Annotated in this window: 35 protein-coding genes and 2 pseudogenes; 21 read left to right on the forward strand and 16 right to left on the reverse strand. The window is 57.5% G+C overall.

Annotated features, from left to right (window positions below; genetic code table 11):
- The coding region (locus JHD64_RS15280; RefSeq protein WP_199053915.1) for a LysR family transcriptional regulator substrate-binding protein at nucleotides 1-497 on the forward strand (497 nt) is incomplete at its 5' end.
- A gap of 361 nt (nucleotides 498-858) precedes the next feature.
- Complete coding sequence (locus JHD64_RS15285) at nucleotides 859-1,026, forward strand: hypothetical protein (protein ID WP_199053917.1); 168 nt, start codon at nucleotides 859-861, stop codon at nucleotides 1,024-1,026.
- A 47-nt stretch (nucleotides 1,027-1,073) separates the two neighbouring features.
- Here the strand turns inward: JHD64_RS15285 and JHD64_RS15290 are convergent, their stop codons facing one another.
- Entirely contained in the window at nucleotides 1,074-2,693 is a 1,620-nt protein-coding gene (locus JHD64_RS15290) for a methyl-accepting chemotaxis protein (protein ID WP_199053919.1), read from the reverse strand.
- Between the two features lie 472 nt (nucleotides 2,694-3,165).
- Nucleotides 3,166-4,431: a cytochrome-c peroxidase gene (locus JHD64_RS15295; RefSeq protein ID WP_199053921.1), complete on the reverse strand. Its 1,266-nt coding sequence runs from the start codon at nucleotides 4,429-4,431 to the stop codon at nucleotides 3,166-3,168.
- On the opposite strand from JHD64_RS15295, the gene JHD64_RS15300 reads away from it, so the two are divergent.
- Nucleotides 4,423-4,863, forward strand: a complete 441-nt coding sequence (locus tag JHD64_RS15300) for a hypothetical protein (RefSeq protein ID WP_199053922.1) — start codon at nucleotides 4,423-4,425, stop codon at nucleotides 4,861-4,863. The genes JHD64_RS15295 and JHD64_RS15300 overlap by 9 nt on opposite strands.
- A gap of 227 nt (nucleotides 4,864-5,090) precedes the next feature.
- On the opposite strand, the gene JHD64_RS15305 is transcribed toward JHD64_RS15300, so the two are convergent.
- Nucleotides 5,091-5,489 carry a hypothetical protein gene (locus JHD64_RS15305; protein WP_199053924.1) on the reverse strand — a complete coding sequence of 133 codons (399 nt, stop codon included), beginning with the start codon at nucleotides 5,487-5,489 and terminating at the stop codon, nucleotides 5,091-5,093.
- Nucleotides 5,490-5,946: 457 nt separating this feature from the next.
- Here JHD64_RS15305 and JHD64_RS15310 point away from each other — a divergent pair, with 457 nt between their 5' ends.
- The 5 genes from JHD64_RS15310 to JHD64_RS15330 all read left to right on the forward strand — a co-directional run bounded on the left by JHD64_RS15310 (nucleotide 5,947) and on the right by JHD64_RS15330 (nucleotide 9,767).
- Nucleotides 5,947-6,186, forward strand: a complete 240-nt coding sequence (locus JHD64_RS15310) for a helix-turn-helix domain-containing protein (RefSeq protein WP_199053927.1) — start codon at nucleotides 5,947-5,949, stop codon at nucleotides 6,184-6,186.
- A gap of 262 nt (nucleotides 6,187-6,448) precedes the next feature.
- On the forward strand, nucleotides 6,449-7,450 hold the full coding sequence (locus JHD64_RS15315) for a virulence RhuM family protein (protein WP_199053929.1): 1,002 nt from the start codon (nucleotides 6,449-6,451) through the stop codon (nucleotides 7,448-7,450).
- A 195-nt stretch (nucleotides 7,451-7,645) separates the two neighbouring features.
- On the forward strand, nucleotides 7,646-7,894 hold the full coding sequence (locus tag JHD64_RS15320; RefSeq protein ID WP_199053931.1) for a hypothetical protein: 249 nt from the start codon (nucleotides 7,646-7,648) through the stop codon (nucleotides 7,892-7,894).
- 156 nt (nucleotides 7,895-8,050) lie between these two features.
- Complete coding sequence (locus JHD64_RS15325; RefSeq protein WP_199053937.1) at nucleotides 8,051-8,980, forward strand: restriction endonuclease; 930 nt, start codon at nucleotides 8,051-8,053, stop codon at nucleotides 8,978-8,980.
- Nucleotides 8,981-9,167: 187 nt separating this feature from the next.
- Complete coding sequence (locus tag JHD64_RS15330; RefSeq protein ID WP_199053939.1) at nucleotides 9,168-9,767, forward strand: DUF6680 family protein; 600 nt, start codon at nucleotides 9,168-9,170, stop codon at nucleotides 9,765-9,767.
- A gap of 68 nt (nucleotides 9,768-9,835) precedes the next feature.
- Here the strand turns inward: JHD64_RS15330 and JHD64_RS15335 are convergent, their stop codons facing one another.
- The 11 genes and pseudogenes from JHD64_RS15335 to dnaA form a co-directional block, all read right to left on the reverse strand.
- On the reverse strand, nucleotides 9,836-10,153 hold the full coding sequence (locus JHD64_RS15335) for a type II toxin-antitoxin system RelE/ParE family toxin (protein WP_199053942.1): 318 nt from the start codon (nucleotides 10,151-10,153) through the stop codon (nucleotides 9,836-9,838).
- Nucleotides 10,150-10,419 (reverse strand): type II toxin-antitoxin system ParD family antitoxin, encoded by a 270-nt coding sequence (locus JHD64_RS15340; RefSeq protein WP_110313081.1) that lies wholly within the window; start codon nucleotides 10,417-10,419, stop codon nucleotides 10,150-10,152. Before JHD64_RS15340 ends, JHD64_RS15335 begins: the two co-directional genes overlap by 4 nt.
- 424 nt (nucleotides 10,420-10,843) lie before the next feature.
- Complete coding sequence (locus JHD64_RS15345; RefSeq protein WP_199053944.1) at nucleotides 10,844-11,938, reverse strand: hypothetical protein; 1,095 nt, start codon at nucleotides 11,936-11,938, stop codon at nucleotides 10,844-10,846.
- A gap of 324 nt (nucleotides 11,939-12,262) precedes the next feature.
- Nucleotides 12,263-12,625 carry a hypothetical protein gene (locus tag JHD64_RS15350; RefSeq protein WP_199053946.1) on the reverse strand — a complete coding sequence of 121 codons (363 nt, stop codon included), beginning with the start codon at nucleotides 12,623-12,625 and terminating at the stop codon, nucleotides 12,263-12,265.
- 176 nt (nucleotides 12,626-12,801) lie between these two features.
- Nucleotides 12,802-14,655 carry a DUF262 domain-containing protein gene (locus tag JHD64_RS15355; protein WP_199053948.1) on the reverse strand — a complete coding sequence of 618 codons (1,854 nt, stop codon included), beginning with the start codon at nucleotides 14,653-14,655 and terminating at the stop codon, nucleotides 12,802-12,804.
- A 98-nt stretch (nucleotides 14,656-14,753) separates the two neighbouring features.
- On the reverse strand, nucleotides 14,754-18,131 hold the full coding sequence (locus JHD64_RS22495; protein WP_370540964.1) for a DUF3320 domain-containing protein: 3,378 nt from the start codon (nucleotides 18,129-18,131) through the stop codon (nucleotides 14,754-14,756).
- Nucleotides 18,112-18,183 (reverse strand): annotated as a pseudogene (locus tag JHD64_RS22500) (hypothetical protein); the annotation flags it as partial. The pseudogene JHD64_RS22500 and the gene JHD64_RS22495, both read right to left, overlap by 20 nt.
- 914 nt (nucleotides 18,184-19,097) lie before the next feature.
- Nucleotides 19,098-21,326: pseudogene (locus JHD64_RS22505) on the reverse strand (DUF4011 domain-containing protein); the annotation flags it as partial.
- Between the two features lie 353 nt (nucleotides 21,327-21,679).
- Complete coding sequence (gyrB, locus tag JHD64_RS15365) at nucleotides 21,680-24,070, reverse strand: DNA topoisomerase (ATP-hydrolyzing) subunit B (protein WP_059285846.1); 2,391 nt, start codon at nucleotides 24,068-24,070, stop codon at nucleotides 21,680-21,682.
- 144 nt (nucleotides 24,071-24,214) lie between these two features.
- The gene (gene dnaN / locus JHD64_RS15370) at nucleotides 24,215-25,321 is read right to left on the reverse strand and encodes a DNA polymerase III subunit beta (protein WP_059285847.1); all 1,107 of its coding nucleotides are present in this window, start codon (nucleotides 25,319-25,321) and stop codon (nucleotides 24,215-24,217) included.
- 52 nt (nucleotides 25,322-25,373) lie between these two features.
- Nucleotides 25,374-26,771 (reverse strand): chromosomal replication initiator protein DnaA, encoded by a 1,398-nt coding sequence (gene dnaA / locus JHD64_RS15375; protein WP_110313080.1) that lies wholly within the window; start codon nucleotides 26,769-26,771, stop codon nucleotides 25,374-25,376.
- Between the two features lie 353 nt (nucleotides 26,772-27,124).
- On the opposite strand from dnaA, the gene rpmH reads away from it, so the two are divergent.
- From rpmH to JHD64_RS15440, 13 genes are all read left to right on the forward strand, one after another.
- Nucleotides 27,125-27,259, forward strand: coding sequence for a 50S ribosomal protein L34 (gene rpmH / locus JHD64_RS15380; RefSeq protein ID WP_011137953.1), 135 nt, complete (start codon nucleotides 27,125-27,127; stop codon nucleotides 27,257-27,259).
- 8 nt (nucleotides 27,260-27,267) lie between these two features.
- On the forward strand, nucleotides 27,268-27,630 hold the full coding sequence (gene rnpA, locus JHD64_RS15385) for a ribonuclease P protein component (RefSeq protein ID WP_082693426.1): 363 nt from the start codon (nucleotides 27,268-27,270) through the stop codon (nucleotides 27,628-27,630).
- The gene (yidD, locus tag JHD64_RS15390; protein WP_045848138.1) at nucleotides 27,606-27,815 is read left to right on the forward strand and encodes a membrane protein insertion efficiency factor YidD; all 210 of its coding nucleotides are present in this window, start codon (nucleotides 27,606-27,608) and stop codon (nucleotides 27,813-27,815) included. The genes rnpA and yidD overlap by 25 nt, the downstream gene beginning before the upstream one ends.
- A 19-nt stretch (nucleotides 27,816-27,834) precedes the next feature.
- Nucleotides 27,835-29,484 carry a membrane protein insertase YidC gene (gene yidC / locus JHD64_RS15395; RefSeq protein ID WP_199053952.1) on the forward strand — a complete coding sequence of 550 codons (1,650 nt, stop codon included), beginning with the start codon at nucleotides 27,835-27,837 and terminating at the stop codon, nucleotides 29,482-29,484.
- 150 nt (nucleotides 29,485-29,634) lie between these two features.
- Nucleotides 29,635-30,987 (forward strand): tRNA uridine-5-carboxymethylaminomethyl(34) synthesis GTPase MnmE, encoded by a 1,353-nt coding sequence (gene mnmE, locus JHD64_RS15400; RefSeq protein WP_199053954.1) that lies wholly within the window; start codon nucleotides 29,635-29,637, stop codon nucleotides 30,985-30,987.
- A 266-nt stretch (nucleotides 30,988-31,253) separates the two neighbouring features.
- Entirely contained in the window at nucleotides 31,254-32,855 is a 1,602-nt protein-coding gene (locus JHD64_RS15405) for a methyl-accepting chemotaxis protein (RefSeq protein WP_199053963.1), read from the forward strand.
- Between the two features lie 119 nt (nucleotides 32,856-32,974).
- Complete coding sequence (locus tag JHD64_RS15410; RefSeq protein ID WP_199053965.1) at nucleotides 32,975-34,090, forward strand: sterol desaturase family protein; 1,116 nt, start codon at nucleotides 32,975-32,977, stop codon at nucleotides 34,088-34,090.
- A gap of 189 nt (nucleotides 34,091-34,279) precedes the next feature.
- On the forward strand, nucleotides 34,280-35,065 hold the full coding sequence (locus JHD64_RS15415; RefSeq protein WP_199053967.1) for an ABC transporter substrate-binding protein: 786 nt from the start codon (nucleotides 34,280-34,282) through the stop codon (nucleotides 35,063-35,065).
- 585 nt (nucleotides 35,066-35,650) lie between these two features.
- The gene (locus JHD64_RS15420; RefSeq protein ID WP_199053975.1) at nucleotides 35,651-36,772 is read left to right on the forward strand and encodes a Re/Si-specific NAD(P)(+) transhydrogenase subunit alpha; all 1,122 of its coding nucleotides are present in this window, start codon (nucleotides 35,651-35,653) and stop codon (nucleotides 36,770-36,772) included.
- Nucleotides 36,773-36,783: 11 nt separating this feature from the next.
- Nucleotides 36,784-37,080 (forward strand): proton-translocating transhydrogenase family protein, encoded by a 297-nt coding sequence (locus JHD64_RS15425; RefSeq protein ID WP_045848133.1) that lies wholly within the window; start codon nucleotides 36,784-36,786, stop codon nucleotides 37,078-37,080.
- A gap of 9 nt (nucleotides 37,081-37,089) precedes the next feature.
- Nucleotides 37,090-38,463 (forward strand): NAD(P)(+) transhydrogenase (Re/Si-specific) subunit beta, encoded by a 1,374-nt coding sequence (locus tag JHD64_RS15430; protein ID WP_199053977.1) that lies wholly within the window; start codon nucleotides 37,090-37,092, stop codon nucleotides 38,461-38,463.
- 180 nt (nucleotides 38,464-38,643) lie between these two features.
- Nucleotides 38,644-39,324 (forward strand): META and DUF4377 domain-containing protein, encoded by a 681-nt coding sequence (locus tag JHD64_RS15435; RefSeq protein WP_199053979.1) that lies wholly within the window; start codon nucleotides 38,644-38,646, stop codon nucleotides 39,322-39,324.
- Nucleotides 39,325-39,353: 29 nt separating this feature from the next.
- Nucleotides 39,354-39,791, forward strand: a complete 438-nt coding sequence (locus tag JHD64_RS15440; RefSeq protein WP_199053981.1) for an META domain-containing protein — start codon at nucleotides 39,354-39,356, stop codon at nucleotides 39,789-39,791.
- A gap of 66 nt (nucleotides 39,792-39,857) precedes the next feature.
- Here the strand turns inward: JHD64_RS15440 and JHD64_RS15445 are convergent, their stop codons facing one another.
- Both JHD64_RS15445 and JHD64_RS15450 read right to left on the reverse strand, forming a co-directional pair.
- Complete coding sequence (locus tag JHD64_RS15445) at nucleotides 39,858-41,066, reverse strand: heme biosynthesis protein HemY (RefSeq protein ID WP_199053983.1); 1,209 nt, start codon at nucleotides 41,064-41,066, stop codon at nucleotides 39,858-39,860.
- A 3-nt stretch (nucleotides 41,067-41,069) separates the two neighbouring features.
- On the reverse strand, nucleotides 41,070-41,566 hold a 497-nt coding region (locus tag JHD64_RS15450; RefSeq protein WP_199053990.1), incomplete at its 5' end, for a uroporphyrinogen-III C-methyltransferase.

Consider the following 41,566-nt stretch of genomic DNA (forward strand, 5'->3'; position numbering starts at 1 on the left):
GCCTGGGGCTGGGCCTGTGCCGCCTGCCGCATGCCAGGCTGGAGCGGCGCTGTCTCATCACCCAGCGCTATGCTTTTTACTGCGGCCGCAGCCATCCCCTGTTCGGCCGGCGCGATCTGACGCTGGAATCATTGCAGGGGCAGGATTTCGTCAGCTTCATCAGCGACCAGATCGGCGGCAACCTGTCGCCGCTGACCATCTTCCGCGACCAGCAGGGCTATACCGGCAAGGTCATTGCCGCCTCCTCCAGCCTGGAAGAAGTGCGGCGGCTGGTGCGCGCCGGCTATGGCATCGGCAGCCTGCCGGAACACGTGGCGGCGCGCGATGTGGCGCAAGGCGAGCTGTGGCGGCTGCCGCCAGCAGCCGGCATTGCCGATCTGGATCTTTATCTGCTGTGGAATCGCGAACAGAAGCTGAGTACGGCGGAAAGCGTGTTTCTGGAAGGCTTGCAGCACTGCCTGCCGCCGCCGGACGCCGCCAGCAGCCAGACCCGCTAACAAAACCCCGCGCCTGCTTGCCCTACTCTTGGTACTGTCTGCGTCGGCGCGCCTTGGCCCGGGTTCCCTACGCGGTCGGGTGAGCAGCGCTTAGTGGCCGACGCGGGCAGGAGCACGGGCACGACCACCTGCTGCCATGCCGCCGGCCAGCGCCAAGCGGCAGGCGGCGGCAAAGATTGCCAGGCAGCGGCAAGATTGGCGTCAGCAAAGGTAAGGAAAGGTAAGGGCGCGATAAGAAAGGAAAAATCAGCCGGCAAAGCCGCTGGTACGGATATTGCAGTAAGCGGGCATCCCTGCCGGGCTTGCTGGCTTGTGCCGGGACCATCCAGATATCACCACCAGACCGCCAGGAGTCAACCAGATGGCCATGCCCATTTCACCTGCCAGCAGCTATGGCAGCTATATGCCCAAAACCAATGGCAACAATCGTCCGGTACCTACGCCGGTACCGTCCACCACCACCCCGGAGGCAGAGCAACCGAGCAGTCCGGGTGGCAATGTCGGCTCGCTGATCAATACCAGGGCCTGAGTCAGCCCCCGGCCGCGCCCTGGGCACGGCCCGGGACGGCGGCACCATCACACCTGGTAGCGCGCCAGAATATCCGCCTGCATCCGCGCCATCTCGTCCAGCTGGGCGGCATTCTGTGCCGTATGCTGGGCTGCCGCGCTGGCCTGTTCCGACGCCTGCGCCGTTCTTTCCACCATGGCGGCAATATTGTTGCTGGCCTCGCCCTGCTGCTGGATGGCGGCGGCCACCGCATCGCTGCCCTGAACCGCACTGTCGGCCAGCTCGCCAATCCGGCGCATGGCCACCGCGGCCTGATCGGCGCGGGTCACGCCCACTTTCACCAGCTCTTCCGCCTTTTGCATCTGGGCGGTGGCCTGCTCGGCATTGCCCAGCATGGCCTCGATGGTGGAAGAAATCTCCTGGGTAGACTTGGTGGTGCGCTCGGCCAGCTTGCGCACCTCGTCCGCCACCACGGCAAAGCCGCGGCCCTGCTCGCCGGCACGGGCGGCCTCGATGGCGGCATTCAGCGCCAGCAGATTGGTCTGGTCGGCAATATCGCGGATCACATTGATCACGGTCGCCACCTCGCCGCTATGCGCCTCCATTTCGTGAATGCTGCCGGCCGACACCGTCACCACCTGGGAAATCTGGTGAATGTCGTGGATGGTCTGTTCGATGATGCCGCTGCTGTCCAGCACCAGCGTCTGGGCCGATTTGGCACCGGCGCTTTGCTGGGCCGACTGGTCGGCCACATGGTTGATGCTCACCGTCATCTGCTCGATGGTGGCGGCGATATTGGCCGATGCCTCGCTCTGCGCGCCAGAGGCCATCGACACCTCGTTGGCGGTTTGCGCCAGCTCCTGCGACGAACGCTTAACCTGGTGCGCGCCATCGGCCAGCTGGCCAAACGCCTGCTGCAGGCCATCCAGCAACTGGTTGAAGGCATGGGCGGTACGGCCGATTTCATCCTGGCTGCTGCTGTCCGCGCGCAGGCGGAAATCCCGCTGGCTGCTGACCGTCTCCATGGTGCGCTGGATCGAAGCCAGGCCATGGCGGATGTTGCGATACAGCATCAGCGCCAGCGCGCCGGTCACCAGCAGCGCCACCGCCATCAGGCCCAGCGCCACGGCAAATACCGTCTGGTAAGTGCGGTCATTCTCTGCCGCCAGCTGCTCGGCCAGCTGGTAATTGAACTTGGCATGCTGCTCCACCGCCGCCATCAGCTGGGTGGCGGTCCTGGCAAAATCGCTGTTGATCAGCTCCACTGCCTGCGCGGTCTGGTTCGTGCGCGACAAGGCCAGAATCTTGTCCCGGCCTGCGCGGTACTGCGCCATGACCGCCTTGTCGGCCTCCAGCAGCTGGCGATCCTCGGCGCTGGCCGCCTCGTTGATCTGATAGGCATTCATCAGCGCATCAAAGCGCTGGTCGGCATCTGCCAGGTTTTTTTCCGCCTCGGCTTTCTGCTCGGCGCTGCTGGCCAGCACATGGCGCAGGGTATTGGCACGGATATCCGCCACCGCCCGCAGCGTGTTCTGCATGACTTTCAGATCGGGCAAGGTATTGCCCTGCACATACTGAAAGCGCTGCTGCCCGGCATGCAGAGCATGGATAGCATAGCCACCAACCAGCAGCATGCCGGCCAGAGCAATCGACAAGGTGAGCAATAATTTTTTGGAAATGGTCATCATGTATCCCGAAATCAACAAGTAGCGATAATCGGCCGGATTAAACCCATACGCATAGTATGGGCTAAACCGTTTCAGCTAAGAGCATAGGGTAATGATCAGCCGTTTTGAAAGCAAAATTTACAAATTTTGCATAAATGTAACTGACATGTTTTGCTGAAACTGCTACAGAAAAGAAGCCGGCCATGGCCACCCGTCATGCCATGGCTTGCCCCGGCGGCGCCACGCCGGCTGCGGCCCCTGCCTGCGGTGGCCGGCGACGCGTTTGCCATGATCCGGCCGCTGCCCGGCCAGGCATTTGCGCTACATCAGGCATTGCTGATTTTTCAGGGAACAACCATGTTGTGTCGCGATAAAACCACTATTTGCTTGAAAAACAAGCGGCCTGCCATGCTGGCAGACCGCTTGGTGGTCGTAGACGCAGAACCATCAGCCGCAGGGCACGGCTGACCCCACCCCGCAACAGTCCCGGTGCTTAGTTAAAGGGCGTCGGCCGCGGCGTGTCATTGCTGGACGCCGGCAGGACAGGCAGCACGATCCGCGGCTGCTTGCCGGTCAGGGTATGCAGAAAGGCGACAATATCGCCGATCTCCTGCTGATTGAAAGCCCGGCCCAGCTGCAGCTTGCCCATGGTGGCAACCGCTGCCTCCAGCGTCGGGGCGCCGGCATCATGGAAATAGGGCGCACGCAATGCCACATTGCGCAAGGACGGCACCTTGAACGCCATGCGGTCGGCATCCTTGCCGGTGACACCGGCCCGGCCCTGCGCCGGATTGCTGGTCTGGTACGGCGACACCAGGCCCATTTTCTGGAAGGAATTCCCCCCCACCGCCGGGCCGTTATGGCAGGCCACACAGCCAGCCGTCTTGAAGGTCTGGTAGCCGCGCAGCTCCTGCGCGTTCAGCGCCTGCTTGTTACCCTTCAGCCACAGGTCAAAGCGTGAATCCGGCGTCACCAGCGTTTCTTCAAAAGCGGCAATCGCCATAGTCACCTGCTGCATGGACACATTACGGTTGCCGAACACCTTGTCGAATTCATTGACATAAGCCGGAATCGACCGCAGCACATCCAGCGCCAGCACATGGTTGGACGCCATCTCCCGCGGATTGGCAATCGGGCCGCTGGCCTGCTCCTGCAGCGACTTGGCACGGCCATCCCAGAACTGCGCCACATTCAGGCTGGAATTAAGCACCGAAGGCGAACGGATCGGCCCTTGTTGCCAATGATCGCCAATCGAAGAACTGAGATTGTCACTGCCGCCGGTGGACAGGTTATGGCAGGAATTGCAGGAAATAAAACCCGACTTGGACAGCCGCGGTTCAAAAAACAGTTTCTTGCCCAATTCCACCATGGCCGGGTTCCTGATTACCGCCTTGGCAATCGGCTGAATCGGCTCGCTTTGAATACTGGGGGCTGCACTGGCCGCTAATGCCAGCCATAGCGGAAACATCATGCCGAGATATTTAAGGGATTGCATTGCCATCTCCATTTGCGGTTGAAAATCCTGTTTACGCACTGCGCGTCGCGGGTTGTGGTGTGTTGGCAATGATCCGTTACGGCTTTTTATTATCAATATCGCTATTAAATCATGGTGTTCAGCATGCATATGGCAGCCGGAATTATGCCGTGCATCATGCAAGTTTAAATAATCCCGCATCACCGGAATAAGGCATCGCCGCGGTTGGGAGACAAGATGAGGCAGATCAAGACGGGCTGATTTGTCGCAGATCAAATGGCGCAAATCAAAATGCTGGCAGACGAATTGATATTTTCAATTCATTTGATAGTCAAATATTATCGGCATGGAAGATTTGGCCACGATAATAGCGCCAGATCATTGCAGGACAATGCCGCAAGGGCACAGGTGGCAAACAGGATAACAGCAGGGACCGTGCCGGTATTTAAGCCGACAGGATGCCGCGCCGCGCAGATAAAACCAGCGCAGGCCGCCGGCCAGCGGCAGGCAGGAAAAACAGCAGACGGCAATTATTTAAAGAAAAACATAAAACCCAGCGTCAACAGGATAAGCAGACAGAGCATGCTGATGCCACACATCTGCTCGATCAGCGCATCCAGACCAAGCGTCATCCAGTGCGTGGCACGGCGGCGGAAGCCCTTTAGCGACTGTGGCGGCCTGGCCATGTCTTTTTGTCTGAAGGAACACATTTCTTGAATACTCTTAACAATAATTGCCACAGGACAATAATTGTTAAATAAAGCCAAATCAAGATATTAGTAAGTAAATAATATGTTAAGGAATGAAAATAATTATCTGGCATGATTGGCCGGCCAGTTTGCAGCGCGCAGGCCGGCATGGCGGCAGAAAACAGCAGCGCCGCTGTGCCCACCCTGCACCGGCAGGCCAGGCGGCGCCACGCCACCGCAGCGTGTGGCCAGCGGCTAAGCCCGCTGCAGGGCCTCCAGCGTGCGTGTCAGCAGATGGTGCACATGCTGCAGGATCAGATACAGGTCGCCAGGCTCCAGCGTGGCTGCATGCTCGGCATGCAGCAACTGCAGCAAACCTTCCAGCGTGCGGCGGCTTTCCAGCAGGCGCACATCCACCTCGCCCAGCTGCACCTCCAGCCGGTGACAAACCACCAGCACATCCTGCCAGGCCAGTTCCACGGCTGGTGCCGGCTGGCTGCCCAGCACCGCCTGCATGGCGGCCAGGCTGGCATGCAGCGGCCCCAGCGGCAGGCAAGCGTGCTGCAAGAACTGGGCAAACTGCGGATCAGACTGACGGGGAGAAGGAAAAGACGACCGCCCGGACGGCGGGGTAGCGCGAGGCGTGCTGCTCATGGCAAAACCCTCCGGTGAAGAGTGTCCATCCTGCCATCCAGACGCCAATCGGGGGTGGCAGGCGCATGGCAGGATTGGCGTTCCGGGTTCACCTCCGGCGCCTCCGAAGAGGCTCCCACCACGGCCCGCCATAAAAAGGCAAAGCAATGGTGTGAGAACTGGAGCTTGCGAAAGCAACAGTTCCCGATGAACAGTCGGGACGCCAATCCCGGTGCCGCTATTGAACGACACCGGGCGATTATCAGCTGTGACAGGGGGCAGAGGCAAGGCAGATGGCGGCAGGTGCAAGCCGTGCCTGTGCGCGGCTTGGCCGCGTTCATATGCACTGCTAGCACCGACGAAGCGCATCGTCCGCCAGCTGATCGAGCCACATTCATTACCTGGTAAAAGAAAGACGCTAAGAATTGTGACGTAAAAGCGGCTGACTTAAAAGCAGCATGACGCGAGACTGGCCCGCATGACAGCCATACCCGCTCCCGACTCTTCTGCCCGCCAAGTGCGCGCGCAGCTGGCTGCAAACCTCATCCGTTTGCGCCGGGAAAAGGGTATGTCCCAAGAAGCACTGGCACTGGAAGCCGGCCTGCATCGCACCTTCGTCGCCCATGTCGAGCGGCAAGCCCGCAATATCTCCCTTGATAATCTTGTACGCCTGGCCGACGCGCTTGGCGTCCCCGTGCACAGCCTACTGATGCCCTGACTGCATGCACCATGAGGTGTGACAGTATGAGAAAAGCCCACCACGTTCAGGCGTGCTGGGCTGTGATTGCTTACCGCCGGTAGGCTTTGATAATCAGTGTCTTGGCCAAATCAGATTCGGCCTGATTGCAGAACCTTCGGGTGATCAACCCAGCCTCCACTGCCGCGCAATCAAGTGCTTAAGCGGTATCATCACGGCATCTCCAATCAACAAAGTCAGACCAATGATCATCATTGTGACAGTCTCAGGAAGGGCTTGAAGCATGAGCGATCTCATTCTCTATACCACCGAAGATGGCCGCAGCCAGATCAAACTACGGGCGAAAGACCACACGGTCTGGCTGACGCAGCGTGAAATGGCCCAGCTGTTTGATGTGAGCACGGACAATATTGGGTTGCACCTCAAGAACATCTTTGCAGACGGTGAGCTGGAGGCGTCTTCAGTTACCGAGGAATCCTCGGTAACTGCTGCCGATGGCAAGAACTACCTGACCAAGCTCTACCAGCTCGATGCCATCCTCGCCGTCGGCTACCGCGTGCGCTCGCCGCGTGGCGTGCAGTTTCGCCGCTGGGCTTCCACCGTGCTGAAAGAGTATCTGGTCAAGGGCTTTGTCATGGACGACGAGCGGCTGAAGAACCCGGACGGCCGCCCGGATTACTTCGACGAGATGCTGGGCCGCATCCGCGATATTCGGGCCTCGGAAAAGCGCTTTTATCAGAAGGTGCGCGACCTGTTTGCCCTCTGCAGCGACTACGACAAGACCGACAAAGCCACCCAGCTTTTCTTTGCCACGGTGCAAAACCAGTTGATCTACGCCGTAACGCAAAAGACCGCAGCCGAACTGATTACCGCCCGCGCCAACCCGGCAGACCCCTATTTTGGCTTGCTTGCCTGGCAGGGTAATAAGGTACACAAGGCAGATATCCTCGTGGCCAAAAACTACCTGACCGAGGACGAAATCGACACCCTGAACCGGCTGGTGGTGATCTTCCTGGAAACCGCCGAACTACGGGCCAAGAGCAAGCAGGAAACCCGTATGGCCTTCTGGAAACAGAACGTGGACCAGATCATCACTCTCAACGGTTTCCCGCTGCTGACCCACGCCGGCAGCATCAGCCACGCGCAGATGGAAATGAATATGGGCGAGCTGTACGTGCAGTTTGATCAAGACCGCAAACGACAGGAAGCCATTGCCGCAGACTTGCAGGATGAGGCCGAATTGCAGGCGCTGGAGAACACCCTGAAACGGCGAGCAAGGTCTTAAGAGACGCGTTCTTTGCCAAGTGGCGACTATCATGTGGCCGTGACTTATCCGGATGATGAGCAATGCGAGCTGATTTCCGATCCCTATGTTTTCCAGCATGAAGTGCAGGCCATCGTATCTATTGCAGATGCCCACTGCTGAACGTTGTCAGTCGATGCACCGACAATCACGACACCCCGCCACGAGAAACCAGCCATGTACGACGAAAAAGACCTGATCTACTCCCCGCTGCAACAGAAATACAGCGCCGAAGGCAAAACGGTGGAGGTGTTCATCTATCGCCTGCCGGATAGCGGCTGGACGCTGGAAATCGTCGATCAGTACGACAACTCCACGGTTTACGATGGCGAGTTCGCCACCGATCAGGAAGCCTTTGATCTGTTTCTGGAAGAAGTGGAGTCAGAAGGTATTGAGGCGATGATAGGGCCGGCTCCCGGCTTATAAGGTCAGATCGGTAGGGCGGAAGCCCCCCGATTCATGGGGACGTTCCGCCAATACACACCCACGCCATTGCGTATTAGCTGCATTTCAGGCTTGTTTTTATGCCAAACGCGTGCTTTCCTGTTGGGGTCAATTTATTGATGCTAAGGGAGAGTGGGTGTGGCACGTCGTAAGCCAAAGCAGAACTTTGACCAGATGCTGATCGCCTTGCCGTGGTATGTCAGTGTGGGCTTTGCTGTTGCCAGTTTGATTCTGTTCAAGCAGATACTGCCCGCCATGTGGGCGGGCAATATGTTCTTGAAACCTCTGTCACAAGCCTTTGCCGCCATGGCATGGCTATTTGCAGGATTCTTTTTCCTGCTTGCTGCATTAGCAGCCCTGCGCGAGTTTGGCCAACGTCCACCCGCCAATAAACGGGTTATCCCACCACTCACCCCCGCCACACCACGGCCAAGCGCTCCCCCTCCACGTGATGTCGTCGCTGATGCGCATGTCCCCCCGCCTACCATCACCAAACCCACGCCACCGTCCAAACCCCAAGCCTGGTCGCTGGCGCTGATTCATAGTCTGGAATGGAAACGCTTTGAAGATGTATGTCAGCAGTTTTATCAACTGCACGGCATCAAAAGTGAAACCACCCCGCTGGGGCCGGATGGCGGGATTGATATCCGCCTGTATCAGGATGATTCCGGCAAGGCTACGTCCATCGTGCAATGCAAAGCCTGGGGCGAACGCTATGTGGGCGTTAAACCAGTGCGGGAATTACTGGGCGTGATGACCCACGAAAAAATACCCAAAGCCTTCTTCATGACCAGCGGCAAGTTTTCCGACGATGCCAAGCTGGTCGCCAGCAGTAACCACATCTCCCTGATCGACGGCGCCATGATGCTGACCATGATTGAGCGCCTGCCCGCTGATGCAAAACAGCAGCTACTGGAATTCGCCACCCGCGGCGATTACACCACCCCCACCTGCCCACATTGCGGCATCCCCATGCGCCATGTGGCTGGTAAAGGCGGCCGGCCGGATTTCTGGGGATGCCACAACTATCCGAGGTGTAAACAGACGCTGGGGATGAGGGGGTGTTAATCAAGCGTATGGTGGCTAGCGGCCAACAACTATCGTTCGCTACTGCCCGATATTTGGTAGGTTAAACTTGATGCTTCATGCATCAGCTGACGTTGAATGAAAACTCGCTCCAGCTCTTGAATTTTGGTATGGCTTTGTGGGGCCGCATGTTGGAACGAACGAACACATCATCAATGAAGGAATGCTCATGGACTGGACGTTGAAGGGATCAGACGTAGCCATCGTATTCGCGACCCTTTTGGGGCCAATATTGGCGGTGCAGGCACAAGGGTGGCTGGACTCGCGACGAGAGGAACGCCGTCGACGCTTGAACGTTTTCCACACATTGATGCGAACACGGATGAACCCTATTGCGGTAGAGCACGTTAATGCTCTAAACGCTGTGCCGCTGGAATTTCAAGGAAGTTCGAAGGACGTTAAGGCTGTCATGACCTCGTGGCGGATATACATTAATCACTTCAACAAACAACCGGAAACCCCGGGCTGGGGGGATAGGAGGTTGGAACTCCTGTCCAGCCTCCTGCAATGTATGGGCGGCCTGTTGAAGTACGACCTTGACACGGTTCAAATTGAACGCGAAGCGTATTCGCCCATTGCACACGCTCAAGCTGCTGCCGATCAAGATCTTGTCCGCCAAGGGTTGGCTGCCATCTTTAGGGGCGAAAAAACATTTCCTATGTCTGTCGAGAGAATGCCCACTGACCCAGAAATGCGCGAGGGGATGGTCAACGTACTCAACAAACTTGACAAGTTTCTAGAGGCTCATCTGGCTGAAAATAGGGATTGATAGACTCTCCATCAATGGGTCTATTCATTGTTATATATCTGGCTTGAAGTCAACCATGGAGGCCAGGCTTACATATCGGCGTCGCTGTCGTGCAGGATGGCTGCGTAGTCTTGCCCGCCATAGAAGATGCCAATAATGGATACCGTTTCGGCATCCACGCTGAAGGCAATGACGGTGCGTTTCCTGTAATGGGTAATGCGTAGCCCTGGCCGCACCTCGTCGCGGCTGGTCCCACGCAGCGGAAAGCTGTGCAGGTTTTCGCAGTAGCTTACGATGGCCTCGGTATATTGCGCTGCGATAGGCGGCGAAGCGGCCTCTGCGATATAGCGGTACAGCACGGCAAGCTGTTCCATGGCCTCCGGGCTGAACACTACTTGATGGCTCATGGTTTTTTGGCGTGCTCGGCGGCCAGGCGGGCGCGCACCTGGTCTGCGCTGACAGCGCGGGACGGGTCGGCCTGCAGGGCGTCATAGGCCGGGCCTACCTGATTGAGCAGCCAGCTTTCCACGGCACGGTCCCGTGCCATCAGTGCGCGCAGTCCATCGCGGATGACTTCGCTTTCACTGGCGTATTCTCCAGAGCGTACTTTTGCCTTCACCTCCTCCGCCATGTCATTGGGCAGGGTGATGCTCATTTGCTGGGTGGTCCGCATGGCAATCTCTTTTGAAATCAATAGGATTTAATCCTACGCACGACAAAACGCGCTGTCCACCAAGCAATATGGCTGTGGTGAGCAGCGGCAAGAAAAAAGCGACCAGAAAATCCGGTCGCTTTTTTTACCTCAGTGCCATGCAGTTCTGCATGCGCGGCGGGTGCTTACCTGTAGATGAACGCATAAGCTGAGAAATCGTGCTCTTGTCATTCAATGACTTAGGGCTGGTAGGGAGGCATATGCTGAGAAAATGCGACTCATAAGCTGAGAATTTACTCCCCTAATCCCTAGAATGCAGGTTTCCGAGATGGTCGAAAAACCAAACTCCCATCAGGAGGGATAGCCATCGTCAGCAAGAAGTAATCCGAAAACAACCTACCATCTAGTGAATTCTAGCCGGTTTTCCCTGATGGGTGTAGTCAATCTAAGACGATGCAGTATTGGCTGACAGCCGAGTGAGTGGAGGTGTTTGTCCGGCCATTGCTGCGATAGCGATTCGAAGATTGATGCCTAGTTGCACCAGTCGAGCGTGTACGACCTTCTGCGCCTCCTCTCGGCTAACGGCGTGGACTGTGGTGGGCCATGAGGCTGCAACAAAGTCAGTAGCAAGTGCAATTGAGCGTGCCGCCATCAATCTCTTTATCCCACTCTTCGCCTGGCCACAAGCCTCCGCAATTGCCTCTCCTGCGGCCAAAGGCATGACGTCTTGGCCAGCAGACCACTTCTTTAACCTGCCATAGGAGAAGGTTGCTCCGATACCGCCACGCAGCTGCATGGCAGTGACAAGTGCAGACAACGTTTTGCAAGATAGGGACGTTTGAGCTTCTCGAATCCAATTGCCAATCGGATGGTGAAGTGGATTCGTCAGTCTATCCAGATTTTCAAAAGCCAGAGGTGCTGGCTCGCTGTACTTTGCAATGAAAGATTCAACTAGGCTTACGCCAACAAGAGCATTCAACAAACGTTCTACAAAATGATATTCAGCGCTACCTATCCCTGGTGCATGATTTGACCACCAAGCATCTACATCAGCTAAAAGATTTTCACCACAACAAGGGCAGGGAACTACGCTACTCAAGGTAATGGAAGTGACACGCATTGGTAGTCCTTCAATTACTTTGAATAGTGCAAGGATGTCAGGCATTAATGGACCATCAGCGGCGCTACCTGCCTTTTCTTCAAGATACCCCTGTGGAAGGCTTAAGTGCTTAGTCAATATATCTATTGTTGTTGAACTGGCCTTATGTGTACCTCTCAATAGATTTTCTAGATTCTTGTAGTGATTCCCAGCGCCATGCCGGACATGAGCCTGGTGACCAACATGGTCTGTAAGAAGGCGCACAAGAAACTCAGGGTCTGGGGCTTTTGGGTTAGCTGGTTCTAGGCGAAGCATCCTGCCATATGGACCTAACTTACGGAAAATGGATACTTGCTGAAATGGCGGAGTAAGAAATTCAGCCACAGTCATTCCTGAAGTGTTGGTCTTGGCTGAGTTCAGGCTAGGAGGCAGGTTTTCCATGCAGCGGTACCATCATCCAATGTAGTGGTGAGAACATAGTTTGCGTCCAACAAGGACGCCAAACCTAGACTTCTCACATGAAAGGAAAACATCATGACAATTCATGTCTATGCTGACGCTGACAATCCGAATTGGCCGAGCGGTACCGGCAATCCATCTGGCGGTGGACGTGGGAACAACCCACCGACCAAGAAGTAACAACTGAGGTAAGGCAAGCTCGTTCTGTTGGTGGGCTTGCCATCATCTCTGCCAAGCAGCCTTGCAGCGGCTAGACTCTCACATCCAGTTGGTCAGTTGGTTCCGAACTGTATGGAATGATAGTTGTTATGACCTTTTTGACCCAAAGGAGCCCGGAAGAATGGGTGACCACCTGCGCTTTGGCTTTGGAACCTTCTTAATTGCTTTTTCCAAAGCAGCAATTTTCTTCACTAATTCAGCCTGATTTGGAGAAGTAGTTGAATTACGCAGTAATTCCTTCATGATTTTCAACTGAGATTTAAGGTCATCAAGTTTTTTCTTATTCTTAACATCATTCTTAGCAGCTCTCTCCCGCTCTTTTTTTGCATAGAGACTTGCTTGGTATTCGAGTGGCACATCCCCCAGTCGAGAAGGTGAGCTTGAAAATAAAACTGTACCATCAGGCATTATTGTTTTTACGATGGGAGATGTGCATTTTTTATGGCTCATGGAGCAAGTCCTAGCGTACTAACTAATCTTGGAGAAGGATAGCCATTTACCGCGATGGCACTGCTTATAGGTCATACCATTCGGCTGTTGCAATCCTCGAAGATGCTCATTCCTTACATGCCACATCATTGAGAGTACGAGTTTATCTGCAGGCATGTATGTAAGACACCGCCAGCTTATGTTTCTTGCAGCTCCTCATCCTCTTCTTCGGATGTATCAATAGCTTGCTCAGCCTCCACGTGTAGCAGAGTCTTGCCCATGGCATGCCCAATTAGTTCTAGGAGTGCTTGCTTACGGGCTGAATAAAAACCATAGAAATCATCACTTCGTAGAAGCGCAGGGTTAATTGCATGCGTGCTCAAGATGACATCCATTTCTTTGTCATCAATTTTGACATGCTCATGCTGCTGAATTTTGCCGAGGTATATGGATGGTGCCACGCCACCTATCATTCGATTTGCTTTGTAGGACAGGGGAGTCTTGTTCACAACGGTGTTGTATTGCTGCCTTGGGATGCCCTTCTTTTCGCACCAGTCTTGAGGGAAAATATGGTGAATATCCAATGCAACGTTCTCTTCCTCTAGCTCAGAGATGGTTCCTTTCCAGAAGAAGTCCGCAGCCTTCCCGCGCAAGAGAAGTACGTTAAGGCCCTTGTAGGCAGCACTGAGACGAGATGTCATGCGGTCAAGACGGTCTGGACGGAATGCAGCATCGTGTATGGTGCGAGGCTCCGGGGCAGAGTCACCTTTCTCAATCCAGGTCAGTAAGTCTTCAACATCATTGGCGATTCGAGTTTCCACCGCGCCACCGTACAGTTCTCCAAGTACGCCGCACCAGTACCAACGTGCCAATTTTTCGTAGATACGTGGCTCTTTCCATCTTTCTTCCAGAATGGTCATTACTGCTGCGAGTGGAGCTAGCTGAGTCCGGTATGGCAGGTCCCGGCCATCTCGTACACATTCTCGTCGCAGAAATTTTGCCGCACGCTTGAATCCCTCCTCAATTGCATCAGCCCACTCTTTGTATGCCGCCAGAGGCATTTCCAGAATTGTTGCGCGCTTTGCACTTACTGGAGTGACCTGCTTGCCTGTTTTTCCGGCCTCAAGGTCAGCTTTCCGACGTTGCAACGTGTACAACATGGCAATAGCTTGCAGGAAGTCTGTGGATTCCAGAGGTCTCAGAACTGGCTCGGTAGTCAATCGCTTATGCCGAGAATCCACCTTCCGGGCTGTGCTGCCAAACCAGTCATCGCGCAGGTTATATCCATCAGCTGCATAGGTCGCAGTTACAAGTTCGAAGACATTGAGTGGAACACCACCTGTATTCACTTTTTCGAAAACCAGGCACACGGCTTCCTTGCTGGTGGACTTGTGCAATTGAATGACTGGAAGCTGATAGCTACGAAATGCCTGTAATACCTGTTTACGGAACTTCATGTAGAGACCGAATTGTTCCGGTTTGGCTTCCTGCAGTCCTTCTTCCCACGCATCAGAATTCATCGTTTGGCGGCAGGGGAAATAAAGGTGTTCGTACTCATGGGCAGGGGTCGACAGGTCCAGCTTGATATCACGACCGAAGTTTTCTCGCAGGCATTTGTCGGCATCCACTGCAATAATGGCTTCATCTAATGACTCAACTCCCTCGAGAGCACGCTGAATGTCCCAGTAGTAATAACGCTCAATAGCACGACCTTTTTCATTACGGGTCGCTACTGGTCCATCAATAGATAGCACCTGAGTTAGCGTAGTCAGTCGCTGTTGGCCATCCAAAATCAGCAGCTCAGCGGCAGGAATGCTCTCTGGCAGCTTTACGCCTTCTACTGGGCGAATCTGGAAGCGTGTTTCTCCCCCAGTTTCAAGTAGCATTACCGCACCCACTGGAAACGAACGTGCAATGCTGACCAGCAAACTACGTACATGGCTGTCATCCCAGACCCAACCGCGCTGAAAATCTGGCAGTTGAATTTTCCCGTTACTGACGTCCTTGAGCACGTCCTCCAATGAACGTTTGGTGCTATCGAAGTGGCTCATCGATTTCCTTTCTGTTCCCTTTGTAAGCAGTGAATCATTCCCGCCCCTGTGGGCAATCGCGTCCCAAAATTACGCCTTGGCCAGAGTTTGGCTATCCCTTAAGACGTCCAGGCACTTTCAAGCCGGGCTCTGCTTACTGCACTAAGTTTTCGCAAGCCGATTTCACGGGCCATGGCTTGAATGCCTGTTTCCTGGTCATGTCCTGCGGCCCTCATTTCAAATGCAAGCGCCTTTAATTCCGGCAACGAAATTTCATCAACGGAACGGGCGACGCCTTCTGCAGGCCGCCGGAATCGAATCGCATCAGCTGAACTGCTATCTTTGGCCCAGAAGAACGTACCAACATCCTCTGACCCACTGTCGTAATGTATGGATGCCAGACCAACGACCCGCTCCTGAATACGTGCTCCGGTCCGGACCCATCCATGTAGACGCGCAATCCGCCGAGCAAGAACCTCATCAAGAACAGGACCTTCGACGCGCACTACATGCTCAATCATTTTCAGGAGCTGGGCATCATACTCAGCATCAAAAAATGCCCCGGCATCTACTTCCAACCCAGTCGAGGCTAAATCGGCCTCGACGAACTGGGACTCAGGGTGTTGAGCATTGGGGGTAACGGCAGCATTTCGAGCATAGGTTTCAACAGACTGGTGAGTGACCTTCGTCACCATCTCTGCATCGCTGATGCTTACTTCTGTTTGACCTTCCGTCATCGCCATGGCATCTGCAATAGCCTGTTGGGCAAGCTTCTCCGCCTGCTCTTTCGCTTTTGCAGTTTCCGTTCGCTGCTCTGCCAAACGCGACTCAAGTTGGAAGTGAATTTTCTCTAGTGTGCCTGGCATATCAATCCACCAGTCAGTGGACCATATCCGCATGATTTCCCAGCCCAACCCCCGTAATACTTGCTCGCGAAGCTTGTCGCGGTCTCGAGCAGTTGCGGAACGGTGGTATGTCGCACCATCGCATTCCACGCCAGCGAGATAGCGACCGGGTGCATCCGGGTCAACAACGCCTAGGTCGATACGGAACGCTGATACACCGACCTGAGGGTGAACTTTCCAACCTTTCTCCGCAAGGGCGATGGCCACAGCCTTTTCGAATGGACTATCAAAATCACCAACGCTGCCATAGATGCTCTCACCAAGAGCGCGAGCACCACGGTCGGCAAACTCAAGGAAGTGCTTCAGGTCGCGTACGCCCAGGGCCTGAGTTCTCGACAAGTCCATTTGCTCTGGTTGGAAGCTTCCAAAGACACGTAGCTCCTGTCGAGCCCGAGTAATGGCCACGTTCAGACGTCGCTCGCCGCCTTGCTTGTTCATCGGACCAAAGTTCATGGGAACGGGACCGGTCACACCCGGCGCATTACCGTATGTAATGGAGAAATACATGATGTCTCGTTCATCACCTTGAACACTTTCCAGGTTCTTAACGAAGACAGGCTCCAGTTGGCTCTCAAGGAAATACGGCTCTATGGATGGGTCTTTACGGCGTTCATCGTCCAACAGATTCTCGATAAGAGACTGTTGTTCTGCATTGAAGGTGACAACCCCTATAGTGAGCCCGCTATCTCGGAATCCAGGTGACTTCAGTTTTCCGACAAGGTCTGCAACCAACGCTTTTGCTTCAGGTTTGTTTGTCCGAGAAGCACCACGCTCATATTGTCCGTTCGGCACGTGTGTGAAACTCACGGCTCTGTCATTGGTCAGCGGGCTTGGGAATGTAACGAGCTCACCGTCGTAATAGCGATAATTCGAGAACGCTATCAAACTTTCATGGCGGCTACGGTAGTGCCACGACAGCTTCATCGTCGGCAGATTAGCACCGATACACTCTTCCAAGATGCTTTCAAGTTCAGCCTCGACATCACTGTCGTCTGCATCGGATTCGGCACGGTCAAAGAAGCTGGTCGGTGGCAATTGTTTAGGGTCACCGACCATAATGACTTGCTTCCCGCGAGCCATTGCACCGATAGCATCCCAAACTGGTATCTGCGATGCCTCATCGAAGATGACCACGTCAAAATTCGCTGTCTCAGCAGGAAGAAATTGAGCAATGGACAATGGACTCATGAGTAAGCAGGGGGTCAAGCTCATCACTGCGTCTGATGCACGAGTCACCAGCTCCCGTAAGGGTAGATGGCGCGTTTTTTTCTGCATTTCGTAACGCAGTAGACCCCACTCAGACCCATGTGAAACTCGCTCAGGTGATGGGTGACCCGCAGAAAGTTGTGCACGTACTAATGCCTGGGTGAGGCTAGTAAAGCGTTCATCCAGCTCTCTGAAGTCACGAATACGCTTTTCATGCTCAGCAGAAACAAAGGTCCGGAGCACATCGTCCCTGTCGACCACTGCATTCAGCCACCATCGGCAGTAGTCGGTTTCGAAGGTTTCCTTCACCCGGCCAAGTTGAATAGTTCCTTGCTCCAGGCCCTTAACGACATTGGCCAGCCCCAATGACAGTGCCTGTTGGCGTGTCTTGCGCCATGCACACCACGCGTTCAATCTATTCGATGTATGCAGCACACCTTCGGCACGCTGTAGGACGTCGCTGGGTAGTAGTCCTCCAAGCGTTACTTTATCGGACTCAGGCAGGCCACTTGTGGTGCTGAAACGGGTAATAGCCTTATCTAAGGAACTCAATGCGTTTGCATAGGTACGCCCCGCACTAGCAATGGCACCGGTAGACTCAAGCAGGACGTTACTATCGCCTAGTAGCAGTGCAATTGGCGCCTTAATGGCTGCCAGTGCTTCAGGTGTACTGGCAAGAACAGAAAGTGAGGTGGTCAGTGCTTCGTAAAAACGGAGGGCGGGCGCAATCGCTTCAACTTTCGTCTGCAGTCCACTCCACAAGCCAGATGTTTTGGAAGACAAGTCCTCGAATTCTTTCAGCCGCTCTTGAAGCGAGACCATTTCTCGCATTTTCTTAAGGTCTGCAGCTGCGGTTACTCCCGCGCGACCATTTTCGATAGCATCTAAACCATCGTCTTGCCACGGGGCATTGCTGCGAGCAGATAGCAATGCGCCTTGAAAGATGACAAATATTTTTGCAACAGCAAGGTCCGTCTCAAAGCCTGACCAAACCCCACTGGTTTCCTTATCCAGGCCAGATAGTCGATTGATAACCTGCTCTATCTGACGCATTTCCCGCATGCGCAGGATGTCTTCACGTGCGATGTCACCACATTGACCATGGCTGACGGGGTCAAGGCCAATGTCTTCCCATGCTTGCCGAGAACGGGCTTGTTCAAGTGCGGACTGGAATGCAAATGCAGCACGAGCAACATCAAGGTCCGTCTTCACCCCAGACCATGCATTCGAGGTGAGCAGTGATAGGTCTTCAAACAGCTTAATATCGGCATGAAGCTTGTCGAGCTTCACCAGGCACTCAATGTCCGTGCCGATGTCCGGTTCACCGCTTCCATTTGCCAGTCCTTTGAGCTTCTTGACCAATGTTTTACGGCGCATCACGGTCATCGGCCATGATGAATTCTGTAGCTCCAGCCAGTCCTGTTGTAGCTGATGCACAGTGGCGGTGGAAATTCCTTCTTGATACGGAATCGTCAGCTGACTAATCAGCTCCTGGCGATTTCGTAGCAACTTGATTCCCACGCCAAGCCGGGAGCGGAGGCTCTCATTCCAAGGGGGCGAAAGGTGTTCTTTAAGCTCCAAGTAGCGGGAGAGCTGCGAGATACCCAGTCGAATATCTTCAAGGACTTGATTACTGCATGGGGCGGATAATGCACCCAGCAGCTCACGATAACGTTCAACTAACGGAGCGGCTTGGCAAAGGTTTTCAGCAATTGCCTTTGCATCGGGGCGCAAGACAAATTGCCAGTCGTGACCTGCTGCCGCAGGTAGCGTGTCTGCAAGCAGCCGGAGTCCTTCACGGACTCGTGGCTCCATTTGTAGAGCTGGAATTCCGATAGCAGAGGTAAGTACACCTGTAGCCTCCTCGAAGGCCTGTACCGCAGGTCCAACTCCCTGAGCCGCCTCCAGCAATGCTGACTGCCATAACGGCGACCATTCCGTTTGAGCGACATGTGCTAGTGGGCTTGCGGTAAGTTGCTCACTACCAATTACTTTGGCATGAACATCAAGCAGTTCTGCGGTTTCCCGCAGAGTGTGCATATCTTTTACACCATGCGCTTGCGCAGTTGGCCATGAGAGGTGGAGTGCTGGAAGGTCCTGTCCGGCAACTACCCTACCAATAGCCTCGTACACACTCATTCCATTCGAATGTCGAACATGTAACCGTTCAACATACCGATTCAATTGTGCACGAAGCCCTTCTAGTCGTTCTGCTTCTGACTGCCACTCTTCAGGGGCTATTGCTGCAGCTCCATCCCAGGAACGGCGAAGCTGTTCTAACACATCCGTTTTGCGTGCTTTGTTCGAATGTAGTTCAAGACAAAAATTACCGAGGCCAACATCTGCAAGGCGCCGATAAACCACATCAAGCGCGGCCATCTTCTCGGAAACAAAGAGCACTCGCTTCCGTTCTGCGAGGCATTGAGCAATCAGATTCGAAATGGTTTGGCTCTTGCCTGTACCTGGGGGGCCAATCAATACAAAGTCTTTACCCTTGCTCGCAGCGACAATGGCCGACAATTGCGAAGAATCGGCTGGCAATGGGCAAAATGTTTCTTTTACGGGCAACTCTGTATCAAGTCTTCTGATGTCAGGAAATTCGACTGTACTTTCATACGAGTCACGCGGGGTTTCCAGCAAGTGCCGAACCACCGCATTCTGCTTCAGCTGCTCAGTGCTTTCCGTCAGGTCCTTCCACATCAGATATTTGGCAAATGAGAATGTCGCGAGCACAACGTCTTCGACAACTTCCCAGCCTTTGATGTCCTTAATCGCATTGGAGACGGTCTTCCAAATACCTGTTACATCCAAGCCAGAGTCATCTTTCGGCAACTCTGTATCTTGTACCCCAAGCTCAAGCTCGAAGTCCTGGCGTAGCATCTCAAGAAGTGTCGGATTGAAGCGTGGCTCATCATCGTGCAACTTAAGGCTAAAGCCAGAGCGTGCGCTGCGGCGTTCCAGTGAGACAGGGACCAGAACGAGTGGGGCGCGGTATTTTTTGTCTTCTTTCTCATCACGCGTCCATGACAAGAACCCAAGTGCCAGATAGAGGGTATTGGAGCCGCTCTCTTGCAGAGATGTACGTGAGGACCGGAACAGCTCTACAAGCCGTGAGTCCATGTCATCTTGCGCTAGGCCAATAAAGACCTCTTTCCGTTTCAACGCATCAAGTGCGTGCTGGCGACGGATATTCTCTCGCTCTCGTCCCTCATATATAGCTTGGCTGCGTGGGTCACTACCATCCATCAAATCTGGTCGTGTCAGAAGCTTGATGGCATGGCCCTCTGCCAGAATATCTTCAAGGGAGCCTGGGTCTGGAGCATCCAGCTTCAGAGATTTCTTCCCTGGCTTGAAGCTAAGCAGGTTATTGCGCAGAGAGAGGTCGAGTAGCTTGCGCTGCCAGCGTGTCAAACGGTCTTCAGGACGTTCTGGAGCCGCATCGGGAGTTTCTTCGTTGAGTTCCTCAGGCAAGTCGGGTGCCGCCTCGAACCTTGCTGAGCTACCGGAGAGAGTCGCTTCAAGAGGACCCCGTGTGATTGCCTGTTCGCTGGCCAGTGGTTTGATGCGCTGCAGTCGTGCACGTTGAATGTCCACGACTAACTGGAAATCTCGCTCCTGTTCCTCTGATACCTGCTCTTCGCCTCGACTAATGGCAAAACTGAAAGGGGGTAAGGGGCGCTGTGTGAGCAATGTTGTCTCAAACAGGATGATTTCCTTCAGCTTCACGCGCTTCCGCAGAGCGGTTACATCATCAACGACAGCAGTGGAAAACTCTTCGGCCTTGAGCCAGACACCTGGAAATGCATGTCCTTTGGTAAATACCAATAATGAATTTAGGCCCGCCTGCTCCAGAGCCGCACACATGAACAGTGCCAAGTCGAGACATGTACCAAGGCCGGAGTCTGCAATCTGACTGGGGCTGCGGACTTTTTGCCCAGTTTGTTCGAAGCTTGCGGGTGGCAACGCATAGTCGATACCCATTGCACCTATCGCGTTCCAAATGGCGGATGCGAGCTCCCATGCTCGACGAGCACCTCCTTGGTACCCATCAATAGAGCCTGACTTGTCTGCTTTTCTGAGAACCTCTGCCGCTTGTTTCAGTACCCGTTCGATTGCAGGCTCATTCGGCTGGACGAATGCAGCAACCATATCCGGAAGTGCGGACAGTCCTCCCCATTGATTACGTGGCAGCAGTTCAACCGTGGATTCGTGAGACGCGAGAATGAGCGCTTCATCCTGTGCGGATGTCAGGCTAAAGGTAACGACTGCGGTGTCGGACTCCGTGAGTCGCCCGAGCAGTGCTCCATCAAGTGACAGGTCGGTATCATTTATTCGTATGGTCTGGCCAGTGCCGATATGGTCGATGTGCCAAGTCTTGGATTTGAGAAATGGGGGCTCGGAAGAAACTGTTAGCCGGATTTCCTTGAGGTCGGCATCAGTCTCATTGAGTATCGACAATTCACGCGTAACAGGTACCGCATTCTGGAAGTCAGCCAAGTTCACCTTATTTGCTAACGTGGCCAAAATCCGGATACAGCTTGGCTTCTCTGCTGTTTCGCCCAATTCGACTATCTTTTCCATCTGCTTCCCAATCCAATACGGAGTTTTACCATCAGTCTCTATGAGGACTTGCTGCCCGGAACCATCCCGACGTGCAGTAAAGGCGGCTACTGCAACACGTATGCTGTGGGACAGAAGACAAGCCACATGACCTCTGCTGGCGAGGCCTATTCCATATGATTACATATACTCATGCCAATATCACTGACAATGGCATGGAAATACGTTTGGAGAGCATCACATCTGGCTTTTATTCGTAACCGGCCAGTTGTCCACCTTCCTCGGTTATGCAGTAACAATACAAAGAAGAGGCCCATAAGTTTCTCAACTTATGGGCCTCTTTTTCTCAGCTTATGTGTCTATCTATAACACCCTTACACATCAATATTCCGCGCAATCAGGGCATTGCCTTCGATAAAGGCGCGGCGGGGTTCCACGTCGTCGCCCATCAGGGTGGTGAACACGTCGTCGGCGCCCATCACGTCCTCGATGCGTACCTTCAGCAGGCGGCGCACGTTCGGGTCCATGGTGGTTTCCCACAGCTGTTCCGGGTTCATTTCGCCCAGGCCTTTGTAGCGCTGGATGTTCATGCCCTTTTTCACTTCGGCCAGCAGCCAGTCCAGTGCCTGGCCGAATTCGCTGATCGGCTTCACAGTTTCACCGCGGCGGACGGTGGCGCCGTCACGCAGCAGGCCGCTGAGCAGTTCGCCGGTTTTGGCCAGCTCGGCGTAGTCGCCGGTTTCCAGGAAGTCCTGGTCGAGCACGGTCACCAGCACGTTGCCGTGCAGCTTGCGGGTGATCTTGATCAGGTGGCCGTCGTTCTTTTCGTCGTGCAGCAGGTCCAGCGTGATGGCTTCGGCCGGTACCAGTGCGCGCAGGCGGGCGACGCTGTCGTTGGAGGCTTGCTCGGTTTCCAGTGACAGGCGGCCGGATTTGAGCATGGCTTCCAGTACCAGCGGGTCGATGACGCGGCTTTCGCGTTCGATCACGGCGCGGGCCAGCAGGAACTGGCGGGCTACTTCGGCCAGGGTGTCGCCGGCCAGCGGGGCGGCGTCGGTGCCGGGGACGAGTTCGGCTTTTTCCAGTGCCAGTTGCAGCAGGTACTGGTTCAGTTCGTAGTCGTCCTTCAGGTAGCGCTCTTGCTTGCCGTGCTTGGCCTTGTACAGCGGCGGCTGGGCAATGTAGATGTGGCCGCGTTCCACCAGTTCGTGCATCTGGCGGTAGAAGAAGGTGAGCAGCAGGGTGCGGATGTGCGCGCCGTCGACGTCGGCGTCAGTCATGATGATGATGCGGTGGTAGCGCAGCTTGTCCGGGTTGTATTCGTCCTTGCCGATGCCGCAGCCCATGGCGGTAATCAGCGTGGCCACTTCCTGGCTTTGCAGCATCTTGTCGAAGCGGGCGCGTTCCACGTTGAGGATCTTGCCCTTCAAGGGCAGGATGGCCTGGAATTTGCGGTCGCGGCCTTGTTTGGCGGAGCCGCCGGCGGAGTCACCCTCGACCAGGTAGAGTTCGCACAACTTGGGGTCTTTTTCCTGGCAGTCGGCCAGTTTGCCGGGCAGGCCCAGGCCGTCCATGATGCCTTTGCGGCGGGTGATTTCGCGGGCTTTGCGCGCGGCTTCACGGGCGCGGGCAGCATCGACGATCTTGCCGCAGATGGTTTTGGCGTCGTTGGGGTTTTCCAGCAAATAGCTCTTGAGTGCTTCGCTGATGACTTCGTTGACTACCGGGCCGATTTCGCTGGAGACCAGCTTGTCCTTGGTCTGGCTGGAGAACTTGGGGTCGGGCAGCTTGACGGACAGTACGCAGGTGAGGCCTTCGCGCATGTCGTCGCCAGTGGTGTCGACCTTGGCCTTTTTGGCGACTTCGTGTTCTTCGATGTACTGGTTGAGCGTACGGGTCATCACCTGGCGCAGGGCGGTCATGTGGGTGCCGCCATCACGCTGCGGGATGTTGTTGGTGAAGCACTGGACGCTTTCCTGGTAGGAGTCGTTCCATTGCATGGCCACTTCCACCGTCATGCCGTCTTTTTCGCCCATGCCGTGAAACACCTTGGGGTGCAGCACGGTCTTGTTGCGGTTCATGTATTCGACAAAACCGGCCACGCCGCCGGAGAAGGCGAAGTTTTCTTCTTTGCCCGTGCGTTTGTCCAGCAGGTTGATGCCCACGCCCTGGTTGAGGAAGGACAGTTCGCGGATGCGCTTGGCGAGGATGTCGAAGTGGTATTCCACCAGGCCGAAGGTTTCTTCGCTGGCGCGGAAGGTGACTTCGGTGCCGCGGTGGTTGCTGTGGCCGGTGACGGTGAGCGGGGCCACGGCGTCGCCGCGGCGGAATTCCATTTCGTGTACCTTGCCGTCACGCCAGATTTTCAGCTTCAGCCAGTCGGACAGCGCATTCACTACCGATACGCCCACGCCGTGCAGGCCGCCGGAGATCTTGTAGCTGTTGCTGTCGAATTTGCCGCCGGCGTGCAGGATGGTCATGATCACTTCGGCCGCCGAGCGTCCTTCTTCCGGGTGGATGTCGGTGGGGATGCCCCGGCCGTTGTCCGATACGGTGATGGAGTTGTCGGGGTTGATGATGACCTTGATGGTGTCGGCATGGCCGGCCAGGGCTTCGTCAATGGCGTTGTCCAGCACTTCGAACACCATGTGGTGCAGACCGGTGCCGTCCGAGGTATCGCCAATGTACATGCCGGGGCGTTTGCGTACTGCATCCAGACCCTTGAGGACTTTAATGCTATCCGCGCCGTATTCCTGTTCGCTCATGCTTGTTCCTGAACAGCGGGAGTGGGGAGTCGGGAGTGGGGAGTAAGCCACTGCGTCATCACGCTTCCTGCTGTAATAAAGTCAAATTCAAGACCTGCGGGGGGAGTGGTCAAACCCGACTCCCCACTTCCTACTCACTACTCCCTAGATGCGCATCGGCATCACGATGTATTTGAAGTTGCTGTAGTCGGGAATGGTGACCAGCGTGCTGCGGTTGGCATCGCCAAACGCCATTTGCAGGGTGTCGGCCGGCAGGTTGGTCAGCACATCCAGCAGGTAGTTGATGTTGAAGCCGATTTCCAGTTCGCCGCCCTGGTAGGCGATTTCCAGTTCTTCTTCGGCTTCTTCCTGCTCGCTGTTGGTACACAGGATGGACATCTTGCCCGGTGCCAGTACCAGACGCACGCCGCGGAATTTTTCGTTGGCCAGAATGGCGGCGCGTTGCAGGGCGTGCAGGAAGGTGAGGCGTTCGATCAGGAAGATCTTGTCGTTATCCAGCGGAATCACCCGGTTGTAGTCGGGGAACTTGCCGTCCACCACCTTGCTGATGATGACGGTGGAGCCAAAGCTGAAGCGCACCTGGTTGGCCAGCACTTCGATGTTGATTTCGTCGTCGCTGTCCTGCAGCAGTTTATACAGTTCCAGGATGGTCTTGCGCGGCAGGATGACTTCGGCCTTGGGCAGGGTGGCTTCCACGTCGGCGCTGGCAAAGGCCAGGCGGTGGCCGTCGGTGGCGATCAGCTTGACCTGGTTGCCGTCGGTTTGCATCAGCAGGCCATTCAGGTAGTAACGGATGTCCTGCACCGCCATGGCAAATTGCACCTGGGAGATCAGGCGTTTCAGTTCGCGCTGCGGCAGGGTGAAGCTGGCGTCCGAGGCCGAGCCTACCGACAGCAGCGGAAAGTCTTCGGCCGGCAGGGTTTGCAGGTTGAAGCGGCTTTTGCCGGCTTTCAGCGTCAGGCGGCCGTCCAGCTGTTCCAGCGTGACGGTGGCCTTGTCCGGTATGGCGCGCAGGATGTCTTGCAGCTTTTTGGCCGAGGTGGTCAGGCGGAAGTCTTCGCCCGGCAGTTCGTCGGCACTGGCGGTGGTGATCTGGATTTCCAGATCGGTGGCCAGAAAGCCTACCTGGCCGCCCTTCTTTTCAATCAGGACATTGGAAAGAATCGGCAGGGTATGGCGTCGTTCGACAATACCGGTCACCGCCAGCAGGGGCTTGAGAAGGGCATCGCGTTCGGCTTGCAGGATCAGCATGTTTCGGGCTCCCGAATGTGTCCAGAGTCAGTTATCGGTTGGTTCAACATCATCAGTTACGCAGCATGGATAGCAGCGTATCGTAATCGTGTGCCATATCGGCGTCATTACCGCGCATTTCGGCAATGGTCTTGCAGGCATGCAGCACGGTGGTGTGGTCGCGCCCGCCAAAGGCATCGCCGATATTGGGCAGGGAAAGCTGGGTCAGCTCCTTGGCCAGGGCCATGGCTACCTGGCGCGGCCGGGCAATGTCGCGGCTGCGCTTTTTGCTGTGCATGTCGGACAGCTTGATCTTGTAGTACTCGGCTACGGTTTTCTGGATGGCGTCCACGGTGACCTGGCGGTTGCCGGCGGCCAGGATGTCTTTCAGCGCTTCTTTCACCAGGTCCAGTGAGATGTTCTGGTTGGTAAAGCGGGCATAGGCCACCACGCGCTTGAGCGCGCCTTCCAGTTCGCGCACGTTGGAGCGTACGTTCTGGGCGATGAAGAACGCGACGGGGTGGTCCAGCTTGATGCTGTCGGCCTCGGCCTTTTTCATCAGAATGGCCACGCGCATTTCCAGCTCCGGCGGCTGGATTTCCACGGTCAGGCCCCAGGAGAAGCGCGAGATCAGCCGCTCTTCCATGCCTTCTATCTGTTTGGGGTAGGTGTCGCAGGTCATGATGACTTGCTTGCCGCCCTCGATCAGCGCGTTAAAGGCGTAGAAGAATTCTTCCTGGGTGCGGTTTTTGCCGGCAAAAAACTGGATGTCGTCGATCAGCAGCAAATCCAGCGAGTGGTAGTAGCGCTTGAATTCGTCAAAGGCCTTGTGCTGGTAGGCGCGCATGATGTCGGCCACATAGCGCTCGGCGTGGATGTAGCGGATCTTGGCTTGCGGGTTCTTCTGGAATACGTGGTTGCCAATGGCCTGAATCAAGTGGGTCTTACCCAGGCCCACGCCGCCATACACAAACAGCGGGTTGTAGGCCTGGTCGCCCGGATTCTCGGCAATCTGCATGGCGGCGGCGCGCGCCAGCTGGTTGCCCTTGCCGGTTACCAGGGTGTCGAAGGTAAACGAGGGGTTGAGCCGGGTGCTTTCGTGGCTGCCGCCAATGGCTTTTACCGCGGCCTGCTTGGCCTGGCTGGGAAGGCTGCTGGCAGCAGGGGCCGGCGCGGGTTTGCGCGCGCCATTGCCCACGGCGGCCGGTACGGCCAGCGGCTTGCTGCTGGGGGCGCCCAGGCGCAGCTCGACCGGGGCTTCGCCCACCAGCTCGACTGCCAGTTCTTCAATGCGGCCGAGGAAACGGTCCTTGATGAACTGCATGATGAAGCGGTTCGGTGCAAACAGCGCAATGCCTTCATCGTTGGCTTCGGCCGCCAGCGGCTTGATCCAGGTGTTGAACTGCTGTGAAGACAGTTCGGCCTCGAGGCGAGCGAGGCAGGCAGGCCAGAATTGATCCAGTTCGGTCATTAAGTACACACAAGTAAAAGCAAAAACCCGCCGTGACGATGATGAGGTTCGGCGGGATGGGCCATGGTTTGCCGCCCGGTGGGTTGGCCGGCGCTGCGCGCCTGGCATGGGCGTAACCCTGGCATGTGTTCATGCATGGCAGTGGCTTGCACCCTCCTCCTGTCGCGTGGTTCACCCTGGGCGGGTGGTCTCGTTTAATAATTACGCAGGGGGTGGGGTGCGTTAAGTTTCGACATTCTAACGGTTTTCAGCAAAGTTATCCACAGGTGCGCTAAAAATTTGCCATTGACAAGCGGCGGTTTTTCTTGTGAAATCACGCGTTTATTTCCGTTTCGAAACAGGAATTCTTTATCATGAAGCGTACTTACCAGCCTTCCACTACCCGTCGCAAGCGCACTCACGGCTTCCTCGTTCGCATGAAGACCCGCGGTGGCCGCGCCGTTATCGCCGCCCGTCGCGCCAAGGGTCGCAAGCGCCTGGCCGTATAAGTTCAGCAATGACTTATCGCTTTCGCCGTGTGCACCGGCTATTAAAAACGGATGAATTTTCATCCGTTTTTAGTTTGCGGCAAGCGCGCAGCACGGCCTTGTTTCAGGTGTACGCCCGCCCCAACGAACTGGGCCATGCCCGCGTCGGCCTTGTTGTCGGCAAAAAGGTTCACAAGCGGGCGGTACGCCGAAACTACATCAAGCGTACGGTACGCGAGTGGTTTCGCCTGAATCAGGCAAGTTTGCCGGCGCAGGACTACATTGTCCGGGCCAAACAGGCTTTTTCACGCGCTGACAGAGCAGAAGCTGTCATCGCCTTGTCTACACTCTTTGCTAAACTGGCACGATGTCGCGCCTCCTCATCCTCCTGATCCGCTTTTACCAACTGGCCATCAGCCCCTGGCTGGCACCGCGGTGCCGCTATGTGCCGACCTGTTCCAGTTACGCGATCGAGGCGGTGAGAAAGCATGGCGCCTGCAAGGGCGGCTTTCTGGCGATGAAACGCATCGGGCGCTGTCACCCCTGGGGTGGCAGTGGTTATGACCCGGTTCCCTGAACTTTCCGGTATCGTAGAGATGGATTCCAAGCGACTCATAATCTTCATCGTCCTGTCCATGGGCATCCTCCTGCTGTGGCAGGAGTACTTTGCGCCCAAGCCTGCCCCGCAGCAGGTGGCCCAGACCCAAACGGCTTCGCAGCCGGACGCACCGGCCAGCCATACCGCCAGCGCCCAGCCTGCTGATGCAGCCAAGCTTACCGCCGGTCAGCGCATTCGCGTCAGCACCGATGTGATCAAGGCCGAAATCGATACCGTAGGCGGCGACCTGCGTCAGCTCGACCTGCTGAAACACGATTCCGCCACCGATGCCAAAAAGCCCTTCGAGCTGCTCACCGACAAGAATGGTCGCGTGTATGTGGCGCAGACCGGCCTGGTGGCAGCCAGCAATCCGGCCCTGCCCACCCACAAGACGGTCTACACTGCCGAGCAGTCCAGCTACACCCTGAACGGCGACAGCCTGCAGGTGAAGCTGACCGCCCCGGCCGCCAATGGCGTGCAGGTGGTGAAAACCTATACCTTCAAGAAGGGCAGCTACGATATCGGTGTTCGCTTCGATATCCACAACGGTGGCAGCACCCCGCTGGCCCCGACCGCCTATTACCGTCTGCTGCGTGACGGCCAGGCACCGGAAGGCGAAGGCCGCTTTGCCCACACCTTTACCGGCCCGGCGGTGTATACCTCCGACAACAAGTTCCAGAAGGTTTCCTTCGACGATCTGGCCAAGGGCAAGGGCGACTACGCCAAGAACGCCACCGACGGCTGGGTGGGCATGCTGCAGCATTACTTCATGACCGCCTGGGTACTGAAGCCGCTGGATGCTGCCAGCGTGTGCAAGGATGACAAGTCCTGCCACTTCGAGCTGAAGGACAGCAACGGCCTGTACTCCGCTGCCGCTACCGTCGACCTGAAAACCATCAATCCGGGCCAGACCGCCTCCATCACCGTGCCGCTGTATGCCGGCCCGGAAGACTACAGCGTACTGACCAAGGTGGCCGACGGCCTGGAATACTCCAAGGACTACGGCTGGGTACACATCTTTGCCTCCCCGCTGTTCTGGTTGCTGACCAAGCTGCACGGTCTGGTGCAGAACTGGGGCTGGGCCATCGTGCTGCTGACCCTCACCGTCAAGGCCATCTTCTATCCGCTGACGGCTGCATCCTACCGCTCCATGGCCAAGATGAAGGCCCTGGCACCGCGCCTGGAACGCATGAAGGAACAATACGGCGACGACCGCATGAAGTTCCAGCAAGCCGTGATGGAAATGTACAAGAGCGAGAAGGTGAATCCGCTGGGTGGCTGTCTGCCCATGCTGATCCAGATTCCGGTGTTCATCGGCCTGTACTGGGCGCTGCTGGCCTCGGTCGAGCTGCGTCAGGCACCGTGGATCCTGTGGTACACCGACCTGGCCCGCCCGGACCCGTACTATGTATTGCCGGTGATCATGGCAGCCACCATGTTCCTGCAAACCTTCCTGAACCCGCCGCCGACTGACCCGATGCAGGCCAAGATGATGAAGATCATGCCGGTTGCCTTCTCGGCCATGTTCTTCTTCTTCCCGGCTGGTCTGGTGCTGTACTACGCCGTCAACAACATCCTGTCGATTGCCCAGCAGTGGTATATCAACAAGAGCATTGAAAAAAGCAAGAAAGTCGCCCTGCAGTCCTGATAGGGACGGTAGTGACTGACAAAGCCCGGCCAGACAAAGGCCGGGCTTTCTTTCTGATACAGTAAAAAACAGCGCACGCTGACCCAAGCCGCTGTCGCCATCCATGTGGCGGCGGCTTTGGTCAGCCTGTTTGCAGCAAGGAAAGTCCGCATGCCTACCCTTTACGCTCCCGTCACCATCTGTGCCATTGCTACTGCGCCCGGTCGTGGCGGCGTGGGTGTCATACGTGTATCCGGCCGTGATCTGCTGCCCTTTGCCGCTGCGCTGACCGGCGGCAAACAGCCCAAGCCGCGCTACGCTACCTATACCGATTTCTACGCGGCAGATGGCCAGGCCATCGACAACGGCCTGCTGCTGTACTTCCCCGGGCCCAACAGTTTTACCGGCGAAGACGTGCTGGAGCTGCAAGGTCACGGCGGGCCGGTGGTGCTCAATATGCTGCTGACCCGTTGCCTGCAGTTGGGCGCACGCTTGGCCGAGCCGGGCGAGTTTTCCAAGCGCGCCTTCCTCAATGACAAGATGGACCTGGCCCAGGCCGAGAGCGTGGCCGACCTGATTGATGCTTCCAGCGAAACCGCCGCCCGCAGTGCGCTCAAATCGCTGAAAGGCGCCTTTTCCAATGAAATCCATGTGCTGGTGGATGAGCTGATCACCCTGCGCATGCTGGTGGAAGCCACGCTGGATTTTCCGGAAGAAGAAATCGACTTTCTCAAGCAGGCCGATGCGCTGGGCAAGCTGCAAACCCTGCGCCAGCGCCTGCAACAGGTGCAGGCCACCGCACGGCAAGGTGCCATCCTGCGTGAAGGCATGCATGTGGTGCTGGTGGGGCAGCCCAATGTCGGCAAATCCAGCCTGATGAATGCGCTGGCCGGCGATGATATCGCCATCGTCACCGATATCGCCGGCACCACCCGCGACACCGTGCGCGAAGAAATCGTCATCGACGGCGTGCCGGTGCATATCATCGATACCGCCGGCCTGCGCGATACCGACGACGTGGTGGAGAAAATCGGCATCGAACGCACCTGGCAGGCGGTGGAGCGCGCTGATGTGGCGCTGGTGCTGGTGGACAGCCGCGACGGCGTCACCGCCGAGGTGGAAGCCATTCTGGAGCGCATTCCGCCGCAACTGCCGCGCTTGTTCATCTACAACAAGGCCGACCTCAGCGGCGACGCCATCGGCCTGTCCGAACAGGATGGCCGCAGCGTGTTGCACCTGTCCGCCCGCACCCATGCCGGGGTGGATTTGCTGAAGGCGCGGCTGCTGGAACTGATTGGCTACAGCGGTGCCAGCGAAGGCGTGTTCCTGGCACGCGAGCGCCATCTGGACGCCATCCGCCGCGCGGCCGAACATATGGAACTGGCGCATACTGACTGGGAAATGGTGGAGATCTTCGCCGAAGAGCTGCGATTGGCACAGAACGCGCTATCGGAAATCACCGGTCAGTTCACCCCGGACGATTTGCTGGGGGTGATCTTCAGCCGTTTTTGCATTGGCAAGTAATCCTCAGCCTGCTCTTGGCGCATGACCCGGCCCCGCTTCTGCGGGGCTTTGGTTTTGATGGGCTTGCCTGGCCTGTTGCCCAGGCTGGGGCCGGGCGGGTGTCGGCTATCTGGCTTGACGATGGCTGTGGGCAGGCGTGCTGTAATCAAAAAATCGTTGTTTGCAATCAATCTAAATGACAGGGGAATGGCTATAGTGGTAGCTCCGTCCTACCCCTATGAGGCATTGTAATGGCTGCCAGTCCTGCTCTTGGCATGAAAACAAAAATGATGGGCCTGACCCTGGTCATGCTGCTTGGCCTGGCCTTGTTTGGTGGCTGGTCGGTATGGCAGATACGGCAGGAAATCCTGCTGCAAAAGCGTCTGGCACTCCAGGCGCTGGTGGAGTCGGCCAGTCATGTCATCCAGCAGCAATACCAGCAAGCGCAAGAGGGCAAGATCAGCACGGCCGAGGCGCAAAAACGCGCCAGGGATATCCTGCGCAGCAGCCACTACAATGGCGGCGCTGATTACTTCTTTATCTATGACTTCAACGGCGTCAACATCATGCACGGAGGCAAGCGCAGCCGGGAAGGCAAGGCCTTTCTGGACGCCGCCGATCCGACAGGCAAGCACTACATCAGCGACTGGATTACCCAGCTGCGCCTGCATGGCAGCGCAGAAATGGATTACCTGTTTCCCAAGCCTGGCACTACCGTGCCCTTGCCCAAGATTTCCTATGCCAAATCCTTTGAACCCTGGGGCTGGTGGCTGGGCACCGGTGTCTATATCGAAGATGTGAATGCCGAGTTCACCAGTGCGGCGACCCGCTCCTTTATCTTCCTGATTGCGCTGGTGCTGGTGCTGTGGTGGCTGAGCTGGATGATCGGCCGTAATGTGATTGCGGCCATTGGTGGCGAGCCCGGGCAGGCGGCGCAGCAGGTGGCCAGGTTGTCGCATGGTGATCTGACGCAGCAGTTTGCCGTGTCAGGCCGGCAGGACAGTTTGCTGGCCTCGCTGTCCCAACTGCAGCAGCGGCTGCGTGCCATCGTGGCTACCTTGCATGGCACGACGGCCCAGCTGCACCAGCAATCCAGTAATCTGAGTCATTCCTCGCAGGCAATCGAGTCTGCGGCCAGTTCTGAAATGAAGTCCAGTGCAGAAACGGCACAGCTGGTGACGCGCTTGCTGAACCGTATTCATGATGTGTCGGCCATTGCCCAGCGTAGCTATACCAATTCGGAACAGACCCTGCAGCAGACGCAGCGTGGCCAGGCGGTGGTGGAGCAAGTGAACGCGGAAATCGCCGATGTCAGCAGCGCGGTACAGGAATCAACCCATCGTATCGGCATGCTGCAAAGCCGTTCGCAGGAGATTGGCAATATTACCCAGGTAATCGCCGAAATTGCCGCACAAATCAATCTGCTGGCCCTGAATGCCGCCATTGAGGCTGCTCGTGCCGGCGAGAGCGGGCGTGGTTTTGCGGTAGTGGCCGACGAAGTGCGCAAGCTGGCTGAGCGCACCAGTGTGGCAACCGGTGAGATCGCGCACATGATTGATGCCATCCAGCAGGAAACCCGCTTTGCCGTTGATGCCATGACCAATGCTTCGCCACGGGTTGCCAGCGCGCACAGCCTGGCGCGCGATGCAGCCCTGTCGCTGACCGAAATCCGCCAGGTGGCGGAGGATTCTTTCCACAATGCGCAATTGGTTGCCAATGCCAATCAGGAGCAGGAAAGTACCGTGGCGGATATTTCACAGCAGATGAAGCGCATTGTCAGCATGATTGAAGAAACTGGAAGCATTTCAGCCAATAATGCCCAGGCCGCCCAGCAGCTGTTGTCGCTATCGGTGCAACTGCAAGCGCAAGTCGAGTTTTTCCGAACCTGATGATCTGGCCGTATCTGCATCGCGCTACAAAAAACCAACAATAGCGGAGCCTGCTTTGCTGTACAGTTTGGTACAGGCACCCAACGTGCCGTTTTGCCATGCCTTGCGGATCAAGTCTGATGGAACAAATCACCGTATATGCCTTCCCGGTTTTCCTGCTGTTGATGCTGCTGGAGCTGGGTTATGGCCTGGCCATCGGCCGCAACACCTATCGTCTGAGTGACGCGCTGGCCAGCCTGAGCCAGGGCCTGCTCAGCCAATTGGTGGCCAGCGTCAGCACCTTGTTCCAGATCGGCCTGTATGGGCTGACCTGGCGGCATCTGGCACTGTTTCCCCGCGCCGCGCTGTGGCATAGCGCCTGGGGTTGGCTGCTGGCCATCGTGATGTTCGATTTTTGCGATTACTGGCTGCACCGCGTGGGGCATGAGAGTGCGGTGTTCTGGGCGGCGCATGCCGTGCATCATCAGAGCCAGGATTTCAATCTGTCCACCGCACTGCGCCAGGAAAGCACGGTGGCCTTTCTCGGCTGGCCCTTCTATTTGCCCATGGCGCTGGCCGGTGTCGCGCCGGAGCAGTTCGCACTGGCCGGGCTGATTGTGCTGCTGTATCAGTTCTGGATTCATACCGAGCACATCGGCAAGCTGGGCTGGTTCGACCGGGTGTTTTCCTCGCCCTCCAACCACCGGGTGCATCATGCGGTGAATGATCAGTACCTGGACAAGAATTACGGCGGCATGTTGATTATCTGGGACCGCCTGTTCGGCACCTTTGCCGAAGAAGTGGAAGCGCCGGTGTACGGCACCCGCACGCCGCTCAACAGCTGGAACCCGCTGTGGGCGGTGGCTTCCGGCTATGTGCCGCTGTGGCAGCTGGCCCGGCGGGCTCCACGCTGGCAGGACAAATTCAAGGTGTGGTTCAAGGCTCCGGGCTGGCTGCCGGCCGGCGTGGTGGACCACGGCCCGGCTTTTGATTTGCAGCGCGCCCGCCAGCGCTATGATCTGCCGCTCACCCGCAGCAGCACGGCGCTGGCCCTGTTGCAGTTTGCCCTGCTGACGGCCGCTGGTGCCGCCTATCTGTGGCAGGTGGATGGCCTGGATACGCTGCATCTGTGGGCGTTCGCCTTGCTGCTGGTGGCCGGCCTGACCGGCTTGGGCGGCCTGCTGCAACGGCGGCTGGCGGCGGCGGGGCTGTTGCTGCTGGATGCCCTGCTGATGCTGGCCGCCTGGCTATTGTAAGAGCCTGTCTGACGCAGCGAGAACGGCGAATAGCCGCGCAGACAAGCAAGAATGCGGCGTTTACCGTGAGTCAATCAGCGTTATTCCGGCGCTTGAGATGCGGCATCACTGCCGCCCAGTAGGCGCAGGCACGGCATCTTGCGGGCGCGCCGACAAAAAACCTGCACCGTGCCGGGGTTTGGCGCTAGCATGAGCAAAAATCATTTTGCGGATGCCATATTGCCTTTCCTGCGCGGCTTGTTGCCCATCATCCTGTCACTGTGCTTATGCCCGGCTTGGGCGGCCAGTCCGCCACTGGTATTGGCATTCAATACCTTCAGCCCCTGGAAAACGCTGGATGCACAGGGCCAGCCGTCTGGCCCTTATGTGGAAATCGTCAAATTGCTGGCCGCCCGGCTGGATGCCCCCGTACATTATCTCTCCTGCCCCCTGCAGCGTTGTCTGCAAGCCATGCGCCAAGGCCAGGCCGATCTGGTGATTGGCGTGCGCAATAGCGATGAGCGCGATGCATACATCGACTTTCTTGATCCCCCCTATGCGGCAGCCACGCCGCTGGCGATTTACCTGCGGCGCACGGATACGCGGCAGGTGCGCCGCTATGCCGATCTCTACGCATTACGCATCGGAGTGGTGGAGGGCATGCGCTATCAGCCTGCCTTTGATCAAGACAAACAGCTGGAGCGTGATTTCGCACCAAACAGCCTGTCCAATTTTCGCAAACTGCTGGCCGGGCGCGTGGATGCGCTAGTCATCAACCGCCGGAATGGCATGGAGCTGCTGCACAGCCAGGGCTGGGAAGCCCTGGTGCGCGAGCAGCCACTGCAATTGCCGGGGCTGGAAGAGCGCCGGCTCGGCTTGTCGCGCCGCTCGCCCTGGTATGCCCGGCGCGACCGGCTGACGGTGGTGCTGCGTGGCATGCTGCGCGATGGCAGCATTGCCCGTTTGCTGGCGGCAAGCGGTGCTGCGCCAAAATGAGCGCCGGTGAGGCTGCCGCAGCTGCTCTGCTGCTGCTGATGCCGCGCACTGGGGCTGACCGTCCTCTTTGCCAGTGCCGGCAAGCGGCTTTGCATTATGGTGCACTGCACGATAAAAGCCTTTCCGCCCAAGGTTTTCACCCCGGCCGGCCGGCCATTCATTTTGATTTACAGTACCTTAGTGTTAATGGTTAACCCTGCTTTACAAGCTGGCGGACGAACCGTTAGTGTCAGGCAACGAGGTGCTTTTTCATACTTGGCACTGTTCTTGCCACCCTGGATGGCCGTTGATCTTCCCTGCGCCAGTGGTGCCGCACCGGCTGATGCACAGAACAGGCAATGCCGATTCCCTGCCCGCACCCGACTTCCGCGCTGCGAGACCCCGGCCCGGATAACCCTGCCGTATTGACCAGATCGTCAGACGGTATATGGTTGGTGATTGTCGCAATTTTGTAAAAGTATTGCGCAAAATCAACATTCATGGTTTTAATATAATTCAAACGCTCGTTCGAAAATGGCCTCGCACGGGCGTTCGCTATCTTTATTTTTTGTTTTTTGTCATTTCACTTTGCAGGAGATTCACACCATGCAGATCGCTATTCCGGCCGAAAGGCTGGCTGGTGAAAAACGCGTGGCCGCGACACCGGAAACGGTGAAAAAGCTGATCGCCATGGGTCATTCCGTGGTGGTGGAGCAGGGGGCCGGGCAGTTTGCCGCCGCTCCCGACGCGGCCTATGCCGAACTGGGAGCCAGCATTGCGGCCAATCGGGCCGAGGCGCTGGCGCAGGCCGACATCGTGCTGACCGTGCGTCCGCTGGACGAAGCCGGTATTGCCGAGCTGAAAACCGGCGCGGTGCTGATCGGCCAGCTGGCCCCGTATCAGAACAGCAGCTTCCCGGCGCTGGCGGCCAAGAAGGTTTCCGCCTTTGCCCTGGAACTGCTGCCGCGTACCACCCGCGCACAGAGCATGGACGTGCTGTCCAGCCAGAACAATATTGCCGGGTACAAGGCGGTGTTGCTGGCCACCCATTACTATCCGCGCTTCATGCCCATGCTGATGACGGCGGCCGGCACGGTAAAGCCGGCCAAGGTGCTGATCATGGGTGTGGGCGTGGCTGGTTTGCAGGCCATTGCCACCGCCAAGCGGCTGGGGGCGGTGGTGGAAGCCACCGACGTGCGTCCGTCGACCAAGGAGCAGGTGGAATCACTGGGCGGCAAGTTCATCGAAGTGCCGATGACCGATGAAGAAAAGGCTGCCAGCGACGGCGTGTACGCCAAGGAAATGTCGGACGACTACAAGCGTCGCCAGGCCGAGCTGGTGAGCAAGCACGCGCGTGCCGCCGACATCATCATCACCACCGCGCTGATTCCGGGCAAAAAGGCGCCGACGCTGATCAGCGCCGACATCGTGGCCGCGATGAAGCCAGGCTCGGTGATCATCGACATCGCCGCCGAAGCCGGTGGCAACTGTGCATTGACCCAGCCGGGCGAAGTGGTGGTGACCGACAACCACGTCACTGTGGTGGGCCAGTTCAACCTGCCGGGCCAGCTGGCGGCGGATGCCTCCAGCCTGTATGCCAAGAACCTGCTCACCTTCCTGTCGCTGATGCTGACGAAGGAAGGCTTCACCCTCAATCTGGAAGACGACCTGCTGGCGGCCACCCTGGTGACCCACGACGGCCAGGTACGTTTCCCGGCGGCCAACTAAGGAGAACAGAGATGGTCGATCCCTTTATCGCCAGCCTTACCGTCTTCGTGCTGGCCGTGTTTGTCGGCTACCACGTGGTGTGGAACGTCACCCCGGCGCTGCATACCCCGCTGATGGCGGTGACCAATGCCATTTCCGGCATCATCATCGTCGGCGCCATGCTGCAGGTGGTGGACATCAACGGTTCCGAAATCACCCTCACCTCGGTGCTGGGTACCATCGGCATCTTCCTGGCCAGTATCAACATCTTCGGCGGCTTCATGGTCACCCAGCGCATGCTGGACATGTTCAAGAAGAAGAAAAAGTAAGGAAGAACCATGGCTAATATATCTGCAGTACTTTATCTGGTGGCGGCCGTGCTGTTCATCCTGGCGCTCAAGGGCTTGTCCAGCCCGGTAACGGCGCTGCGCGGCAACAAGTTCGGCATCATCGGCATGGTCATCGCCGTGCTCACCACCTTCATGATCATGGACAAGCCGGTGCTGGGGCTGATTGCCGGCGCCATCGTGGCCGGTGCCGTGATCGGTGGCTGGAAGGCCAAGACGGTGGAAATGACCGGCATGCCGGAACTGGTGGCCGCCATGCACTCGCTGGTGGGCCTGTCCGCGGTGCTGATTGCCGTGGCTGCCATTTTCCATACCGGTGTGGAACACACCCCGGTGCAGAAGGTGGAACTGTTCATCGGTGCGTTTATTGGTGCCATCACCTTTACCGCCTCGGTGATTGCCTACGGCAAGCTGTCCGGTCGCTTTGGTTCCAAGGCGGTCAGCTTCAATGGCCAGCATCTGCTGAACCTGGTGCTGGCGCTGGCCATGCTGGGTTTCGGCATTGCCTACTTCCTGACCGACAGCCACGCCGCCTTCCTGGCGATGGTGGCCATTGCCCTGGTGCTGGGCGTGACGCTGATCATCCCGATTGGCGGTGCCGACATGCCGGTGGTGGTGTCCATGCTCAACTCCTACTCCGGCTGGGCGGCAGCGGGTATCGGCTTTACGCTGAACAACCCGGTGCTGATCATTGCCGGTGCCTGCGTGGGTTCGTCCGGTGCCATCCTGTCCTACATCATGTGCAAGGCGATGAACCGTTCCATCGTATCCGTGCTGCTGGGTGGCTTTGGTGCCGAAGCGGCGGCTGGCGGTGCGGCGGGTGACAGCGGCCCGAAGAACTACAAGTCCGGTTCGGCCGAAGACGCAGCCTTCCTGATGAGCAATGCCGACAGCGTGGTGATCGTGCCGGGTTATGGCCTGGCGGTATCGCGCGCCCAGCATGCCTTGCAGGAGTTTGCCGAACTGCTGCATGAAAAGGGCGTCACCGTGCGCTATGCCATTCACCCGGTGGCAGGCCGTATGCCGGGCCACATGAACGTGTTGCTGGCCGAAGCCGAAGTGCCCTACGAACAGGTGCTGGAGATGGAGGAGATCAACTCCGACTTCAACAATACCGACGTGGTGCTGGTGATTGGTGCCAACGACGTGGTCAACCCGGCGGCGCAGAAGGACAAGTCCAGTCCCATCTATGGCATGCCGATTCTGGAAGCGCACAAGGCACGCACCGTCATCGTGGTGAAGCGTTCGATGAGCGTGGGCTATGCCGGCCTCGACAACGAGCTGTTCTACATGGACAAGACCATGATGGTGTTTGGCGATGCCAAGAAAGTGGTGGAAGACCTGGTGAAGGGCGTGGTGCACTAAGCCTCTGCCGGTTTTCACAACAAAAACCCTGTCGCGCCGGCAGGGTTTTTTCTTGCCTGCCGTCCACACTTGGCGGCGAGCGCGGCCATCCTTAGGATGGGTTGACAGTAGCAGCTGCATGGAACTCATGGCCGGTTGCGGCCTCTTAAATATTAGCGTTGATTAATTTTGGAGATGAATATGCACTGGAAAACCACTGCCGTGATGGCCGCCCTGTTGTCTGCTCCTGTGCTGGCCCAGCCCAATCTGATTGGCACTGACTGGCAACTGGCCTCACCCAAGGTAGCCGAACCGCTGCCCACACTGTCGTTTCAGGCCAAGGGCATCAGCGGCTTTGCCGGGTGTAACCGCTTTACCGGCCACACCAATGCCGAGGGCAAGCTGGTGGTCGCCACCACGCGCATGATGTGCCCGCCCGCCATGATGCAGACTGAACAGGCGTATATCGGATTCCTGTCGCAACCCTTCCAGATCAAGACCGATGGCAAGGCACAGCAACTGGTGCTGACGGGCAGTGCAGGCGAATACCGCTTTGTGCGCAAGCCGGAGCAAGCGGCAGGCCACCCCGCTGCCGCCACGGCCCCGATGCAGCGGCCGCAGTATCTGTATGTCAGCAGCCAGCGTAAAAACTGCAGCGCGGGTGCCGGGCAGATGCAATGCCTGCAGGTGCGTAGCAGCGAAAACCAGCCCTGGCAGCTGTTCTACGGTGAGATCGAGGGTTTCACCCCGCAGCCCGATACCGCCTACTACCTGAAGCTGCGTTATGAAACCGTGCCGAACCCGCCGGCCGATGCCTCGGCCGTGCGCACCATTCTCGAGCGGGTGGTGTTCAGCGAAACCATCAGCCGCAGCGTACAATGAGCAGGGACTGCACCGTCAGGAGTCAGCGCATGAAACATTTCTGGATGCCGGTACTGGTCCTTGGCTGGCTAAGCGGCTGTGCCAGCACGCCCCCTGCCGTGCCCGCCGACAAGCCGCAGGGCTGGCAGGCGCCGCGTGATCTGGCCAGCCTGCAAGGCCGCTGGCAACAGGTGGACGCGGGCCAGCAGCAGCCCTATCGGCTGGAGTTTGCCGCTGGCCGCCTGCAGGCTTCCGCCGGCTGTAATGGTCTGGGCAGTGTGGTGAGCCTGGAAAACGGCCTGCTCAAGACCGGGGCGATGATGTCGACCCTGATGGCCTGCCCGCCAGCGCTGGAGCAGCGTGAGCGCAGCCTGAGCCAGCTGTTGTCGGCACAGCCCCGGCTGGTGGTGCAGGGCAATCGGCTGCAATTGCAGGCGGGTAGGGATAGGCTGGAGTTCCAGCGCGAGGCCAGTTCTGGCGGCAGCTGAGCGGCAGGGATGGCAAAGAAAAAGCCCGCGTTGTTAAACGCGGGCTTTTTGCTGGCTGACCGGGCTTCAGTCGCCTTTGGCCAGTGCCAGTTCCAGGCTGCGGTGGTAATGCTGCGCGGCCTGTTCTTCCTTGCCGGTGGCCTCGAACAGGCGGGCCAGTTCGGCATTGGCGCACAGGGTGGGGCTGATGGAGTTGCTGGCCTCCAGATAGCTTTGTGCCTTGCCCCACAGCTGCTGGTTCATGGCCAGTCGGCCCAGTGCCAGCAGCAGCATGTGATCGCGCGGACGGCTCTTGAGCCAGCCTTCGGCATCGCGCATCAGTTCCAGCCGCTTTTCCGGCGACAGGCGCTCGGCCAGCTGGCCCAGCTCGCGTGCCAGTTCCGGCGTGGCCTGTTCTTCGTCGGCCAGTGCCTCACCCAGCAGGGTGGCGGCATAGTCGAAGTCTTCCAGCGCAATCAGCCGGCTGACGATTTCGCTGACCAGCACCGGGTTGCGCCGTTCGGCGTCCGGGATGCGGCGCAGCCAGTCGCGTACTTCGCGGCCGCCGACAAAGCCGGTCAGCTGCTGGCTGTAGGCGGCCAGACGGTAGCGGCGGGCTTGTGCCGGCTCCAGCGCCTCGGCCTTGAGCAGTTTTTCGGTCAGGGCCAGTACCGCTTCCGGCTGGCGTTGCAGCAGGCGCACCTTCAGCTCCAGGCGCAGGGCATTGGTGAGATTGGGCGACAGCGCACGGGCGCGTTCGATGGCGGCCAGCGCACCCAGTGCGTCCTTGGCTTCCAGCTTCAGCTCGGCATCCAGCATGTGGCGTGCCAGCTGCAGGCGTTCCGGCAGGACATCCAGCTGTTGCAGATAGCTGTCGCGCTTGTCCAGATCGCCGGTGGCACCCGCGGAGCGTGCTGCCAGCAGCAGGGCAAGGGCGCGGTTTTCCGGCGCGTACTCGTCGGCCATGGCCTTGAGCGCTTCGCGTTCGGCTTTCTGGAAACGGCCTTCAAAAAAGGCGATACCGGCCTCACGCAGGGCGTGGCGGGCGGCTTTCAGCTTTTTCTGGCGCTGGAAACGGCGCACTTCGGTGGGCAGGCCGGCGGTGATGCTGATGATGCGCATCACCACATAAGCCAGCGCAATCAGTGCCACGATGCCCAGCAGCAGCAGGTTGAACGACACCTCCATGCGGTAGGGCGGCAAAAACAGGATGGCGTAGCCGGTATTCAGGGTGGAGGCCAGCCCCACCAGCACGGCCAGGGCAAACAGCCCGGTAATCCAGATGACAAATTTCACCGGTCAGTCTCCCTTGTTGCCCTGGGCATCACGTACCGCTTTCAGGCTTGCATTGAGGTCGGGCAGGGTTACCGACAGTGGCGCACCTTTCAGTTCCAGCAAGGTGGACAGCCACTGGCGCGTGGCTGGTGCGTCATTGTCGAAGTAGCGCAGCACATAGGACTGGGCGGCGCTGACATCGGCATCGAAGGTGGTGCCGTCACGCTGGATCAGCGCCAGGCGGGCATCCAGCAGGCGCATTTTCAGGTTTTCGCGCAGGAAGAAGGATTGCTCAGGCGACAGCAGCAGCGCTTCGGGCTTGTCCATGCGGCGGATGTGCACCAGCTCGCCCAGGCTCTGGCTGATATCGGCCACCAGGCGCTCCCAGAAGGGGGCGCTGGCCGGCAGCGTCTTGGCGGTACGTTTGTCTTGCAGGCGATGTGCATCCACCACCAGCGGCAGGCTGTCGCTGGACAGCATCAGCCGGTCCAGCTTGACGGTCAGGCCGACGGTGTCAAGAT

The organism is Aquitalea sp. ASV15, from assembly GCF_016429115.1.
In the GTDB taxonomy this organism is placed as follows: domain Bacteria; phylum Pseudomonadota; class Gammaproteobacteria; order Burkholderiales; family Chromobacteriaceae; genus Aquitalea; species Aquitalea magnusonii.

Bases quoted from the DNA above. Each gene is read 5' to 3' on its own strand.
- JHD64_RS15285 (WP_199053917.1), top strand. From the start codon at position 859: ATGGCCATGCCCATTTCACCTGCCAGCAGCTATGGCAGCTATATGCCC.
- JHD64_RS15290 (WP_199053919.1), bottom strand. From the start codon at position 2,693: ATGATGACCATTTCCAAAAAATTATTGCTCACCTTGTCGATTGCTCTG.
- JHD64_RS15300 (WP_199053922.1), top strand. From the start codon at position 4,423: ATGGCGCAAATCAAAATGCTGGCAGACGAATTGATATTTTCAATTCAT.
- JHD64_RS15305 (WP_199053924.1), bottom strand. From the start codon at position 5,489: ATGAGCAGCACGCCTCGCGCTACCCCGCCGTCCGGGCGGTCGTCTTTT.
- JHD64_RS15310 (WP_199053927.1), top strand. From the start codon at position 5,947: ATGACAGCCATACCCGCTCCCGACTCTTCTGCCCGCCAAGTGCGCGCG.
- JHD64_RS15315 (WP_199053929.1), top strand. From the start codon at position 6,449: ATGAGCGATCTCATTCTCTATACCACCGAAGATGGCCGCAGCCAGATC.
- JHD64_RS15320 (WP_199053931.1), top strand. From the start codon at position 7,646: ATGTACGACGAAAAAGACCTGATCTACTCCCCGCTGCAACAGAAATAC.
- JHD64_RS15330 (WP_199053939.1), top strand. From the start codon at position 9,168: ATGGACTGGACGTTGAAGGGATCAGACGTAGCCATCGTATTCGCGACC.
- JHD64_RS15335 (WP_199053942.1), bottom strand. From the start codon at position 10,153: ATGAGCCATCAAGTAGTGTTCAGCCCGGAGGCCATGGAACAGCTTGCC.
- JHD64_RS15340 (WP_110313081.1), bottom strand. From the start codon at position 10,419: ATGCGGACCACCCAGCAAATGAGCATCACCCTGCCCAATGACATGGCG.
- JHD64_RS15345 (WP_199053944.1), bottom strand. From the start codon at position 11,938: ATGGAAAACCTGCCTCCTAGCCTGAACTCAGCCAAGACCAACACTTCA.
- JHD64_RS15350 (WP_199053946.1), bottom strand. From the start codon at position 12,625: ATGAGCCATAAAAAATGCACATCTCCCATCGTAAAAACAATAATGCCT.
- JHD64_RS15355 (WP_199053948.1), bottom strand. From the start codon at position 14,655: ATGAGCCACTTCGATAGCACCAAACGTTCATTGGAGGACGTGCTCAAG.
- JHD64_RS22495 (WP_370540964.1), bottom strand. From the start codon at position 18,131: ATGACCGTGATGCGCCGTAAAACATTGGTCAAGAAGCTCAAAGGACTG.
- gyrB (WP_059285846.1), bottom strand. From the start codon at position 24,070: ATGAGCGAACAGGAATACGGCGCGGATAGCATTAAAGTCCTCAAGGGT.
- dnaN (WP_059285847.1), bottom strand. From the start codon at position 25,321: ATGCTGATCCTGCAAGCCGAACGCGATGCCCTTCTCAAGCCCCTGCTG.
- dnaA (WP_110313080.1), bottom strand. From the start codon at position 26,771: ATGACCGAACTGGATCAATTCTGGCCTGCCTGCCTCGCTCGCCTCGAG.
- rpmH (WP_011137953.1), top strand. From the start codon at position 27,125: ATGAAGCGTACTTACCAGCCTTCCACTACCCGTCGCAAGCGCACTCAC.
- rnpA (WP_082693426.1), top strand. From the start codon at position 27,268: ATGACTTATCGCTTTCGCCGTGTGCACCGGCTATTAAAAACGGATGAA.
- yidD (WP_045848138.1), top strand. From the start codon at position 27,606: ATGTCGCGCCTCCTCATCCTCCTGATCCGCTTTTACCAACTGGCCATC.
- yidC (WP_199053952.1), top strand. From the start codon at position 27,835: ATGGATTCCAAGCGACTCATAATCTTCATCGTCCTGTCCATGGGCATC.
- mnmE (WP_199053954.1), top strand. From the start codon at position 29,635: ATGCCTACCCTTTACGCTCCCGTCACCATCTGTGCCATTGCTACTGCG.
- JHD64_RS15405 (WP_199053963.1), top strand. From the start codon at position 31,254: ATGATGGGCCTGACCCTGGTCATGCTGCTTGGCCTGGCCTTGTTTGGT.
- JHD64_RS15410 (WP_199053965.1), top strand. From the start codon at position 32,975: ATGGAACAAATCACCGTATATGCCTTCCCGGTTTTCCTGCTGTTGATG.
- JHD64_RS15415 (WP_199053967.1), top strand. From the start codon at position 34,280: ATGAGCAAAAATCATTTTGCGGATGCCATATTGCCTTTCCTGCGCGGC.
- JHD64_RS15420 (WP_199053975.1), top strand. From the start codon at position 35,651: ATGCAGATCGCTATTCCGGCCGAAAGGCTGGCTGGTGAAAAACGCGTG.
- JHD64_RS15425 (WP_045848133.1), top strand. From the start codon at position 36,784: ATGGTCGATCCCTTTATCGCCAGCCTTACCGTCTTCGTGCTGGCCGTG.
- JHD64_RS15430 (WP_199053977.1), top strand. From the start codon at position 37,090: ATGGCTAATATATCTGCAGTACTTTATCTGGTGGCGGCCGTGCTGTTC.
- JHD64_RS15435 (WP_199053979.1), top strand. From the start codon at position 38,644: ATGCACTGGAAAACCACTGCCGTGATGGCCGCCCTGTTGTCTGCTCCT.
- JHD64_RS15440 (WP_199053981.1), top strand. From the start codon at position 39,354: ATGAAACATTTCTGGATGCCGGTACTGGTCCTTGGCTGGCTAAGCGGC.